At 50.7% G+C, this 57,671-nt stretch carries 49 protein-coding genes (1 of these 49 running past the window's edge); 34 read left to right on the top strand and 15 right to left on the bottom strand.

Features of this window, described 5'->3' with window-relative positions:
* The 3 genes from CFERDRAFT_RS03350 to CFERDRAFT_RS03360 all read left to right on the top strand — a co-directional run.
* Positions 1–712: pyridoxal phosphate-dependent aminotransferase (locus CFERDRAFT_RS03350; RefSeq protein ID WP_040433035.1), on the top strand; the 712-nt coding region annotated here is incomplete at its 5' end.
* 2 nt (positions 713–714) lie between these two features.
* Positions 715–1,257 carry an RNA methyltransferase gene (locus CFERDRAFT_RS03355; protein ID WP_006365800.1) on the top strand — a complete coding sequence of 181 codons (543 nt, stop codon included), beginning with the start codon at positions 715–717 and terminating at the stop codon, positions 1,255–1,257.
* Between the two features lie 63 nt (positions 1,258–1,320).
* Entirely contained in the window at positions 1,321–2,151 is an 831-nt protein-coding gene (locus tag CFERDRAFT_RS03360) for an alpha/beta fold hydrolase (protein WP_006365801.1), read from the top strand.
* Positions 2,152–2,156: 5 nt separating this feature from the next.
* On the opposite strand, the gene pth is transcribed toward CFERDRAFT_RS03360, so the two are convergent.
* Positions 2,157–2,729, bottom strand: a complete 573-nt coding sequence (gene pth / locus CFERDRAFT_RS03365) for an aminoacyl-tRNA hydrolase (protein WP_040433037.1) — start codon at positions 2,727–2,729, stop codon at positions 2,157–2,159.
* A 312-nt stretch (positions 2,730–3,041) separates the two neighbouring features.
* On the opposite strand from pth, the gene CFERDRAFT_RS03370 reads away from it, so the two are divergent.
* The gene (locus tag CFERDRAFT_RS03370; RefSeq protein WP_006365803.1) at positions 3,042–5,531 is read left to right on the top strand and encodes a sodium-translocating pyrophosphatase; all 2,490 of its coding nucleotides are present in this window, start codon (positions 3,042–3,044) and stop codon (positions 5,529–5,531) included.
* A 119-nt stretch (positions 5,532–5,650) separates the two neighbouring features.
* Here CFERDRAFT_RS03370 and mreB read toward each other — a convergent pair whose 3' ends face one another.
* Positions 5,651–6,703 carry a rod shape-determining protein gene (gene mreB / locus CFERDRAFT_RS03375; RefSeq protein ID WP_006365804.1) on the bottom strand — a complete coding sequence of 351 codons (1,053 nt, stop codon included), beginning with the start codon at positions 6,701–6,703 and terminating at the stop codon, positions 5,651–5,653.
* Between the two features lie 410 nt (positions 6,704–7,113).
* On the opposite strand from mreB, the gene CFERDRAFT_RS03380 reads away from it, so the two are divergent.
* From CFERDRAFT_RS03380 to CFERDRAFT_RS03405, 6 genes are all read left to right on the top strand, one after another.
* Positions 7,114–7,566, top strand: coding sequence for a LexA family protein (locus CFERDRAFT_RS03380; RefSeq protein ID WP_006365805.1), 453 nt, complete (start codon positions 7,114–7,116; stop codon positions 7,564–7,566).
* Between the two features lie 6 nt (positions 7,567–7,572).
* A complete protein-coding gene (locus tag CFERDRAFT_RS03385) occupies positions 7,573–8,853 on the top strand; it encodes a Y-family DNA polymerase (protein ID WP_006365806.1) in 1,281 nt (426 codons plus the stop codon).
* Positions 8,850–9,188, top strand: a complete 339-nt coding sequence (locus CFERDRAFT_RS03390) for a helix-hairpin-helix domain-containing protein (RefSeq protein ID WP_006365807.1) — start codon at positions 8,850–8,852, stop codon at positions 9,186–9,188. Before CFERDRAFT_RS03385 ends, CFERDRAFT_RS03390 begins: the two co-directional genes overlap by 4 nt.
* 230 nt (positions 9,189–9,418) lie before the next feature.
* The gene (locus CFERDRAFT_RS03395) at positions 9,419–10,393 is read left to right on the top strand and encodes a DUF1848 domain-containing protein (protein WP_006365808.1); all 975 of its coding nucleotides are present in this window, start codon (positions 9,419–9,421) and stop codon (positions 10,391–10,393) included.
* A 137-nt stretch (positions 10,394–10,530) separates the two neighbouring features.
* Entirely contained in the window at positions 10,531–10,821 is a 291-nt protein-coding gene (locus tag CFERDRAFT_RS03400) for a type II toxin-antitoxin system Phd/YefM family antitoxin (RefSeq protein ID WP_006365809.1), read from the top strand.
* On the top strand, positions 10,818–11,108 hold the full coding sequence (locus CFERDRAFT_RS03405; RefSeq protein ID WP_006365940.1) for a type II toxin-antitoxin system RelE/ParE family toxin: 291 nt from the start codon (positions 10,818–10,820) through the stop codon (positions 11,106–11,108). The genes CFERDRAFT_RS03400 and CFERDRAFT_RS03405 overlap by 4 nt, the downstream gene beginning before the upstream one ends.
* Before the next feature lie 123 nt (positions 11,109–11,231).
* Here the strand turns inward: CFERDRAFT_RS03405 and bfr are convergent, their stop codons facing one another.
* Entirely contained in the window at positions 11,232–11,699 is a 468-nt protein-coding gene (bfr, locus tag CFERDRAFT_RS03410) for a bacterioferritin (RefSeq protein ID WP_006365810.1), read from the bottom strand.
* A gap of 181 nt (positions 11,700–11,880) precedes the next feature.
* Between bfr and CFERDRAFT_RS03415 the strand changes: the two genes are divergently transcribed.
* The 3 genes from CFERDRAFT_RS03415 (at position 11,881) to CFERDRAFT_RS03425 (ending at position 14,115) form a co-directional block, all read left to right on the top strand.
* Positions 11,881–12,246, top strand: a complete 366-nt coding sequence (locus CFERDRAFT_RS03415) for an ArsR/SmtB family transcription factor (RefSeq protein ID WP_006365811.1) — start codon at positions 11,881–11,883, stop codon at positions 12,244–12,246.
* Between the two features lie 82 nt (positions 12,247–12,328).
* On the top strand, positions 12,329–13,408 hold the full coding sequence (locus CFERDRAFT_RS03420) for an SO_0444 family Cu/Zn efflux transporter (RefSeq protein WP_006365812.1): 1,080 nt from the start codon (positions 12,329–12,331) through the stop codon (positions 13,406–13,408).
* Positions 13,409–13,470: 62 nt separating this feature from the next.
* A complete protein-coding gene (locus CFERDRAFT_RS03425) occupies positions 13,471–14,115 on the top strand; it encodes a CAP domain-containing protein (RefSeq protein ID WP_006365813.1) in 645 nt (214 codons plus the stop codon).
* Positions 14,116–14,199: 84 nt separating this feature from the next.
* Here the strand turns inward: CFERDRAFT_RS03425 and CFERDRAFT_RS03430 are convergent, their stop codons facing one another.
* From CFERDRAFT_RS03430 to CFERDRAFT_RS03455, 6 genes are all read right to left on the bottom strand, one after another.
* On the bottom strand, positions 14,200–16,485 hold the full coding sequence (locus CFERDRAFT_RS03430) for a heavy metal translocating P-type ATPase (protein ID WP_006365814.1): 2,286 nt from the start codon (positions 16,483–16,485) through the stop codon (positions 14,200–14,202).
* Positions 16,482–17,102 carry a DUF305 domain-containing protein gene (locus tag CFERDRAFT_RS03435; RefSeq protein ID WP_006365815.1) on the bottom strand — a complete coding sequence of 207 codons (621 nt, stop codon included), beginning with the start codon at positions 17,100–17,102 and terminating at the stop codon, positions 16,482–16,484. The genes CFERDRAFT_RS03430 and CFERDRAFT_RS03435 overlap by 4 nt, the downstream gene beginning before the upstream one ends.
* Positions 17,092–18,462: an urease accessory protein UreH domain-containing protein gene (locus CFERDRAFT_RS03440; protein ID WP_198002388.1), complete on the bottom strand. Its 1,371-nt coding sequence runs from the start codon at positions 18,460–18,462 to the stop codon at positions 17,092–17,094. Before CFERDRAFT_RS03440 ends, CFERDRAFT_RS03435 begins: the two co-directional genes overlap by 11 nt.
* 270 nt (positions 18,463–18,732) lie before the next feature.
* Positions 18,733–20,088: a sigma-54-dependent transcriptional regulator gene (locus tag CFERDRAFT_RS03445; protein WP_006365818.1), complete on the bottom strand. Its 1,356-nt coding sequence runs from the start codon at positions 20,086–20,088 to the stop codon at positions 18,733–18,735.
* On the bottom strand, positions 20,085–21,203 hold the full coding sequence (locus CFERDRAFT_RS03450) for a two-component system sensor histidine kinase NtrB (RefSeq protein WP_006365819.1): 1,119 nt from the start codon (positions 21,201–21,203) through the stop codon (positions 20,085–20,087). Before CFERDRAFT_RS03450 ends, CFERDRAFT_RS03445 begins: the two co-directional genes overlap by 4 nt.
* Before the next feature lie 104 nt (positions 21,204–21,307).
* Complete coding sequence (locus tag CFERDRAFT_RS03455) at positions 21,308–22,918, bottom strand: peptide chain release factor 3 (protein WP_006365821.1); 1,611 nt, start codon at positions 22,916–22,918, stop codon at positions 21,308–21,310.
* 354 nt (positions 22,919–23,272) lie between these two features.
* Here CFERDRAFT_RS03455 and CFERDRAFT_RS03465 point away from each other — a divergent pair, with 354 nt between their 5' ends.
* The 10 genes from CFERDRAFT_RS03465 to CFERDRAFT_RS03510 all read left to right on the top strand — a co-directional run bounded on the left by CFERDRAFT_RS03465 (position 23,273) and on the right by CFERDRAFT_RS03510 (position 34,461).
* Complete coding sequence (locus CFERDRAFT_RS03465) at positions 23,273–24,607, top strand: alanine/glycine:cation symporter family protein (protein ID WP_006365822.1); 1,335 nt, start codon at positions 23,273–23,275, stop codon at positions 24,605–24,607.
* Positions 24,608–24,745: 138 nt separating this feature from the next.
* Positions 24,746–25,279, top strand: coding sequence for an inorganic diphosphatase (locus CFERDRAFT_RS03470; protein WP_006365823.1), 534 nt, complete (start codon positions 24,746–24,748; stop codon positions 25,277–25,279).
* A 158-nt stretch (positions 25,280–25,437) separates the two neighbouring features.
* Positions 25,438–25,590, top strand: coding sequence for a hypothetical protein (locus tag CFERDRAFT_RS12290; protein ID WP_156777982.1), 153 nt, complete (start codon positions 25,438–25,440; stop codon positions 25,588–25,590).
* Positions 25,591–25,657: 67 nt separating this feature from the next.
* Positions 25,658–26,260, top strand: a complete 603-nt coding sequence (locus CFERDRAFT_RS03480) for a class I SAM-dependent methyltransferase (RefSeq protein ID WP_006365824.1) — start codon at positions 25,658–25,660, stop codon at positions 26,258–26,260.
* 211 nt (positions 26,261–26,471) lie between these two features.
* Entirely contained in the window at positions 26,472–27,698 is a 1,227-nt protein-coding gene (locus CFERDRAFT_RS03485; RefSeq protein ID WP_040433044.1) for a hypothetical protein, read from the top strand.
* A gap of 188 nt (positions 27,699–27,886) precedes the next feature.
* Complete coding sequence (fumC, locus tag CFERDRAFT_RS03490; RefSeq protein ID WP_006365825.1) at positions 27,887–29,275, top strand: class II fumarate hydratase; 1,389 nt, start codon at positions 27,887–27,889, stop codon at positions 29,273–29,275.
* Positions 29,276–29,862: 587 nt separating this feature from the next.
* Positions 29,863–30,381 carry a KdsC family phosphatase gene (locus tag CFERDRAFT_RS03495; RefSeq protein ID WP_006365826.1) on the top strand — a complete coding sequence of 173 codons (519 nt, stop codon included), beginning with the start codon at positions 29,863–29,865 and terminating at the stop codon, positions 30,379–30,381.
* Between the two features lie 133 nt (positions 30,382–30,514).
* A complete protein-coding gene (locus tag CFERDRAFT_RS03500; RefSeq protein ID WP_006365827.1) occupies positions 30,515–31,384 on the top strand; it encodes an N-acetylneuraminate synthase family protein in 870 nt (289 codons plus the stop codon).
* A gap of 277 nt (positions 31,385–31,661) precedes the next feature.
* Complete coding sequence (htpG, locus tag CFERDRAFT_RS03505) at positions 31,662–33,554, top strand: molecular chaperone HtpG (protein ID WP_040433047.1); 1,893 nt, start codon at positions 31,662–31,664, stop codon at positions 33,552–33,554.
* Positions 33,555–33,585: 31 nt separating this feature from the next.
* Positions 33,586–34,461, top strand: a complete 876-nt coding sequence (locus tag CFERDRAFT_RS03510; RefSeq protein WP_006365829.1) for a VIT1/CCC1 transporter family protein — start codon at positions 33,586–33,588, stop codon at positions 34,459–34,461.
* A 199-nt stretch (positions 34,462–34,660) separates the two neighbouring features.
* Here CFERDRAFT_RS03510 and CFERDRAFT_RS03515 read toward each other — a convergent pair whose 3' ends face one another.
* The gene (locus CFERDRAFT_RS03515) at positions 34,661–36,229 is read right to left on the bottom strand and encodes a bifunctional aminoglycoside phosphotransferase/ATP-binding protein (protein ID WP_040433049.1); all 1,569 of its coding nucleotides are present in this window, start codon (positions 36,227–36,229) and stop codon (positions 34,661–34,663) included.
* A 229-nt stretch (positions 36,230–36,458) separates the two neighbouring features.
* Between CFERDRAFT_RS03515 and CFERDRAFT_RS03520 the strand changes: the two genes are divergently transcribed.
* The 3 genes from CFERDRAFT_RS03520 (at position 36,459) to CFERDRAFT_RS03530 (ending at position 40,660) form a co-directional block, all read left to right on the top strand.
* Positions 36,459–36,923, top strand: coding sequence for a universal stress protein (locus tag CFERDRAFT_RS03520; protein ID WP_006365831.1), 465 nt, complete (start codon positions 36,459–36,461; stop codon positions 36,921–36,923).
* Between the two features lie 135 nt (positions 36,924–37,058).
* Complete coding sequence (locus CFERDRAFT_RS03525) at positions 37,059–38,591, top strand: fumarate hydratase (RefSeq protein WP_006365832.1); 1,533 nt, start codon at positions 37,059–37,061, stop codon at positions 38,589–38,591.
* Positions 38,592–38,722: 131 nt separating this feature from the next.
* Positions 38,723–40,660, top strand: a complete 1,938-nt coding sequence (locus CFERDRAFT_RS03530) for a biotin/lipoyl-containing protein (protein ID WP_006365833.1) — start codon at positions 38,723–38,725, stop codon at positions 40,658–40,660.
* Between the two features lie 82 nt (positions 40,661–40,742).
* Here CFERDRAFT_RS03530 and CFERDRAFT_RS03535 read toward each other — a convergent pair whose 3' ends face one another.
* Complete coding sequence (locus tag CFERDRAFT_RS03535; protein WP_040433051.1) at positions 40,743–41,945, bottom strand: leucine-rich repeat domain-containing protein; 1,203 nt, start codon at positions 41,943–41,945, stop codon at positions 40,743–40,745.
* Between the two features lie 273 nt (positions 41,946–42,218).
* Here CFERDRAFT_RS03535 and CFERDRAFT_RS03540 point away from each other — a divergent pair, with 273 nt between their 5' ends.
* The gene (locus CFERDRAFT_RS03540) at positions 42,219–44,582 is read left to right on the top strand and encodes a glycoside hydrolase family 65 protein (RefSeq protein ID WP_006365835.1); all 2,364 of its coding nucleotides are present in this window, start codon (positions 42,219–42,221) and stop codon (positions 44,580–44,582) included.
* Positions 44,583–44,594: 12 nt separating this feature from the next.
* Here the strand turns inward: CFERDRAFT_RS03540 and CFERDRAFT_RS12435 are convergent, their stop codons facing one another.
* A complete protein-coding gene (locus tag CFERDRAFT_RS12435; RefSeq protein WP_198002394.1) occupies positions 44,595–44,780 on the bottom strand; it encodes a hypothetical protein in 186 nt (61 codons plus the stop codon).
* Here CFERDRAFT_RS12435 and CFERDRAFT_RS03545 point away from each other — a divergent pair.
* Both CFERDRAFT_RS03545 and trxA read left to right on the top strand, forming a co-directional pair.
* Complete coding sequence (locus CFERDRAFT_RS03545; protein WP_006365836.1) at positions 44,760–48,335, top strand: DNA polymerase III subunit alpha; 3,576 nt, start codon at positions 44,760–44,762, stop codon at positions 48,333–48,335. The two genes, CFERDRAFT_RS12435 and CFERDRAFT_RS03545, sit on opposite strands and share 21 nt — an antisense overlap.
* Before the next feature lie 93 nt (positions 48,336–48,428).
* On the top strand, positions 48,429–48,758 hold the full coding sequence (gene trxA / locus CFERDRAFT_RS03550; protein WP_006365837.1) for a thioredoxin: 330 nt from the start codon (positions 48,429–48,431) through the stop codon (positions 48,756–48,758).
* A gap of 68 nt (positions 48,759–48,826) precedes the next feature.
* Here the strand turns inward: trxA and CFERDRAFT_RS11650 are convergent, their stop codons facing one another.
* Both CFERDRAFT_RS11650 and CFERDRAFT_RS03560 read right to left on the bottom strand, forming a co-directional pair.
* Positions 48,827–51,988 carry a tetratricopeptide repeat protein gene (locus CFERDRAFT_RS11650; RefSeq protein ID WP_198002389.1) on the bottom strand — a complete coding sequence of 1,054 codons (3,162 nt, stop codon included), beginning with the start codon at positions 51,986–51,988 and terminating at the stop codon, positions 48,827–48,829.
* A gap of 431 nt (positions 51,989–52,419) precedes the next feature.
* Positions 52,420–52,770, bottom strand: coding sequence for a hypothetical protein (locus tag CFERDRAFT_RS03560; protein WP_006365839.1), 351 nt, complete (start codon positions 52,768–52,770; stop codon positions 52,420–52,422).
* Positions 52,771–53,001: 231 nt separating this feature from the next.
* Between CFERDRAFT_RS03560 and CFERDRAFT_RS12440 the strand changes: the two genes are divergently transcribed.
* The 4 genes from CFERDRAFT_RS12440 (at position 53,002) to CFERDRAFT_RS03575 (ending at position 55,630) form a co-directional block, all read left to right on the top strand.
* Positions 53,002–53,175 carry a hypothetical protein gene (locus CFERDRAFT_RS12440; protein ID WP_006365840.1) on the top strand — a complete coding sequence of 58 codons (174 nt, stop codon included), beginning with the start codon at positions 53,002–53,004 and terminating at the stop codon, positions 53,173–53,175.
* A 17-nt stretch (positions 53,176–53,192) separates the two neighbouring features.
* Positions 53,193–53,870: an HAD family hydrolase gene (locus CFERDRAFT_RS03565; protein WP_006365841.1), complete on the top strand. Its 678-nt coding sequence runs from the start codon at positions 53,193–53,195 to the stop codon at positions 53,868–53,870.
* A 5-nt stretch (positions 53,871–53,875) separates the two neighbouring features.
* The gene (locus CFERDRAFT_RS03570; RefSeq protein WP_040433087.1) at positions 53,876–54,682 is read left to right on the top strand and encodes a tetratricopeptide repeat protein; all 807 of its coding nucleotides are present in this window, start codon (positions 53,876–53,878) and stop codon (positions 54,680–54,682) included.
* Between the two features lie 372 nt (positions 54,683–55,054).
* Positions 55,055–55,630 (top strand): 5' nucleotidase, NT5C type, encoded by a 576-nt coding sequence (locus CFERDRAFT_RS03575; RefSeq protein ID WP_050770621.1) that lies wholly within the window; start codon positions 55,055–55,057, stop codon positions 55,628–55,630.
* Positions 55,631–55,639: 9 nt separating this feature from the next.
* Here CFERDRAFT_RS03575 and CFERDRAFT_RS03580 read toward each other — a convergent pair whose 3' ends face one another.
* Positions 55,640–56,821, bottom strand: coding sequence for a class I SAM-dependent rRNA methyltransferase (locus tag CFERDRAFT_RS03580; protein ID WP_040433055.1), 1,182 nt, complete (start codon positions 56,819–56,821; stop codon positions 55,640–55,642).
* Positions 56,822–57,072: 251 nt separating this feature from the next.
* On the opposite strand from CFERDRAFT_RS03580, the gene CFERDRAFT_RS03585 reads away from it, so the two are divergent.
* Positions 57,073–57,671: the 5' portion of a DUF4292 domain-containing protein gene (locus tag CFERDRAFT_RS03585; protein ID WP_040433057.1), read on the top strand. 259 nt of this gene lie beyond the right edge of the window; 599 of the gene's 858 nt are visible here — the first part of the coding sequence; the start codon lies at positions 57,073–57,075; its stop codon lies off the right edge, out of view.

Raw genomic sequence — 57,671 nt, forward strand, 5'->3', positions numbered from 1 at the left:
AAATCGCCCTGCTCTTGCGTCCGGGATTGTCAAGGTGCCGATGCAGCCCGGTCTGGATTTTGACACGGAGGCTATTATCCGGACGGCCCGGGATGAGGCTGTTCATTTTATTGTGCTCTCTACACCAAACAATCCTACCTCCAAATCACTCGCTCTGGACGATATCCGCCTGATTGCGGAATCATGTGACGCCATTGTCCTTGTTGATGAGGCCTATATCGAGTTTTCCCGTCAGCGTTCCGCTCTTGAACTGATTGATGAGCTGCCCAATGTTGTGGTGCTGCGCACCATGTCCAAAGCTCTTGCTCTTGCAGGGATACGGATTGGTTTTGCGATCGCCAACCCGGCCCTGATGGCTGAGCTTGCAAAACCGAAAATCCCCTTTGCTTCCGGCAGGCTTCAGGAGATCACCATCGAGCGTGTGCTTTCGAACTACTCACTGGTCACGGATGCCGTATCCTATATTCTTCATGAACGGGCCAGACTTTACAGCGAGCTTCTCTCCATTGAGGGCGTTGAAACGCTTGAGAGTGATACCAATTTTCTGATCATCCGGGTTCCGGATGCCGGTACCGTTTTTCAGGCGCTTCAGAAGGAGGGCATTCTGGTAAGAAATGTTTCCGGCTATCCGATGATGAAAAACTGCCTGAGATTCAATGTCGGTCTTGTTGATGAAAACCGTGCGTTAATCGAAAAACTCCGTTCGATTTGAGCATGCAAGGGTTCAGAAAGCTGCATGGTCCGGAAATGAACCGTATGAGCCCGGAGGAGTATGCCGGAGCCCCGAAACACCCGATTTATCTGATGCTGCACAATATCCGCAGTATGTGGAATGTCGGCTCAATGTTCCGCACAGCTGATGCCGCCGGAATTGAAAAGATGATTCTTTCGGGTTATACAGCGACACCGCCGAGAAAAGAGATTGATAAAACCGCACTTGGAGCCCAGGATAGTGTTGCCTGGGAGTATCATGCCGATCCGCTTGTGGCGCTTTCGGCATTGAAACGTGCAGGAGTGAAGATCTGCGGTCTTGAGATTACGGAAGGAAGCCGTCCCTACAGTGCGCTCACTCCCGGTGATTTTCCGCTCTGCCTTGTTGTGGGTAATGAGGTTGACGGCCTTGAAAACGAGCTGCTTGAGCTCTGTGATGAGGTTCTCGAGATTCCGCAGTACGGTACCAAGCATTCGCTTAACGTAGCTGTGGCATCAGGGATAGCTCTGTTTGAGTTTGTTCGTGTCATGCGGAGCGGAGTGTAACTTTTAAACGGGTACCCTTGTTCTGTTTCTTTCGAGGCGGCAATGTTTTAACACGGTTTCTCCATGCTTCATTACAAGACATACGAGTTGGATGATCCCGATGCATCATGGGTGGTGTTTGTCCACGGAGCCGGCGGGAGTTCTTCGATATGGTTCTTGCAGATCAAGGAGTTTATACGCTATTTCAATGTCCTGCTGGTTGACCTTCGGGGTCACGGCAGGTCGAAAGGGATGCTGCCTCACAAGGAGGAGCGCCATTATGATTTTGAGGATATCACCCGTGACATCATCGAAGTGCTCGACTCGCTCAATATCCGTAAAGCCCACTTCATCGGTATCTCGCTCGGCACCATTCTTATCCGCAATCTCAGTGAAATAGCTCCGGAGCGCGTAACCTCAATGGTTTTGGGTGGGGCAATTCTCCGGCTCAATATCCGGGCAAGGGTACTGGTTGCCCTCGGCAATATGTTCAAGCGGGTAGTGCCCTATATGTGGCTCTATCGTTTTTTTGCATGGATCATCATGCCGAGCCCGCGCCATAAAAAGTCGAGGCTTCTCTTTGTCAATGAAGCCAAAAAGGTGGCGCAGAAAGAGTTCATGCGCTGGTTCAGGCTGACCAATGAAATAACGCCGCTCCTGAAATATTTTGAGGAGAAGGATACCGGAATTCCGACGCTCTACCTGATGGGCGATGAGGATCACATGTTTCTGCCCGCTGTACGCTACATCATTACGCGACACACCAATTCATGGCTTGAGGTGATCGGTAATTCCGGTCATGTCTGCAATGTCGATCAACCGGCCGAGTTCAACAGCCGGGCGATACTGTTTTTGAAAAAAATATCTTCGGGTATTCTGCCTCAACCGGCGGTGCTTCAATGTGCCTCCTCCTGAAGGAGCTATAGTGCCGGCTTGTTGAAGTGGTTCATGGCATGATTGATACCGTTCACGGCGAAATCAAGCGCGGCATCCCGGCATACCGGAAGCACACCCGCCATAACCGAACGCTCCTCTTCACTGAATTTTCCAAGCACGAACGACGAAAAAGAGCCCAGAGGCTGATCCTGAGGTTTGATGCCTATTCGCAGACGTGCAAACTCATCACTTCCAAGAGATTCGATAATATGTTTCAGGCCATTCTGTCCACCCGCTGATCCTTTGGACCGAAGGCGTATTGATCCTGCCGGGAGATTCAGATCATCACAGATCACCAGGATGTCGCTCGCTGCGATTTTATAGAAATTCATGGCAGCGACAACCGCGTGGCCGGAGAGATTCATGTAGGTCATCGGTTTGATAAGGATGACCTGCTCTTTTTCATGCCGGATTTTAGCCGCAAGGTATTTGCCTTTACCGGCAGAGAATCCTTCCTGAAAAAAATCAGCGATTTTTTCCACAGCTTCAAAGCCGATATTATGGCGGGTTCCTGTGTAGCGGGATTCAGGATTTCCAAGACCGGCAACAAGTTTCATGGCGAAGAAGCGTAAATCGGTAAATGATTTTGGTTTACAATTGGACAATATGCCAATTGCCGACGGAATGAATATAAGAGAGGCCGGGCAGAATCTGTAATAACCGATCATTTTTTGAGCCGGAAACGGAGAGAATTCGGGAAGATCAAAAATAGCGGTGAAGAGCTAAGAAGTTCTGCGAAAAGGTATTGAGATTCATGAAAAAAGTTGCAATTTACGTAATCCTGTTTTTGACAGGCCGTTATCGAGTTGACATGATTTTGCTGAGAACATTCTTTCTTTGAATCAAGAATAACAGTGAAAAACAGTGCAATGAAAAAACCTTTGAACGTAACATGGTTGGCCAGAGCCGGATCGGTTCTGGGAGGTCTCGGGCTTTTGCTGCAGTCGCAGGTTGCGCATGCAAGCGAGGCTGATCTGGTATTGCCGGATCTCCATTCGGTATCATTTCTGGGTGGCATACCCGGAGACACGCTTTTATTATGGGGGCTTGCCATCTGCCTGTTCGGCATGCTCTTTGGTGTGGTACAGTATATGGGCATCCGCAATCTGCCTGTTCACAGTGCCATGAAGGAGATCAGTGAGCTGATCTATGCTACCTGTAAAACCTACCTGATAACGCAGGGCAAGTTTATTCTTGTTCTCTGGGTTCTCATCGGCGCAATTATTGTTGCTTACTTCGGCTGGCTTCGTAATCTGGAAACCATAAAGGTTATTTCCATTCTTGCGGCAAGTCTTATCGGTATCCTCGGAAGCTATACGGTTGCCTGGTTCGGCATGAGGATCAACACCTTTGCCAACTCAAGAACCGCATTTGCAAGTCTTGGCGGAAAACCCTTTCCGACCTATGCCATTCCGCTCAGAGCCGGCATGAGTATCGGTATGCTGCTTATCAGCATCGAGCTTTTCGTTATGCTCTGCATCCTTCTCTTTGTGCCTGCTGACTTTGCCGGACCATGCTTTATCGGCTTTGCTATCGGTGAGTCTCTCGGCGCTTCAGTGCTCCGTATTGCCGGCGGTATCTTTACCAAGATTGCCGACATCGGTTCCGACCTCATGAAGATTGTTTTCAAGATCAAGGAGGATGATGCCCGTAACCCCGGCGTTATTGCCGACTGTGCCGGTGACAATGCCGGTGACAATGCCGGTGACTCGGTCGGACCTACGGCTGACGGTTTTGAAACCTACGGTGTTACCGGTGTTGCCCTGATCTCCTTTATCCTGCTCGCTATCAAGGCTCCTGAAATCCAGATCATGCTGCTTGTATGGATTTTTGCCATGCGCCTTGTCATGATTCTGGCCAGTGCCGTATCCTACTGGGTCAATGCGGCCTATGCCAAGATGAAGTACAGCAATGCTGACGAGATGAACTTCGAGAAACCGCTCATCACGCTTGTCTGGCTTACCTCTATTGTTTCGATCGTGCTTACCTATATCGCTTCGTACTACCTGATCCGCACGCTTGGTGACGGTACCATGTGGTGGAAGCTTGCTTCGATTATCACCTGCGGAACAATTGCCGGTGCTCTTATTCCTGAACTGGTCAACCGCTTTACCTCAACCGAGTGTGCCCATGTACGCAACGTTGTGCAGTGCACCAAAGAGGGCGGAGCCGCTTTAAACATTCTCTCCGGTCTTGTTGCCGGTAACTTCAGTGCCTACTGGATGGGTCTTGCCATTGTGGGTCTTATGGCAGGTGCCTATGGCCTCAGCACGCTTGGAATCACGACTCTGGGTCTGACGCCTGAGCTGATTGCCGCACAGGGAATCCTTACGGTCGGGCTTGACAATGTTATCATGCTTGCTCCTTCCGTCTTTGCTTTTGGACTTGTGGCGTTCGGCTTCCTGAGCATGGGTCCAGTGACCATTGCTGTTGACTCCTACGGTCCGGTTACCGATAACGCACAGTCGGTCTATGAGCTTTCTCTGATCGAAAACGTTTCGGCAAAAGAGATTGAGAGCGAGTTCGGCTTCCAGCCTGACTTTACCAATGCAAAACGCTACCTTGAAGCCAACGACGGCGCAGGCAATACCTTCAAGGCAACGGCCAAGCCGGTGCTTATCGGTACGGCTGTAGTGGGTTCAACGACCATGATTTTCTCGATTATCATGATCCTTACCAACGGTCTTGCCGATGTCAGCTCCATTGCGAAGCTCTCCATTCTCTCTCCTCCGTTCCTGCTCGGCCTCATGATGGGCGGTGCGGTGATCTACTGGTTTACCGGTGCATCCATCAATGCGGTAACTACCGGAGCCTACTATGCGGTTGAATTCATCAAGCAGAACATCAAGCTGGATAGTGGCGCAGAAAAGGCTTCAATTGAGGACAGCAAGAAGGTTGTGGAGATCTGCACGAAGTTTGCGCAGAAAGGTATGCTTAACATCTTTCTGACCGTATTCTTTACAACACTGGCCTTTGCCTGTCTTGACTCCTTCTTCTTTATCGGTTACCTGATCTCCATTGCTCTCTTTGGTCTCTACCAGGCTATCTTTATGGCCAATGCCGGTGGCGCCTGGGACAATGCCAAGAAGCTTGTTGAAACCGAGCTCAACGCCAAAGGCACCGAACTGCATGATGCCTCGATTGTCGGTGATACGGTCGGCGATCCGTTCAAGGACACCTCTTCGGTTGCCCTGAACCCGATCATCAAGTTCACCACACTGTTCGGTCTGCTTGCCATCGAACTCGCCATTGAACTGCCTCCGCAGCTGGCGCTGACCCTGGCAGCAATCTTCTTTGCCCTTTCGCTGATTTTTGTTCACCGTTCCTTCTTCTCCATGAGGATCAAGGTTGACGAATAGTAAGACCAGCCTTTTCGACACAACAACAAAAGCCGCAGTGATGCGGCTTTTGTTGTTGTATGCGGTAATTGCGGAAATGAATGCCTTGTGAAAAAATGGCTCAGGAGAGGAGGCTTGCCTTATCCCGGGATTCTCAGCGCATAGCGTTTGCTCGAATGGAGTACCGGTCGGTATTTTTCGATATTTTCAAGGATTTCACCAGTTCCCCTTGCTACAGCGGTCAGGGGATCATCGGTGATATGGACGGCAAGTTTGGTCTCTTCGTAGATTTTCTTGTCAATACCCTTGATGAGAGCTCCTCCTCCAGCAAGGAAAATGCCGCGATCAAGAATGTCCACCGAGAGTTCCGGTTTTACGACCAGCATCTCAAGGGTTTTTTTTATCGATGTAATGATCTGGCCGATCGGGGTGGCAATGGCCTCCCTGATGGTTACTGAATCGACTTTCATTGCTTCGGGAAGCCCGGATTTGATGTTGACCGCCTTTACGGTCATGGTCATTTCTGTGTCGAGCTTGTAGGCCGAGCCGATCTGCATTTTTATCTCTTCAACGGTACGTTCACCGATGGACATGTTGTATGTCTTCCGGAAGTGCCGGATAATCGAGTTTGTTATATCAGTTCCGGCAACCCGCAGAGACTCTCCGGATGCAATACCTCCAAGTGAAATAACGGCGATATCTGTTGTGCCGCCACCGATATCGACAATCATGTTTCCTCTTGCCTCATTGAACTCAAGTCCAATGCCGATGGCAGCGGCTATCGGTTCCGATACCAGATAGATCTCTTTGGCTCCTATATGCTCGGCGGCATCATGTACGGCTCTTTTTTCAACCTCGGTGATTCCTGACGGAATGCCGATAACCATTCGGCGGATACCCAGCGAGAAGCGGCTCCTTGTTTTTTTGATCAAACCCTTTATCAGCTCCTCCGTTGCTTCATAGTCGGCAATAACCCCATTGGCCAGAGGCCGGATGGTGATGATGCCGGGATGGGTTCTTTCATGCATGAGAAGAGCTTCATTGCCGATGGCAACAACCTTTCCTGAATTGCGTTCGCGGGCAACTATTGACGGCTCATTTAACACAACGCCCTCGTTGCGTATATATATCAATGTATTTGCTGTTCCAAGATCAATAGCGATATCCCTGAACAGGTTGCTGAAAAAACTCATGTTATGATGGTTCTGTGTAATCTCATGGGGGTCGCTGTAGCTTGTGAAACCGGGTTTTGTTTCCCTCTGGAAAATACCATTGATCTCTCCTTCCAGGTTATGATCAGCGGTGCCACTTTTCTGAATGCGTCAAGTTACACAATGCTTTAGCTCACTCCCAAAAAAAATCACAGGAACACTCTCAATGGAGTAGCAAATTTTTTTGACCGAAGTAAAGGTGTTCAGAAATCAGGGGGAAATGCAGTTGATTCTGTTTATGTTTACCCAGAGACAAAGAGGATGTTCCGGTTGCCGTACGGCAGGATATATGCACGCTTTTTGTATACGTTATATATTTGTTTGCTTGTACTTGCGGGCGGCTCTTTTTGATTTCACCTGATCACCATTACCGTCAGAATGGATGAATACCTATGAAACTGACCAGAATATATCAGAGTCGTGTGATTGACTTTTACTCGCCGGATCTTTCGACCGAACTGCGGCTTCCGTTTGCCGAAACCGGGGTCTCAGCCGGGTTTCCCTCTCCGGCTGATGATTATATGGAGCTCAGCCTTGATCTCAACAAGGCTCTTGTCCGCCATCCGGCCGCCACCTTTTATGCCAGGGTAAAGGGTTCCTCCATGATTGATGCCGGGATTCTGGAAGGAGATATTCTGGTGATCGACAAATCACTGGACCCGAAGGATGGCGATATTGCCATCTGTTTTCTGGACGGTGAGTTTACGGTCAAGCGGATTATGCAGCATGCTGACGGGCTTCTCCTGATGCCGGCCAACGAGGAGTTCACTCCGATCCGGATCACGGAGGAGAATGATTTTCTGGTATGGGGTGTTGTAACCTATATCATCCACAAGGCCAGGTAGAGCGTCATGTTTGCCCTGATTGACTGCAACAACTTCTATGTGTCGTGCGAGCGGCTGTTCAACCCCGGATTGAGGGGTCGTCCGGTTGTGGTGCTCTCCAACAACGATGGCTGTTTTATCTCCCGGTCGGAAGAGGCCAAGGCTATCGGTCTCGGTATGGGTGAACCGGCATTCAAGTGCCGGGAGCTGCTTCAGCAGCACCGTGTAGCCCTCTACTCGGCCAACTTTCCGCTTTACGGTGATCTTTCCGCACGGGTGATGCGGACGCTTGCCGATTTTGCTCCCGATATTGAGATCTACTCCATCGATGAGTGTTTTCTTGACCTCAGCGGTTTCGGCCGTTTTGATCTTGACCGCTATGCCCGTCAAATCCGGCAGACCGTGGAGAAGCATACCGGCATTCCCGTCAGTATCGGTATTGGTGCCACCAAAACCCTTGCCAAGGCGGCAAGCCGTATGGCCAAGAAAAACGCATCTCTCGGCGGGGTCTCTCTTTTGAGAACGGATGCCGGGATCCGCGATGCCCTCTCCGGCATGGCAGTTGAGCATATATGGGGAATCGGGAGGCGTTACGGCGCGCTCCTGCACCGGCACCGGATTCATACCGCGTTGGATTTTGCCGCTGCGCCTGCGCCCTGGGTCCGCCGAAACCTCCATATTACCGGGGCAAGGGTGCAGGAGGAGCTGAATGGCCGCTCATGCCTGCCGCTCGAACTGGTGCGGCCACCAAAGCAGTCGATCTGTACATCCCGTTCGTTCGGTACGCCCGTGATTGCAAAGGAGGAGCTTCAGCATGCCGTGGTGCATTTTGCTTCCAAATGTGCGTTCAAGCTCCGCCGGGAAGAATCAAGAGCTTCGCTGGTTACGGTTTTTGCCTGTACCAGCCCGTTTGCCCCAAAGGAGAAGCGGTACTGGGGAACCGAGACGCTCTCGCTTCCGGCACCCTCAAACGATACCCTGCTTCTGCTCAAGGCGGCAACGCTTGCGCTTGAGCGTCTCTACCGGAGGGGATATGAGTACAAAAAAGCCGGGGTTATTCTGAGCGGGATCGGTTCCGTGAGCGAACCGCAACAGACTACGCTTTCGCTCTTCGACACCGATCCGCTGCCGGAAAAGCAGGGGAGGGCGGCCAGCCTCATGGAGGCGCTTGATGCTCTGAACTTTCGTTACGGACCGGGAACACTCCGCCTTGCTTCCGACTGCTCATCGGGATGGAAGCAGCGGCAGGAGAAACTCTCACCCGCTTACACAACCCGCTGGAGTGATATCATTGAGGTGAAGCCATGAATCCCGCAAAGGTGTCAAGAGAGAGGCTCAAAGAGCTGACCGATCTGCCCAATATCGGTAAATCGATAGCCGGCGATCTCCGGCTGATCGGTATTTCAAGGCCGGAGCAGCTTGTCGGCCGCTCGGCGTTGGAGATGTATCACGATCTTTGCCGGGTGACGGATACCGTTCAGGATCCCTGCGTGCTTGACGTATTCATGTCGCTCACCAGCTTCATGTCTGGTAGTGAGCCGCGTACCTGGTGGTCGTTTACCGAAGAGCGGAAGCGGCTGCTCAGCAAAGAGGCGCCCACGGGTACCTCTAAAAATTATCATGAGCGGTTTGAAGATTTTTAACCACGAAAGAGACGAAAAGAAAATGAAGAAAGTGGACTCAGTGGACTTGAGTGGACAAGAAGGAAGAGATTCTGGATTGACTTTTAGGCCCCACTGTGGTTGCCCTTTCGAACAAGAAAACCATCCGGCTGTTCTCTTTGTCCTTGATGTCCTTGTAGTCTTTGCTGTCTTTTCAAGCTCCAGCCCAACGCAGTAATCGTAGTGCGGAATAGATTAATAGAGGTGCCATTATGATTATCAGCGCCAGCCGCCGTACAGACATTCCCGCCTTCTACGGTGAGTGGCTTGTGAACCGCCTGAAGGCCGGTGAGGTGCTGGTGCGTAACCCCATGCAGCCAAAGCAGGTGAGCAGAATTATGCTGACCCCGGCAACGGTTGATGCCCTTGTCTTCTGGACCAAGAACCCTGAACCCTTTCTCTCGCGTCTGCCGGAAATCGATGCCCTCGGGTACTCATATTATTTCCTTTTTACCCTGACACCCTATGATGTAACGCTGGAGCCCGGTGTGCCTGAAAAAGGCTCAATTGTTGAGGTGTTCCGGCGGCTCTCTCGCCTTGTCGGTCCTGAAAAAGTGGTGTGGCGGTATGACCCCGTTGTCATCACCGATCAGTTTACCCCGGCATGGCATGCTGCTTCATTTCCAAGACTTGCAGAAAAGCTTTCCGGTTATACCGGGCGCTGCATCATCAGTTTTCTTGACGACTACCGCAAGGTGAGGAGCCGGATGCGCAATCTCCGCTACACCCTGCCCGACAGCGCGGAGATGGGTGAGCTGGCGGCTCTCTTTGCCGATATCGCCGCAAAACAGGACATTGCACTCTGTACATGCAGTCAGGAGGTTGATCTCTCCCGTTACGGCATCATGCACAGCCGCTGTATTGATGGCGGGCTTGTCGAGCGCATTTCCGGTCGAAGGATGAGGGGAGCAAAAAAAGATGGCAGCCAACGCCATGCCTGCGGATGCATCGAGAGCCGTGATATCGGCAGCTATGATACCTGTCCGCACGGATGCCTCTACTGCTATGCTGTTGCCGGACAGGCAAAGGCAGGCAAAGCTTTTGAAGCATACGATCCATCATCACCGATGCTCTGCGACAGCCTGCACGGAGACGAAACAATCACCACGCCTGCACCCCGCAAGCGGGCTGCTTCAGCGCGAACACCATCTGCTCCCGGATTGCATCAGGGTGAGCTGTTTTCATAGAAGGGCGTCCTCTCTACACGTGAATGTTCAAGTCCCGACGAGACCTCACAGAATGAATTTATAACGGGGTGTAGATGTTTTGTCCTTGAATGACGTTATATTGTACATTATTCTGTCATATTTATTTCTGACATGCCATGCACGCCATCGATACAAGAAATGTTACGCCGTTAACTGATTTCAGAAACAATATTAAACGGTACATGGAGGAGCTTTCCGTCAGCAAGAAACCTCTGCTTTTAACGCAGCATGGAAAGAGTGCCGCAGTGCTGCTCGATGCGGAACAATACCAGAAGATGCTTGATCAGATAACCTTTATGCAATTGGTTACGGAGGGATTGGAAGAGTATCGCAATAACCGCACCATCCCGGCGGAAGAGCTGTTTGCATCCCTTGACAAGATTATTGCTGAAGCTGAAAAACAGTGAACGTAGAGTTTTCAGAACGTGCAGCTCGCCAGATTACCGATGTGGTCAGGTATATTGCTGCTGACAAGCCTGCTGCTGCAAAAAAATGGGCGGATTCTGTAAAAAAAGCAGTCAGGAAGCTTTCCGATTATCCGCACTTAGGAAGGGTTGTTCCGGAATTCGTTGACGCGAGTCTCCGGGAACTTTTGCACGGTGAATACAGGATTGTGTATAAAATCGATGAACAATTTTCCAGGATCGTGATTGTGGCAGTTTATCATGCCAGACGGATATTGATGCCGGATTAATCGCCCATCCACTGGTTTGTGGAGGAAACAATCATCCGGCAAAACCTTCAGGGTGCCGCTATAAATTGTCGTGAGCGGTTTGATTTTTAAGCCCCGGAGGGGCGAAATATCGGTAGAGCAGCCTTATCCAAGCTGTTCTACAAGATAGTTCTGTATCCCCATCTGGCTGATCTGGTCAATCTGAGCCTCAAGCCAGTCGATGTGGGCCTCCTCATCGCGGAGGATTGATTCAAGCAGCTCTCTGGTGCCGTTATCTCCGGCTTCAACAGCAAGCCTGATTCCGTCATTGTAGGAGGCAATGGCTCCATCTTCCGAATGCCGGTCGTTTTTGTGCTGAGCGGCCACATCGGCTCCTATCTTTATCTTTTTGAGGTCGCTGACAACGGGAATGCCTTCAAGAAAGAGGATTCTTGCAATGAGTTTTTCGGCATGCTTCATTTCATCAATTGCACGCTTCTCATCAGCATTGTGGAGTTTTTCATAACCCCAGTTGCTGCACATCTCCGAATGCACAATGTACTGGTTGATTGCCGTCAGCTCGTCAGCGAGCAGGCTGTTGAGTTTTTCGATTATTTTCGGATTTCCTTTCATCGGTCTCTCCTTGATTCGTGTTGATAATGGAATCTTTCATATAGCCACTTCGTATAATAAAGCTGATAATCCGAAATCCCGCAACATCTTTGTCGGGAATTATTTTCAGGAGGAGAGATTTTGCGAATATATCTGTTTTTATTATCATATGAATGGTTGTTCATGTAATTGAGTTATAGCTATGCTGGATCAAAGAGCTGAGGGTTGTCAGGAGGAGTGTTTTCATCCGGATGTTGTCGAGCGTGTTCGCAAAGCGATGCCGGGGGAGCCGCTGCAGGAGGAGCTTGCACAGCTTTTCAAGGTGCTTGGCGATCATACCAGAATACGGATTCTCAATGCGCTCTGTCTCTCGGAACTCTGTGTCTGTGATCTCACCTCTATTCTCGGGATGAATCAGTCGGCAGTGTCGCATCAGTTGAGGGTGCTGCGGGATGCCAAGCTGGTGAAGTCGCGCAAGCAGGGAAAGAATGTGCTCTACACTCTTGACGACACCCATGTCTCAACGCTTATCCGGACCGGTTCCGAACACATCAGGGAAGGGAAGTAACACTGCTCTTTTTTTTTTCTTTAAATATGAACATATAATCATGTGAGAATATGTGCAAAAGTACTCCAATTGAGGTTTTCTTATGAATGAATTATTGATTGTTGTCTCGAAAGTACTTCTCGCTTCGTGGAGTGTGCTTCTTGAATCCGCCCCCTTTGTGCTGCTCGGCTTTTTTATTGCCGGAGTGCTCAAGGCATTTGTTCCTGATGATTTTGTTGCCACCCATCTTGGGGGAGGGGGAATGGCGAGTATTTTCAAAGCTTCATTATTTGGTATTCCCATTCCCCTGTGCAGTTGCGGCGTGCTTCCGGCTGCAGCAGGCCTGAAGAAACAGGGTTCCGGGAATGGTCCTGTTGCGGCGTTTCTTATTTCAACACCTGAAACCGGTGTGGACTCCATTGCGGTCTCCTGGGCGCTGCTCGATCCGCTGATGACCGTTATTCGCCCGGTTATTGCGCTTTTTATGGCAATTGCAACCGGCATTGCGGTTTCATTTGCCGGAAAGCAGAGCGCAAACGAAGTTGCGGCTGACATAGATAAATCGGGGGAGAGTGCCTGTGCATCTTCATGCTGCTGCAGTCATAAAAAGCAGGAAAAACTGACGGTTGCCGGAAAATTCAGGGAGGGTATGAGCTTTGCCTTCGGCGATCTGTTGAACGATGTCGGCCTCTGGCTCTTTATCGGTATCCTGCTCTCCGGCCTCATCTCGGTTTTTGTTTCAACGGAAGTGGTAAGCCGCTATCTGTCGAATGAATATCTTTCGATGCTCGTGATGTTTATCGTTTCCGTGCCGCTCTATGTCTGCGCTACAGCTTCGACTCCGATTGTTGCTGCACTTGCCCTGAAAGGAATATCACCGGGAGCCGCCCTTGTGTTTCTTCTTGCCGGTCCGGCAACTAATGCGGCATCGCTCCCGGTGATTTTCAGAATGCTTGGCAGAAAATCGGCTCTCATCTATCTGGCGAGCATTGTACTCATCTCTCTCATCGGGGGAGTAGTGGTCAATGACCTCTACAGCTATCTCGGCTACGATATTACGCATTGGGTCAGTAAAGGGGCTCACGAGGAGGCAGGCATTGTTTCCATTGCTGCATCTGTTGTGCTTCTCCTGCTGGTGCTGAAATCACTGCTGCCAAAAAAACAGATTGGTCATCCCCGGTAAGAGTGTAATTCACTATATTTACGTTATATTTGTGGCGTATTTATTTTTATGGATATGCTAAAATGATGATTCAGGGTATGGTCAGTTTGTTACGCTCGCTTGCAGGGATAGTGCTTCCTGTTGCTCTCCTCATCGCTCACTCTGTTTCTGCTTTTGCTGCAGATGGATCTCCGTATGGCGGTGACACAGAGCTCCTTCAGGCTTCGCATGGAGCGGGAAAGAGTTCAAGGGTGTCGCTTTCGGATGAAGAAGCCCGGTTGTACCGTCTGCTTATGGATTACCGCAGGAGTGAGGGGAAGCCTCCCATTCCTGTTTCACCAAATCTTTCGCGTGTTGCCCGGTTGCATGTTCGTGACCTTGAGGCACACCCCCCTTCAGGCTCATGCAACCTGCACAGCTGGTCGGAATATGGGCCGTGGCAGCCGGTCTGTTACAACGGAGGAGAGAGTGTGCAGAGGATGTGGAGCAAGCCGAGGGAGCTGACCTCCTACAACGGAAACGGCTTTGAGGTTGTGGCCTGTACGAGCAGCGGAAGGATGCTGCCATCACATGCGTTATCGCTCTGGGAGGGATCGTCAGCACACAATGCCGTAATAACCAACTCGGGAAAGTGGGAGCGGCTTCAGTGGAATGCGGTCGGGGTGGCCATCTCCGGTTCATACGCCGTTGTCTGGTTCGGAGAGGAGTCCGACCCGTCCGGCAGATAGCCCTTACCTGCCGGTTCCAACGTATGGGGCCCAATGCCGCATCCTCACTCACACCCATCTTTACGCAGTCCCGTTTTTAGGCGCTTATCGATCCAGCTTTTTTGCTTTCAGGCGCAGTGAGTTGCTTACTACCGAGACGCTGCTTCCGGCCATCGCAAGTCCTGAAAATACCGGGTTCAGAAAGATTCCCCAGAAAGGGTAGAGTGCACCTGCGGCAAGCGGTATGCCGATGATGTTGTAGATAAAAGCCCAGAAGAGGTTCTGGCGGATAACATTCATGGTGGCGCGTGAGAGGGTTATGGATTGAGCAACCTTGTTGATATCGCCCTTCAGCAGGGTTATACCGGCGGACTCAATGGCAATATCGGTTCCCGTTGCCATGGCAATGCCGACATCGGCCTGTGCAAGGGCCGGAGCATCATTGATGCCGTCACCCGCCATGGCAACCTTTCTCCCTTCAGACTGAAGCGCCTTTATTTTAGCCGCCTTTTCTGTTGGGAGTACCTCTGCAATCACCTCATCAATGCCGACCTGACCAGCCATGTAGTTCGCCGCAGCACGGTTGTCGCCGGTCAGCATGATGACCTTCAGCCCTCTCCTGTGCAGTGCCGCTACGGCCGCCTTCGCCTCAGTTTTGACGGTGTCACTGAGCGCAATCAACCCCAGAGCGATCCGGTTCTCTTCAATCATGACGACCGTCTTTCCCTCTGCCTGAAGCCTCTTGACTTCGGCAAGTTCCCTTTCAGCCTCCAGAGGCTTGCGGATAGTAACCGGCAGCCCGGCAATGGTTGCCGATACCCCCATCCCCTCAAGTGCTTTGAATTCCGAAATATCCCTGAGGGTGATCGAACGCCTCTTTGCCTCGTCAAGAATAGCCTCTGCCAGAGGGTGTTCGGAGCGGTTTTCAACACTGGCCGCGATCTGCAGCAGCGACTCGGGAGTTGTGCCTTCAGAGAGAGGGGTGACGTCGGTGACCTTCGGGCTTCCGGTGGTAATGGTGCCGGTTTTGTCAAACACAACCGTATCGACCGAGCTGAGTTTTTCAAGGCTTTCGGCGTTGCGGATAAGGATGCCGTACTCAGCCCCTTTGCCGATGCCTACGATGATGGCGGTCGGGGTTGCCAGCCCGAGCGCACAGGGGCAGGCGATCACCAGAATGCCGACCATGCCCGATATGGCGTAGGAGAGTGCAACTGAAAAACCGAGGTATGAGGAGCCGACAGTGATCCAGATCAGGAACGTTGCAGCCGCAATAATGAGCACAACAGGCACAAAAATCCCGGCGATTTTGTCGGCTATCTCCTGTATCGGCGCTTTTGACCCCTGCGCCTCTTCAACCATCCGGATGATGCGGGCCAGAACCGTGTCGGAGCCGACATTGGATGCCCTGAAGGTGAAAGAGCCCTGTTTGTTGATGGTGCCGCCGATAACCTCATCCCCGCTCTTTTTATCAGCAGGAATGGACTCTCCGGTCACCATCGATTCGTCTATTGCGGAGAACCCTTCAATGATGATGCCGTCTACCGGAAGTTTTGCACCGGGTTTGATGATAACCGTGTCGCCTTTTCTGACCGCTTCTGACGGAATCTCAATCTCTTTTCCCTCCCTGAGCACAATAGCGGTTTTGGCCTGAAGATTAATCAGCTTTTCAATGGCTTCACCGGTTTTCATCCTTGAGCGGGCCTCAAGATATTTGCCGAGCAGAACAAAACCGATTACCACAATGGTGACGTCAAAGTAGGTGTAGTCAGGCACGCGCAGCAGCTCCCGCAGTGAGGGGATAAGGGTGATGAGTGCGCTGTAGACGTATGCCGTGAGGGTACCGATGCCGATGAGGGTATCCATGCTTGCGGCTCCGCTCTGCAGGAACATGACGATGCCGTGCAGGAATGGTGCTCCGATCCTGAAGACAAACCAGGTGGCAAGAACCATGGAGATAATATTGAAGAGCTCCATCGGGATTGGAAGGTTCGGGACACTCTCAATAAACCTTGAACCGATATCCCACATCATGAGGATAAAGACGAGCAGGGCTATCGGCAGGGCAAACTGCACTTTTGCTTTCTGATCAAGAAGCGCCTGCTTTTTCTCCTCCTTCAGGCGGATGGCTCCGGAAGCTGCGATTTTCTGCGATTCCCCGGCGCTTGCGGTTCCCGGCTCAGCCGCAATGGCATAGCCATACCTGCTGACGGCATCATTGAGTGCTTCAACCGGAAGGGTTTCATGGTCGAATGCAATGGTGACCTTCTCTGTGGCAAGATTGACATCGGCCCGGGTGATTCCCTCAACCTTTGAGAGCTTTTTGGTGATGATGGCTGCACAGCTTGCGCAGTGCATCCCTTTCACGCTGTATGTTCCGGTCGTTGTCATAGGTAGGGATTTGTGTCAATAACGTTATACCACTCTTTTCTCCACTCCCTGAGCATACCAAGCCCCCCCTTGAGGAACAGCTCCACAGCATCGGCATTGTCGAGCACTTCACTCCGGCTCGATTTCAGGCGGATCTCCCTGGTCATTCGGACGCCATTTTCATGATGAGCTATAAGCGCATTAAGAAAACGCAGATCCAGCTTGCTGTCACTGCTCCCGAGGTTCGCTACCTGCGGGTCCCGGACCTTTCTCCGGTCTCCATACCACTCCTTTTTCCATTGGTAGAGCTCGGCTATGGCCACCGGTTCGTTTTTCAGGATCTCCTTGCACAGATTTCGGATCTCCGTCCGCTGGCTTATCGAGGCCTTTTCAGCAAGCAGGATTGCTCCCCGGTGGTGGGCGATCATGCCGTCAAGGTAGCGCAGGTCAACCCATTTATCCGCCTGACCCAGATCCATGCTGTTTTTGTCATACATGGAGAGGGAGTATTGGGGAGTGAGCCAGTACCCCGTACCGATGCCGATTACTGCCATGACTATAGAGAGTGCCACAGCCAGGGAGAGAGAGATGTTTTTCATTGTTTTTTCATGGAAATGATTGAAATCATTACTGGACATTGATAACGCCCCTTGGCACTCCCATGGCGCAGGTGATTTTATAGCTGCCCGGTTTTTTTGCCGTGAACTCCATAATAACCGGTTTTCCCTTAACCAGTGACTGCGGTTTCTCGTAGAGACCGGGAATCATGATAGTGCTCATGCATCCGGTGCCAGTATCGCGAGAGTCAACAACCATACGTACTTTCTGGCCTGTTTTGACCTGGAAGGTTGAGGGCGTAATATCCTCTGCATTGGTATAGATGGTTTTGACAAGGGCAGCATTGCCGTCAGCGGCAGATTGTTCTCTCTGGTTTGTTACAGCGGCAACGGCAACGCTCTCTGATGTTCCGGCTCCGGAACTTCCCGCCAGGGAGAACCGGCCGGTGAGATCGAAGCGGTCATTCATATTATAGAGTGAAAAGAGGATGATGAGCATTCCGGCAGTTTTCATATAGAGTCTGGATGTTCGGGGGTTGCTTCCGAGTTTTGTGCTTGAAAAACCGATGATGAAGAGCGGGAGTGTGGTGCCGAGTACAAAAAAGAGCATGATGAGCATTCCGGCCGATGCTGAGCCGGAGAGTACTGCTGCACCTTCAGCTGCCATGGTGAAGCCGCATGGTACCAGTATAGTCATGACTCCGGCACCGGCAGCCTGCAGTGGAGTGGATTTTCTGTTTGCGGCTTTTGATGGTCGGGCTTTTTTCGGCAGAGCAATGCTGAAACGGTTAAAGAAGGTAATGCCGAGCATCTGCAGCGCAGGCACAATCATCAGGAGTGAAATGGTTACGATCATAAACGATGTAAATGCCGGCGAGAGATGGATGGTTTCGCCAACAAGCCCGAGCAGCGCACCGAAGAGTGTATAGGTTGCAATCCGCCCGATGTTGAAAAAGAGATGGGGTTCCATTTTATGCAGGAGTGATGCATCTTCCTTGTATTTGCTCATCCATTGCGATGTGAGTGAGAGAAGCACTCCGCTGACAAGTGCGGCGCAGCTTGAAAGTCCGGCAAGGAGCCCGAAGAGAAAGAGTGTGGCGAGGGAGCTTGCTCTGTCAATTGCCGGGATGCTGTGCAGGCCGGAATAGGAGAGCGTTGAAACAAATCCCGTCACGATGAGAGCTATAGCAGCGGCTTTCAGCAGTTCATCAACACTGTTTTTTTGTGCTGGAGTGTCGGAAAAGGTATAGGCCCCGTTGGAAAAGAGAGCGTTCAGCTCCCGGGCTGATATGTCGTCACCGTTGTAACTTACACTTACCGTTCCCTTCGCCATTGACGCTTCGGCCTCACTGACTTTTCCTGACTCAAGCAGCGTCTCTTCAATAATCTCTTTACACGCCGGGCAGTACATGCCTTTGACTGTATAGGTACGGTGTTTCATAATCATATGGTAAAGGATAGATGTGCTGCAAGGGTTATAGATGTATCAGCTATTACCTGTATTGAACAGGTAAAGGTTCCATTGCCGGGTTCTGCCAGCTATTAGAGAGTAACAGATATCGTGCCAAACCCGGCGAGGCCTGTTCCAGGCGGGAGGGCGTTCTCTGTATGATGAAAGATATGGAGAATATTCTACACTCAGGGTTGACTATTCTCCATGTTGCTGGAGGAGAAGTGCGACGTGAAGAGCAGGAGATAACGCCGGATCCGGTTATTTCCCGGGCTGTTCGATACCATACTTCTCAATCCGGTAGATAAGGGTATGGCGGGGTATTCTGAGAAAGCGGGCGGCAGCGGTCTGGTTCCACCCATTGCGTTCAAGCGCTTCAACCACAATTTCCCGTTCAAGTTGTTCAAGCGGGTACCCCTCTTCCGGCAGCCGGAGTATGGCGCGGCCCGTCGTTCTCTTCTCCCGGAATTTGGAGGGCAGTTCATCCACGGTTATGGTATCGCTGTTTCGCATGATAAGGAGGCGCTCGACGGTGTTTTCAAGCTCACGCACGTTTCCGGGCCAGTCATACTCCTTCAGCAATGCAAGCGAGCTCTTCTCAAAAGTGACCGCTTCTCCTCCATGTTTTGATGAGAAATAGCGGACAAGGAGCTGAATGTCCTCCCGTCGTTCGCGAAGCGGGGGAAGATGGAGAGGGATGACGGCGAGTCGGTAGTAGAGATCTTCGCGGAAGGAGCCTTCCTCCACAGCCCGGTCGATATCAAGATTGGTGGCTGATATGACCCGGACATCAAGTTTTTCAACCTTCGAGCCGCCAACCGGTTCAACCTCCTTTTCCTGCAGTGCTCTGAGGAGTTTCGGTTGCAGTTCAAGCGCGAGCTCGCCAACCTCATCGAGGAAGATGGTTCCGCCGTTGGCAAGCTGGAATTTTCCGGTTTTATCCTTGATCGCCCCGGTAAATGCACCCCTTGTATGGCCGAAGAGCTCGCTCTCAAGGAGGTCACGGGGAATTGCCGCACAGTTTATGGTAACAAACGGGCCATCCCTGCGTGAACTGGCGGCATGGAGGGAGCGGGCGACAAGCTCTTTGCCTGTGCCGGACTCACCGGTGATGAGTACTGAAGCCTCGGTGTCAGCCACCTTGCGGATCACCGCAAAGAGCTGCTCCATCTCTTTTGAAGAACCGATGATGGTGCGGAAATCCTCTCTGTCGGAGAGTACCCGTTTGAGTCGGCGGTTCTCCTCGCTCAGGCCGGAGAACTGCAATGCCTTTTTGACGGTAAGGCGGAGCGAGTCGCGGTTGAAGGGTTTGGTGATATAGTCGTAGGCTCCGGCCTTCATGGCTTCAACAGCAGCATCAACACTTCCGAAGGCGGTTATGATGATCACCAGCGTTTCCGGAGAGCGCTCCCGGACGCTTTTGAGCACCTTCATGCCATCCATTCCCGTCATTTTCATGTCGGTGATGACCAGGTCCGGGCCGAACAGGTCAAGGCGCATCAAACCCTCTTCACCCGAGGCGGCGGTCTCTACCTCATACCCCTCCTCCTGAAGGTTATATTCAAGGACTCTGCGGAGCGAGGTGTCGTCGTCAATGACAAGAATTTTTGCTTTCACGTTGCTTCTCCCGGCTGAGTCCGTTGTAACGGGAGTCTGATGGTTACGGTTGTGCCATTTGCCGCTTCACTCTCAACCTTCAGCGTCCCTTTATGGTTTTCAATGATGTTTTTCGTGATAGCCAGTCCCAGTCCGGTTCCGTCAGACTTGGTGGTAAAAAAGGGCTCAAATATTCTCTCCATTGCCGCTTTTTCAACACCCGGTCCGCTGTCGCGGAATCGGATCTCGCAGAAAGCATGCTCTGCAATTGTCGTGGATATGGTGACGCGCCCTCCCTCCGGCGTTGCCTGCAGGGCGTTGATGATGATGTTCAGGAATGCCTGGCGCAGCTTCTCGCTGTCGGCCATGACGATCATCGCAACAGCGTTCGGCTGAAGCTGTAGTGCAACCTGCCGTTTGCGGGCATCGTTCATCACGAGGGTTACAATGGTCTCCAGCTCATCCTGCACCCGGCAGGGTTTCATCGCCATCGGCTGCTGGCGCGCCATGTGCAGAAACTCCTCCACCACCCGGTTCAGTCGTTCGGTCTCGCGGATTTGTATATCGATGAACTCATGTTTGGGGGTGCCGGTGGGGTAGTCGTCCCGGAGAATTTCGGCGGTTCCCCGGATGGAGCTGAGCGGGTTGCGGATTTCGTGTGCAAGGACTGCCGCCATCTCTCCGAGGGTTGAGAGCTTCTCCGCCCTCCGTAACTGCTCTTCAATGATGATGGTCTCTGCTGACTGCTCCTGCAGTTTGCGATAGGACTCGGTCAACTCGCGGCTGCTTTTCTGAAGCTCTCCGGTTCTTTCCCGTTCCCGTTGCGAGAGCATACCGGTGACAGTTCCGACTGTATTGTAGAGCAGTATCTCAAGGTATTTTTCCATCTCCATACCGGGGTGGCCGCCCCACTGGTAGAGTATGTGAGGGGCGTAGAGGATGCTGACGAAGAGTGCACAGAAGAGTCCACCCCGGAAGCCGAACCAGAGCCCCGACAGGATGATCGGCAGATAGTAGAGCCGCTGGAAGATGTCGTGCAGATAGGGAAGCTGGAGCGGCGTCAGGTAGTGCAGCAGGCTGATGGCGATAACCGAGGCTGCCAGTGAGAGCGTCCGGATGCGTGTTGCTGTTTCCATCTGTTCCGCCCTCACTCTATTGGCATGGTTCAGGGTTCAAACGAACGGTTTTCGCACTAAATATACCCTTTTTCATAATGGGCAGTTCCCCCGAAAACATCTGTTTACCTCATTTCTTTCGAGCCGGTACCTTCGGTTTTGAACTCCGAGGTGGTATGGAACTCCAGGTCGGGATAGTCCTCCCTTGCGGTTTTCATCATCCATTCGCTTTCGGCAAAAAAGACCGGATGATCCTCCTTGTCAAGCGCAATGGCGTTCCATTTGCGGCGCAGAAACTCGTCAAGCATCTCCTTGTTGCTGCCGGTTATCCAGAATGCCTTGTGAAAGCGCAGAGGAGTAAAGTCGCACTGGGCGCCATATTCGTGCTCCAGACGGAATTTGATGACGTCGAACTGGAGTTCGCCGACGGTGCCGATGATTTTGCGGGCTCCGTGCTGGATGAAGAGCTGGGCGACCCCCTCTTCGGTGAGCTGGCGTATCCCCTTGTCGAGCTGTTTAGCCTTCATCGGGTCGCGGTTTTCGAGCGCCTTGAAGATCTCCGGAGAGAAGCTCGGGATACCGCGGAAGTGAAGCTCCTCGCCTTCGGTAAGGGTATCACCGATTTTCAGTGAGCCGTTGTCGTAGAGGCCGATCACATCTCCGGGAAACGACTCGTCAACCACACTTTTTTCATTGGCCATGAACTGGGTTGGGCTTGAAAAGCGGATTTTTTTCTGCAGCCGGGTGTGGTAGTAGAACTTGTTGCGCTCAAAACTGCCCGAGCAGATCCGGAAAAATGCGGTGCGGTCACGGTGGTTCGGATCGAGATTGGCGTGGATTTTAAAGACAAATCCGCTCATTGCCGGTTCCGAGGCCTTGACAATTCGCTCTGCCGCTTCACGTTCATCCGGGCTCGGGGCCACGGTGAGGAAGGTTTCAAGCAGCTCCTTGACGCCGAAGTTGTTGATGGCGCTGCCGAAAAAGACCGGAGCAAGCAGGCCGTCACGATAGGTCTCCTCATGAAAGGGCTCATAGACCCCTTCAATCAGGGCAATGTCTTCGCGGAGTTTATGGCAGAAGCTCTCCGGAATCCATTTTTCGAGTTCAGGGTCGTTCAGGTCACTGACCTTGATGATACTTTCGCTGATTCTTGTGGTATTGGCTTCAAAGAGGTTGAGCCCTTTTTTGTAAAGGTTATATACCCCCTTGAAGCTCTGCCCCTGGCTGATCGGCCAGGTGAGCGGCCTGACGCTGATCTGAAGCTTTGCCTCAAGCTCGTCAAGCAGTTCAAAGGGGTTGCGCCCCTCACGGTCCATCTTGTTGATGAAGATAATGACCGGGGTGTGGCGCATGCGGCAAACCTCCATCAGCTTCTCGGTCTGCTCTTCAACGCCTTTGACGCAGTCCACGACGAGAATGACGCTGTCCACTGCCGTCAGGGTGCGGTAGGTATCTTCAGCAAAGTCCTTGTGGCCGGGAGTGTCGAGAATGTTGACCCACTTTCCGGCATATTCAAACCCCATGACCGAGGTGGCAACCGATATGCCGCGCTGCTTTTCGATCTCCATGAAGTCGCTGGTGGCGGTTTTGCGGATCTTGTTGCTTTTTACTGCACCGGCAGTCTGGATGGCGCCGCCGAAGAGCAGAAATTTTTCGGTCAGTGTGGTTTTACCCGCATCCGGGTGGCTTATGATGGCAAACGTTTTCCGCCGTGCGGTTTCCTTTATTAAATCCATTGCGTGTTTTCGTGCTCCTGCTCTCAGTTCATGACTGCCATGCAGGGTGTTGTAAAAAAATGGTCTGCAGAGTGGGCCAAGATACAAAGAAGCCGGGTAATAAAAAGAATCCGGCCCGGCCCGATGCTTTTACTCTCGCTGGATTGCTCACGATTAGTTATTTTCCGGAAATAACATACATCATAAGGGCACCTCTATTTATTGTCGTAACAAGCCCGAGGACAAGGCGGATGGAGCACAGAAACCGGAGTGTACACGTAGTACAGGAGGATTTCAATCACCACCCAACGCAGTAATCGGGTTTTGGAATAAATAAATAGAGGTGCCCATAACAAAACGCTAAATGGAGGTTGTGTGGCTTCACTTGAAAAAATTCTCGATCAGCTCAGTGGCTATGTCTGGGGTATTCCGCTGCTGGTTCTGCTCTTTGGAACCCATATTTTTCTGACCTTCCGGCTCGGCGTTATTCAGAAGTATACCTTTTCGGCGATCCGGATGTCCTTTAGCAGAAAGAAGGAGGGAGAAGGGGAGATCAGCCAATTCGGAGCCCTTGTTACCGCACTTGCGGCCACAATAGGCACCGGCAATATTGTCGGTGTTGCCACTGCAGTTGCTGCAGGCGGTCCGGGAGCGGTACTCTGGATGTGGCTGACAGGCGTCTTCGGTATTGCCACCAAATATGCCGAGGCTGTACTCTCGGTGAAGTACCGCACCGTTGCGGAGGATGGCACGGTTTCCGGCGGGCCTATGTATGTGCTTGAAAAAGCTTTGAAGATGAAGTGGCTTGCGGTGCTCTTTGCACTCTTTACTTCTGTTGCCGCATTCGGTATCGGCAACATGGTTCAGGCTAACTCCATTGCCGTTATGGTGGAGCATAACTTCAACATCTCCCCCTGGATAACCGGCTCCGTGATCACCGTGATCACCGCCATTGTCATTATCGGGGGCATCAGCTCCATTGCCAAGGTTTGTGAGTACCTTGTGCCCTTTATGGCCATCTTTTACGTTCTGGGGTGTGTCGTTCTGCTTTTTATTCGTCATGAGACCATCATGGATACCATCCAGCTTATCATCTCATCGGCGTTTTCCGGTCAGGCCGCTATCGGCGGATTTGCCGGAGCAGGGGTCAGGGAGGCGATGCGTTTCGGTATTGCTCGCGGACTCTTCTCCAACGAATCCGGTCTCGGCAGCGCTCCGATTGTGGCGGCCGCCGCCCAGACCAAACATCCGGTAAAACAGGCGCTCATCTCTTCGACCGGAACCTTTTGGGACACTGTTGTGGTCTGCCTTGCAACCGGGATAGTAGTGGTCAACTCCGGCATGTGGCAGAGCGGTCTGAAAGGGGCGGAGCTTACCAGCGCGGCCTTTACCGAGGTGCCCTATATCGGCAATGCCGTACTGACCTTCGGTCTACTGACCTTTGTCTTCTCAACCATTCTCGGCTGGTCCTACTACGGTGAAAAGGCGATAGAGTACCTCTTCGGCAAAAAGCTCATCATGCCCTATCGCTGGGTCTGGGTTGCCGCCGTCATGGTTGGTTCCGTGGCTTCCCTTCAGGCGGTCTGGACCTTTGCCGATATTGCCAACGGCCTTATGGCGCTGCCGAACCTTGTCTCCCTTATCGTGCTCAGCCCTGTCGTTGCCGCCGAAACCAAAGACTATTTTTCCCGTCCGAAAGCCGAAAGGTGAGGGGAGTTTTAACAGAAGTTGCCATCGCTTTTAGGGGGGGTGAAATAATCCTGATTTCCGGATTTTTCACCCCTTGAGGTTATAAAAAAAATGGTATAATAGCACACCGTTTTATTAATCAAATAAGCAAGTCATACCATGAATTTTAATCCCTGGCACGACGTTGAGATTGGAGAGGGTCAGCCGAATGTTGTCAACGCCATTATCGAGATTTCAAAAGGAAGTAAAACCAAGTATGAGCTCGACAAGAAAACCGGAATGCTGAAGCTTGACCGTGTTCTTTTCTCCTCCATTTTCTACCCTGCAAACTACGGCTTCATCCCGAGAACACTTGGTGATGATCATGATCCGCTTGATATCGTCGTTATATCCCAGTGTGACATTGTTCCGATGTGCATGGTACGCGCAAGGGTTATTGGCGTTATGCGCATGGTTGACCATGGCGAAGGTGATGACAAGATCATCGCAGTTGCCGAGGATGATGTCAGCATGAGCAACGTCCACAACATCGACCAATTGCCACCCTACTTCGGTTCCGAGCTCAAGCACTTCTTTGAGGAGTACAAGGCGCTTGAAGAGAAGACGGTGCTTGTCGAAGAGTTCCAGGATGCAGCGGTCGCCCGTGAGTGCGTGAAGCATTCCATAGACAACTATATCAAGGTATTCTGTTAATGGTACCACTATTTATTTGTTGCGCGATTTGATTGCTTCGTTGGCCGGTGCTCGAAATCCTCATGTACTCTCATGTACACTCCGGTTTCTCCGCTCCGTCTGCCTCGCACTCAAACCGCTCACGACAATAAATTAGCGGAACCAGATGAGGTTTACCCTTGCCACACACCTATATTCGACTGTCGTCAGAAAGGCGGTCACTGTTTTCAGGCAGTGACCGCTTTTTTTCTTTTCTGGCAGTAGTGATTGCCGAACCTGCCGAGCTGGTTCTGGCTATCGCCGGAACACGGTTTGATTTGCTTGAGAATTGATTTCTTTTTATTGTGCTTTTGATCTGATTGCATCCATCATCCTCCAGACCACCATCTCCAAACAACGATGAAACGTTTTCTCCATGTCGGATGCGGACCCCGCAAGAAGAGCCAGACAACTCGCGGATTCAATACTCCGGAATGGTCAGAGCTGCGTTTTGATATTGATTCAGCGGTTTCCCCTGATATTATCGGTTCCATGACGGATATGTCTGCCGTTGAGAGCGCTTCAGTTGATGCTGTATTTTCAAGTCACAGTATCGAGCATCTCTATGCTCACCAGGTTCCTGTAGCACTTGCTGAGTTCAGGCGGGTACTCAACCCTGAAGGGTTTGCCGTGATTACCTGTCCGGATCTGCAATCGGTTGCCGCAATGATCGCTGATGACAAGCTTACCGATCAGGCTTATATTTCACCGGCAGGTCCGATTTCGCCTCTTGACATCCTCTATGGTCATCGTCCCTCCCTGGCCAGGGGTCAGGAGTACATGGCTCATCGCTGCGGATTTACACAAAAGGTGCTGACCGGAACGCTGCGGGTTGCCGGATTTACCATGGTTGCCTTCCGGAGGCGAAGTGCTCCCTATTTCGACCTGTGGGCACTCGCTGTCACGACGATGATACCGGAACCGGAGCTGCGTAATCTGGCCTCAATCCATTTCCCGGGATAGTTTGGCCCCTTGGGTTCTTCGCTGCACTGAACTGCTCATATATTCGACTATCGTCAGAAAGGCAGTCACTGTTTTCATGCAGTGCCCGCTTTTTTGCGTTTGTGGGCAGAATTTCCTTCTTGTGAAGGATAGCAGAATAATTACCGTAGTTCATTATCTTTTCTTCAGAGGTTCCGGCAGTATTCTCAGCCCGTTAAACAGCATCAATAATATGACTAAAATGCCGTTAGAAAAGCCGTTTGATGAATACATAAGATGTGAAGCTGATATACTTATTGGGAAAAGCGTTGTAAAAAACACCAAAACAAAGTGTTTTTTATGGCTTCCCAATTCGTTTTCAGCAGAACCACACTTCTATCTTCTTTTGGAGAAATCAGAGGATATCGAAGTGTTTAGTAGGGGAGTTGAAAAAAGACTTAGGTCTATCAATTTAAAAATCTCCAATTCGGAAACTAACGGTCGAACTAATTGCAATAATCATATCATAAGAGAGGCATATTTTGCTGGACTACAGACGACTAGAATTGCTGAGAATTGGAGTGAGTGCTTTGTAAAATATCATTTTCCTAAATATGTATATTCGTATGGAAAAGGTAATGATGATACGAAGTGTCGTTTTTTTATATCAGAAAGTGAATTATTAATGACTCAATTGCATACAGAAGAGCACTACACTGGAAATATAAAAAGAAAAGTGGTTTCTAATATTCAATTTGGCTCTGAAGTAGAACATTTAGGCATAAAAATGATATCTACAGATCGATACATTGGGAGGTTTGAGTCAAATATCCTTGAAGTGATTGCGGATAATCCTTTATGCTCATTATTGTCTTTGTACAAAAAAGTAATTCCTGTTGTTGATATTATTCTGCTATTAACATCTTTTGCTGAAAGAAGAAGACATAATTGGTATAAGTGTGATGGGATGATAAAGGAGTCTTTATTTGTTTGCTATAATACAAGAAAATCTTTTTTTAAAGATAAAAAGGTTTTTCGGCTAATAAGCGAGTATTCATTTAAAGAATATCTCGGAAATTCATTAAAAAATATTGGCTATTCGAATTTGGTTTATGTTAAGAGGTTGTTGCAGTCTTATCTTTCTGGTGTTGATTATTCGATGAACGCCCAAATAATACTTTGGAATAGTATTCTTGAGAAAATACTTAAAAATAATTTTGAAAAAAAAAGAGATGAAGATAAGCAAGAGTTAATTGATAAAATGTCTGTGTATACTGTTGACTTGCCAGAAATGAAGGGTATGATTGATATCAGGAATTTAATAGCGCATGGAGATGATGTTGAGCCTAAGCAGTTATTGTTATTTCATGATAGTTGGCAAACGCTTATTGAAAGAGTTATTTTGAGAGAATTGAAGTGGGGTAACCTATCTGAAACTGATGTGGCTCCACATGGATCTAAATCACGTGGATTGGTGTGACTAACAAGAGTGAATAAGCACAGTTTGGCTAGCAATTATAGTGACTTTACATGAGTTCTCTTGTTCAATATTTAGGTGTATTCTGATGTATTTGTCTGGTTTCGCGGATTCATAATGCTGCATTATTGTTGGTAATGTTGTTTATAGGTTATAGAGATATGTAGGATAACAGGTAAAACGACAGAGCGATGAAATACCGTGTGGAAAAGGATACTCTGGGCGAGGTGAGGGTTCCGGCGGATCGGTACTGGGGGGCCCAGACCCAGCGGTCGCTGGAGAATTTCAGGATCGGGCCTCCGGGTTCGATGCCGAAGGCGGTTATTGAGGCGTTCGGTTATCTGAAAAAAGCTTCGGCAATTGCCAACTGTGAGCTTGGTGTGCTCGATGTGGAGAAGATGAACGTCATTGCCATGGTGTGCGACGAGATCATTACCGGGGAGCTTGACGACCACTTTCCTCTCGTGATCTGGCAGACCGGATCGGGTACCCAGACCAACATGAATGTCAACGAGGTGATTGCCAACCGTGCCCATATTCTTTCCGGCAAACGACTCGGGGAGGGGAAGCGGCTGCTTAAACCCAATGACGATGTCAACCTCTCGCACTCATCCAACGACGCTTTCCCGACGGCGATGAACATTGCGGCCTACGGCATGATCGGCCGGAAAACCATTCCGGGCATGCAGCAGCTCCGCCATGAGCTTTCGGTGCTTTCGGAAGCCACCATGGATATTGTCAAAACCGGCCGCACGCACTTAATGGATGCGACGCCGATAACGCTCGGACAGGAGTTTTCGGGCTATGTTTCCCAGCTTGATCATGCGCTTGCCGCCATCAGCAATACCATGCCGCATCTGACCGAGCTTGCGCTTGGCGGAACGGCGGTGGGAACCGGGCTTAATGCTCCGGAAGGGTATGCCAAAAAAGTGGCCCGGACCATTGCCCAGCTTACAGGACACCCCTTTGTGAGTGCGGAGAACAAATTTGAGGCTACAGCCGCACACGATGCTCTGGTTGAAACCCATGCGGCTTTGAAACAGGCGGCGGTCAGCCTGATGAAAATTGCCAATGATATCCGACTGCTTGCCTCCGGTCCCCGCTGTGGCATCGGCGAGATTCGCCTCCCGTCAAACGAACCGGGCTCGTCGATTATGCCGGGCAAGGTCAATCCTACGCAGGCGGAGGCGCTCACCATGGTTTGCGCACAGGTTATAGGCAATGATGTTACGCTTTCCGTTGGAGGCATGCAGGGTCATCTTGAGCTCAATGTGTTCGGGCCGGTCATGATTGCCAACATCCTGCAGTCGGCTGAACTGCTTGGGGATGCCTCTCTCTCCTTTGCCTTCAACTGTGTCAGGGGGATTGAGCCGGAGCAGGAGCGCATTACGGCTCATCTGGAGCGCTCGCTCATGCTTGCAACCGCCCTGAATCCGCATATCGGTTATGAGAGGGCGGCTGAAATTGTGAAGCGAGCGGCTGACTCGGCCATAACGCTGCGCGAAGCCGCAGTGCTGTCAGGATATCTTACAGCGGAGGAGTTTGACCGGTGGGTTGATCCAGGGAAAATGATCGGTTGACAGGTGCTCATGGCAAGAAACAGTGGCACATTTCATGAATATGTTGAAATATGGCGGAATGTGTTGAAAAGTGTTGATTTCCTTGAACTTCAAGCTGTAAGCGTTAACATGGTGATGTTCCTGTTTTGATTGCAGTTAAATATTATGTTATTGTAAAATAATAAGTTGATATTACCGTTTTTCTGCGGGCCGCGTCAGTTGCGGCTTTTGGGGCCCGGTGAAAGATGCGTAATCAATTGTGGACAGATTGTTGATAACCTATGGGCCCCTCTATTTATTTGTTCCGAAACCCGGTTACTGCGTTGGATGGTGCTCCGAAAAGAGATCAAGGACTATAGAGACTTCAGGGACCGCAAGGACGAAGAGAAAAATCAGGGCAACCACAAGGGATTGCCCCTGCACCATTTCGTGTAATTTCGTTTGTTTCGTGGTTCAAAAATCATCAAACCGCTCATGACAATTTATAGAGGTGCCCTTATCTGAAAAAGAAGCAGAAATGTATCTTTTTACGGCTTCTTCCTGTGATATGGTGGAAAAGTGATATATTGGCGACTGTTTTGTTTTCAAAACCAATTTCCCGTTAACCTATGTTGTCACTGCCGATCGAAGAGCTCAGGAGAAGAGCCGGGAGGATAAAGCTGGTGCTCTCTGATAATGACGGCGTGCTTACCGATAACGGGGTCTATTATTCGGAGCGGGGGGAGGAGATGAAGCGCTACTCAATCCGGGACGGCATGGGGGTTGAGCGGCTCAGGGCTGAAGGCATCGAGACCGGAATTATGACCGGTGAGCTTTCACCGAGCATTAAAAAACGGGCAGAGAAACTTGCGATCAGGAACCTTTATCTCGGCATCAAGGACAAGGTTGCGATGCTTGATACCGTGCAGGCGGAAACAGGGTTTGCACTCTGTGAAATTGCCTATATTGGTGACGATGTAAACGATATCGGGATCATGCATGTTATTGCTCCGGAAGGGCTGACGGCCTGCCCCCAGGACGGTACGCTTTTTGTAGAGCCCTGTGTTCACTATCGAGCCAAAGCTGATGGAGGTCACGGAGCATTCAGGGATTTTGCCGAGTGGCTGATTGATCTCAGAGTCTCCTGATTCTGACCGGTTACAGCCGAAGGATAGAACGTATTTACCAGTAAAGAGAGCATATTTTTATAACTGCGATTCCCGTGCATTCGCTTAAAGGCAACGGCAAGGCTCGTTTTATCATATCATTTATTACTTGTTTATGGCAGAATTAACGATAGGAAACAGAAAAGTAGGGGACGGCCATCCTGTATTTGTTATCGCTGAAATCGGTATCAATCACAACGGTTCGATGGAGGTTGCCAAAAAGCTGATTGAGGGTGCTGCTCTTGCCGGATGTGACGCAGTGAAGTTCCAGAAGCGTACACCCGAGCTCTGTGTTCCGAAAGATCAGCGCGATATTGAGCGTGATACCCCCTGGGGCCGCATGAAGTATATCGACTATCGCTACAAGGTTGAGTTCGGGCGCGATGAGTACCTTGAAATTGACCGTTACTGCCGTGAGAAGGGGATTTCATGGTTTGCATCCTGCTGGGATGAGGATTCGGTTGATTTTATGGAGCAGTTCAATCCGCCCTGTTACAAGGGAGCTTCAGCTTCGCTGACCGACCTCGGGTTGCTGAAAAAAACCAAGGCAACCGGACGGCCGCTTGCCATCTCAACCGGCATGTCAACCATGGAAGAGGTTGAAACGGCCATTACAGAGCTTGGACGTGACAATCTGATGATTGCCCACACCAATTCGACCTACCCCTGCCCGATTGATGAGCTGAATCTCCGGATGATCACGACCTATAAATCGCTCTTCCCTGAAGTGCCTATCGGCTACTCCGGTCATGAGGTCGGGCTCTCCACCACCTGGGCGGCGGTGGCCCTCGGTGCGGCTTTTGTAGAGCGCCATGTTACGCTTGACCGGGCCATGTGGGGCTCTGATCAGGCCGCCTCGGTTGAGATATCGGGTATGTCGCGGCTGGTTTCAAACATTCGCGATATTGAAAAAGCCCTCGGTGACGGAGTGAAGCGTGTCTATGAGGGAGAAGCTGCGGCTCGCAAAAAGTTACGCCGCTCCTGAAATCGGGAAAGTAAAGCATAAAAAAAGCCGGAATAAACCAGTTCCGGCTTTTTTTATGCATGCTTATTCAGTGTATATATCTGTTACCCGGCCATCACTATTAATTGTTCCGGGTGCTTGTTATATTTATTTTCCTCCCTTAAATTTACCCGTCGTTTATCCGGTCTGTTTTTTCAGCCGGGGAGTGCGCAGTTCTGCTGCCGTGCGACACTGAAATATGCTAACATCTATCCGGAATTTCCGGAACACAAGTCAAAAAAAACAACGTAAAGCAATCATGAGCAAGAAGAGCAAAAACGATACCGCACCTGTACAGGAGTTTGAATACAAGGCTGAGATGAAGCAGCTTCTGGATCTTATTGTCCATTCACTCTATACCCACCCTGAAATTTTTCTCCGGGAGCTGATCTCCAATGGTTCCGACGCCCTGAGCAAGGTGCGTTTCAATGCCCTGACCGATCAGGATATTCTTGACAAGGAGTCAGAGCTCGCCATCCGTCTCTCTATCGATTCCAAAGAGCTGACCTTCGCCATTGAAGACAGCGGTGTCGGCATGACGGAGGAGGAGCTGATTGCCAATCTCGGCACGGTGGCCAAGTCGGGCACGCTCGGTTTTATGCAGTCGCTCAAAGAGCAGCAGAAAGAGCTTGACGGCAATCTTATCGGCCAGTTCGGTGTAGGGTTCTATTCGGTATTTATGGTAACCGAAGAGGTAACGGTTGAAACCCGCAGTGCAAGGCCTGATTCACAAGCCTACCGGTGGCGTTCAAGCGGCCAGGGAACCTATACGATTGAAAAAATCGAGAGGGCTCAGCGGGGCACAAAAATCTCCTTCAAGCTGAAAGAGGATTACAAGGAGTTTGCCGAGGAGTACCGTGTTGAGCAGATTGTCAAAAAGTACTCCAACTTTGTTGATTTTCCGATCTATCTGGCTGACAAGCAGCTGAACAGCATCACCGCCCTCTGGCAGCGTTCAAAAAATGAGCTGAAGGATGAAGAGGTCAACGAGTTCTACAAGTTCATTGCCAATGACTACAAGGATCCGCTTGACTATCTGCCGATCTCTGTTGAGGGTATGGTCAGCTTCAAGTCCCTGCTCTTTTTGCCCTCCGAGGCTCCGCCCGAGCTGCTCTACCGTCAGGGCGAGCTTGAGAACCGCGGGCCCCAGCTCTATGTGAAGAAGGTACTGATCCAGAATGAGTGCCGCGATCTGCTGCCGGAGTACCTGCGCTTTATCTCCGGCGTGGTCGATACCGAAGATCTTTCGCTTAATGTTTCAAGAGAGGTTGTGCAGTCAAGCCCGGTGATGGCCAAAATCCGTCAGATTCTTACCAGCAAGATTCTCGGCTGGTTTGAAACACTGGCCCAGGAGCAGCCTGAAAAGTTCAGAACCTTTTACAAGGCGTTCGGCCCGATTATCAAAATCGGTCTGAATACGGACTTTACCAATCGCGAAAAGCTTATTGAGCTGCTGCGATTCGAGAGCACAAAAACCGCTGATGACAGCTACGTGACCCTCAAGGAGTACACGGAAAGAATGGGCAGCGAACAGAAAGAGATCTACTACCTTTCCGGGGCGAGCCGCAGTCAACTGCTTGCCCACCCTAATCTTGAATACTTCCAGGAGAAGGGGATAGAGGTGCTGCTGCTCACCGATCCGGTTGACGTTTTTGTTATCCCCTCAATTCATGAGTATGACAAAAAGCCCCTGAAATCGCTTGAAAAAGCCGATATTGACTTTTCAAAAGAGAAGAAGGATGACAAAGAGCCGCTTGCCGACAATCTGCTTGCGCCGGTGCTCCAGCTCTTCCGTGATACGCTTGGCGAGAGTGTCGAGGATGTTATCGAATCCCACCGTCTGGTCAGCTCTCCGGTTACGCTGGTAAGCGGAAAGGACGGGCTTGACAGCCAGATGGAGAAGATGATGAAGATGATGCAGGGCGGGATAAACATGCCTGCCGGAAAGAGGATTCTTGAGGTGAACACCGCTCATCCCATTATCCGTAATATTTCCGGTATGATTATCGCAAACGCCGGGAATCCGCTGATCAAAACGGCAATTCGACAGCTCTATGAAGGTGCGCTGCTTGTTGAGGGAAGTCTTGACTCGACAACAGACTTTTTATCGAGAATGAATGAACTGATAGAGGCGGCAACGCTCTCAAGGTAAGCGGCATTACAAACTTTTAACCAGTTACTTTGTGAAAAAGGGAAGGGAGTTCGAGGCACGGGCTGCGGCGGTTTTTCAGAAAAACGAGATAACCGAGCACTACATCTACAAGAATCTTTCCGACAAGGTGGGCGGGGTCAAGAACCGGCGCATCCTTTGCCAGATTGCCGACGATGAGATGCGTCACTACAATGTCTGGAAGAGCTATACCGGCAGAGAGATAGCTCCCGGACGCTTCAAGGTCTGGTTCTACTCGTTTGTCAGCATGCTCTTCGGTTTCACCTTTGGTCTGAAGCTGATGGAAAAGGGGGAGCACCGGGCGCATGATACCTACAGCCGGATTCCGGGTTCATTCAAGGAGATCAACGGGATTGTCCGTGACGAGGAGGAGCATGAACAGGCGCTTATTTCACTTCTCGATGAAGATCGCCTTAAATATACCGGTGCGATTGTCTTTGGTCTCAATGATGCCCTTGTTGAACTGATGGGTGTGCTTGCCGGTTTGACCTTTGCCCTGCAGAATACCACGCTTGTTGCGTTGACGGCGGCCATTACCGGCTTTGCCGCAGCCCTCTCCATGGCTGCATCAGGGTATCTGGCAACCAAGTCGGATCCGGGTGGTAAAAATCCTTTTCTTGCCGCCTTCTACACCGGAATTGCCTATGTCATTACGGTGCTTCTGCTGATTCTGCCCTATCTCTTCCTTGAGGACCTGTATATCTGCCTCGGGCTGTCATTTTTTGCGGCAATCTGCATCATCGGGTTTTTCAACTACTATATCTCCGTGGTGCGTGATGAGCCATTCAAGAGCCGTTTCCTTGAGATGATCGGGTTGAGTTTCAGCGTGGCCGCACTGAGTTTCCTTGCGGGGTATGCGATACGGTACGCATTCGGGGTTGTCATCTAACTACCAGTCACTTTCCCCTGTTTCTTTTTTCCATGCCGCAGCACAATGCTTTTTTGTGCTGCGGCTTTTTGCATTTAGCCAAATGCATCTGCCTTGTGACATTTTGTCATCCCGAATCCCTCCCGAATAATAGATGAGAGATCTCCCGGGGCTGAGAGATCTCTCCCTGCGGTCGAGATGACACCTCCATATCATCCATTCAGCTTCTCAGCAGTCGCAACTGCCCGGCAAAGGCTGCAATATCTGTCACCTGAGAGCTATCTATCGATATACTCACGGCCTCTTCTTCTGCACTGAGCGGCTCCATTGAGGCAAGCTGCGCTTTGAGTACAGCACTGTCCGCTTCAGAGGGATCACTCCCTTCACGGAATCGTTTCTGCACCCGCTCAAAGAGCAGCGTTTCCGGAGCATGAACATGAAGAATCCTGAACGGGGTGTTTCGAAGAGCAGCAAGCTCCATGAACGCCTTGCGTCGTTCTCTCTTCAGGAAGGTGGCATCAACCACAACCGCAATACCTTCACTGATGCAGAGTTCCGCAAGTTCAAGGAGGCGCGTGTATGTTGCCCGGCTGATCTCATCGGTGTAGATTGATAGAGTACCCTCCTGTTTGCTTCTCTGAAGGGGCTTGAGGCCGGCAATCCTTTTTCGTTCAACATCTGAACGCAGATGGATTGCAGGTATTTCCGGAGCGAGAGCGGTGAGTAGATGGCTTTTTCCGCTGCCGGATACGCCGAACGTTATGCAGAGCAGGGGGCTCTTTTTCAGGGTGTAGGTTTCGGCAAGTTCAAGGTATGAGCGGTGCTCTTCGAGGCTTTTTGCTGCCGCTGCAGGATCGGCTGTCTGGCTGTAACGGATTGCCGTTACTTTTGCCCTCACCATTGCCCGGTACATGGCATAAAAGCGCAGCAGCGGCAGGGCGCAGTAATCGCCGGTTTCAGCCAGATAGCCGTTGAGAAGCCGCCATGCCAGTGCAGTAAGACCGGCATGTTCAAGATCCATAAAGAGAAAGGCGAGGTCACTGATGACGTCAATAATGCTGAGCATGTCGCTGAACTCGATGCAGTCAAAAATAAGGATCTGTTCACGCCAGAGTACCATGTTTCCGGTATGCATGTCGCCATGGCACTGGCGGATAGAGCCGTTACGTTTTCGATCCAGAAAGAGCTGATGGCGCGCTTGATGTTCCTGAAGACTCCAGGCCTTGAGGATTTCAATCCGCTCTTTTTCTCCGGTCACATCAAGCACCGGCTCCATATGCAGAAAATTGTGCAGTACCGGTTTGATCACATTCTCCGGAAGTCCGAATCCGCTTTCAGGCGGAGCGGGAGCGAGACCCTCATGGAAACGGGCAATCAGGAGCGAGAGTGTGTCAATATGCTCACCGCGAAGTTTTCCGGCCGCCATCATCCGGTCGAGCTCCATGGTACGGTCAAAGCGTACCATTTTGACAGCGTAATCGATAATTTCGCCTTCACCTTTTTCATCTTCATCAAACAGCAGATGCTCTCCATACCGGATAATCGGCACAACCGAAAGGTAAATTTCAGGACAGAGCCTCCGGTTCAGGCGCAGCTCCTCACGGCAGCAGTGAAGGCGTTTTTCGAGGGTTGAGAAATCCAGAAATCCGAGATCGACAGGCTTTTTTACCTTGAAGGCGAAGGTGCCGGTGATGAAAACCCAGGAGATATGGGTTTCAACTACCTCGATGGTACCGGGTTCATGGTTGTACGCATCCGGATGACTCAGTGCTTCTCTCAGCGATTCCATATTGGGTGGAGTTAAGATTTGCCTCGAAAGTCGCGAACAGTCCATGCAATATAGTCCGGTTGACAGAAAAGGTGAGCAGGCAAATTAACCTGAAAAATCAATGAATGAAAGCTGCTCAATCCTCTTTGGTTATGCTTGAAGATGCTCATGGATTAAGAAAAAAAATGTACATTAAAATTTTGCTGGAAGGATATGGGACCTCTTATTATCACGGGTTAAAATTACCTTTATGATCCATCTCTCCAAGATTCTCTGTCCGGCTGATTATTCTGCCACTTCGGACAATGCCGTTCGCTATGCAATTGAATTTGCCCGGAAGGTTGGTGCTCATGTCAGGATTCTGCATATCGTAACTCCGCAGGCTCCCTGCGTGAAGGTGCCGGAAGGAGATGCACCGGAGTGCCTTATACCGGAAGAGGATGATGCTATCCCTGAAAATATTTCAACGCTTCTGATGGCGGAGATAAAAAAGGGATTGAGTGCCGATATACGCATTCTCAGGGGAGAGGCATCCAAAGTGATCAGTGAACAGGCTCAGGCATGGGGTGCGGACCTCATAATTATGGGCTCCCATGGCCGAAGCGGTTTGCAACGCCTTATGATGGGCAGTGTGGCTGAAGATGTTTTCCGTTCCTCTGATATTCCGGTTCTTCTGGTAAAAAAGAGCGCTGCTGACAAAGTTATTGCCGAGTGATGTACATCTGAACATCGCATCTCTCTTCTTCATCCCTGATATGTTGTGGTCGCAATAGTTGTAATCCCGACGAGCCGTGGGCTGATGTATATGTTTTACTATAAATTCTTGTAAATAATAGCTTTATAAAAGTCTATGAAAAACTTCAGGGAGTCCATACTTACGCTTATTACTGAAACTTCGGCTAATCTGCCGAGTGATGTGCGTTGTGCAATTTCAAGAGCAATTGATCAGGAAGATCCCGCTTCCCAGGCAGGTCTTGCCATGTCTACCATATCGGTTAACATTGATATGGCTGTTGACAATATTTCGCCGATATGCCAGGATACCGGTATGCCGACCTTTTTTATTCATACTCCTCGCGGTGTTGATCAGCTTCAGATGAAAAAGGAGATAGAGGAGGCCATCGCTGAAGCGTCCAGATCCGGCAAGCTTCGCCCGAATGCCGTGGATGCCTTTACGGGAAAAAACTCCGGCAATAATCTCGGTGATCATTTTCCGGTGATCCATTTTGAACCATGGGAGAAGAGTGAGATAGAGGTAAAGCTGATTCTCAAGGGTGGCGGCTGTGAGAACAAAAATATTCAGTATTCGCTCCCGATGGAGATTCCCGGGCTTGGCAGTGCTTCACGTGACCTTGAAGGTGTACGCAAATGTTTGCTGCATGCGGTTTATCAGGCACAGGGCCAGGGGTGCAGCCCGGGGTTTATTGGCGTAGGTATTGGAGGTGACCGTACCAGCGGTTTTGAACTGGCAAAAAAGCAGCTCTTCCGTCGTATTGACGATCATAACCCCGACAGTGAGCTCGACCTGCTTGAGCAGGATATTCTCCGGAAAGCCAATACGATGGAGATCGGCCCCATGGGGTTCGGCGGCAAGACCACGCTGCTTGGCTGTAAAATCGGCAAGTCACACCGTGTTCCTGCAAGTTTTTATGTTTCGGTGGCCTATAACTGCTGGGCATACCGCAGGCTGGGCGTGCTGCTTGACGCGGAAACCGGCTCTATTGTCCACTGGCAGTACCGTGACAGCGATGAGATCAAGAGGATGGCAAGGGGTGAAGGTATTCCTCTTACCGGCAGGGAGGTTGTTCTCCAGGCTCCGGTAACGGAAGAGCAGATCCGCAGCCTCAAGGTGGGTGATATGGTGCTTATCAACGGCGAAATGCATACGGGCCGCGATGCCTTCCATCACTATATCATGCATCACGACCTTCCCGAACATCTTGACACCAATGGGGGAGTGCTCTTTCACTGCGGGCCGGTTGTGCTGAAAAATGCAGACGGCAGTTACCGCGTTACAGCCGCCGGGCCGACCACTTCAAGCCGTGAGGAGCCCTATCAGGCGGATGTGATCAAAAAACTCGGTCTGCGGGCGATCATCGGTAAAGGGGGCATGGGTCCCAAAACGCTCAAGGGGTTGCAGGATCACGGTGCAGTCTATCTGAACGCGATCGGCGGTGCAGCCCAGTACTATGCCCGATGCATTGAAAAGGTGACCGGTGTTGATTTTCTTGAGGAGATGGGTGTGCCCGAAGCGATGTGGCATTTGCAGGTAAATGCCTTTCCGGCAATTGTGACCATGGATTCGCACGGTAACAGCCTGCACAGCCGGATTGATGAGGAGTCGCTAAGTCGCCTTGGCAAATTTGCCACAGAGAGTCACTGAGTACTCCGGCAATTGCGGCAGGGCTGTTTAAGAAACGTTTTAACCGTGGAGTTTCTCTCCTGCCTGTTCGGAGGTGAGGATTACCAGGGCATTACCAATAATTGAAGAATTTAACTGAGAGGACGGAGTATATGAAAAAAATAAGGTTTATGGACGTCTCCTTTCGTGACGGGTTTCAGTCATGTTTTGGTGCAAGGGTCAAGACCGAGGATTTTCTGCCTGCACTGGAAGCCGCCGTTCATGCCGGAACCGATAACTTTGAAATAGGCGGCGGTGCCCGCTTTCAGAGCCTTTACTTCTACTGTGAGGAGGATGCCTTTACCATGATGGATTCCGCCCGCGAGATTGTCGGGCCGGATATCAATCTTCAGACCCTCTCACGCGGTGCCAATGTCGTCGGTCTGGTTTCACAGTCACGTGACATTATCGATCTCCATGCAAAACTCTTCAAAAAACATGGGATCACCACCATCCGCAATTTTGATGCGCTGATGGATATCCGCAACCTTGCCTACTCCGGCCAGTGTATCCATGATGCCGGGCTGAAGCACCAGGTTGTTGTGGCCATGATGGGTCTGCCTCCAGGGCTGCACGAGACCTATTGTCACACTCCCCAGTTCTATCTCGACAAGCTGAAGGAGATTCTTGATGCCGATATTCCCTACGACAGCGTTGCCTTCAAGGATGCTTCCGGCACCACAACTCCTGCTGTGGTACATGAGACCATCAAGGGGGCACGCAAGATGCTGCCCGAAGGGACCATCATCCAGTTTCATACCCACGATACGGCAGGAATGGGTGTGGCCTGCAACTTTGCCGCCATCACCGGCGGAGCCGACATTATTGATCTCTCCATGGCTCCGGTGAGCGGAGGAACAGCGGAGGTTGATATTCTCACTATGTGGCAGCGGCTTCGCGGTACCGAATATACCCTTGACATCGATCATGAAAAATATCTTGAGGTCGAGGCGCTCTTTATCGATCAGATGTACAAATACTACATGCCGCCCGAAGCGACAGCGGTCAATCCCGTGATCTCCTTTTCACCCATGCCCGGCGGAGCCCTTACGGCAAACACCCAGATGATGCGCGACAACAACACGCTTCACCTGCTGCCGGATGTGATCAAGAACATGCGTGAAGTGGTTGTCAAAGGCGGTTTCGGCGCATCGGTAACTCCGGTTTCACAGTTCTATGTTCAACAGGCATTTGCCAATACCATTCAGGGTGACTGGAAAAAGATCACCGATGGATATGGCAAGATGGTGCTCGGCTACTTTGGCCGCACCCCGTCGGCCCCTGATCCCGAAGTGGTCAGGCTTGCCTCCGAACAGCTCGGTCTTGTGCCGACAACGGAGGATGTGCACGACATCAACGACCGTAACCCCGAGCTTGGCATCGAGTATAACCGTTCGCTGCTTCAGAAAGCCCATATTCCGCAGACTGACGAGAACATCTTTATCGCGGCCACCTGCGGAGCCAAGGGTATCGCCTTCCTTCAGGGCGATTGCTCAACCGGTATCCGCTACAAGGCCGATATTGCGGTTGAAATCAAGGCAAAAACCAAGGCAGAGGTTGTTGCCGCTTACCACGAAGCGCACAAGCACGATATCCATCAGAAGGAGGTTACCCACCGCCTTGAGGAGCTTTTCTCCAAGCCAGTTCCTGTAGAAGCTGCTCCGGCAGCTTCCGCTGCACCGAAAGTTATCTCCATGGCCGGCAACTTTACCGTCTTTGTTGATGGCTCTCCCTTTAATGTGACTTTTGCCGAAGGTTCATCCATCAACCCCCAGGGAACACCGCAAACGTCAGCTCCAGCGGTTGCTGCAGCACCTGCCGCACCGGCAGTAGCCGCTGGCACCCCGGTACTTGCAGTCATGCCAGGCAACGTCTTCTCGATTTCCGTCAAGGTTGGAGATGATGTGAAGGAGGGCGAAGAGGTGGCCGTCCTTGAAGCCATGAAAATGGAAAATCCGGTCAAGGCCCCCTGCGCAGGGAAAATTCTCTCCATCACGGTCGCCAAGGGTGATACTATTGGCATGGGAGAGATTATGATGACCATCGGATAGCCTAAATATGAATCTACTTCGCAGACGACAAAACCCCCTGAGATCGGGGGTTTTGTCGTTAAAAGGGGAGAGGGGTGATGCGTTACTTTCTGAGAATAACTTCACACTCGGGATGGAGCTCTATGAAGCGTTCGAGTTCGTCGCGGGGGATGTTGCCGGGCGAAAGCTCTATTTTTTCAAGGTTCTGAAGCTGCATCAGGGGATCGATGGACGAAACGAGCGTGTTTGAGATGTCAAGCTCCTCAAGGTAGGTCAGCTCTTCAAGCGCTTCGATGGTCATGACATGGGTGTTTGCCAGGCTCAGTTCACGAAGACCGGCAAGTGAACGCAGCGGCTCGATATTTTCGATGGCTGTTTTGTTACAGCGGAGATATTCGAGGTTGCTGAGCCCGGAGAGTGGCGACAGGTCGGTAACGTAGGAGCTGTTGATGCCAAGTTCGATGAGGTTTTCAAGATGTCTGAGCGGCGCAAGGGAGGAGATCCCGGTTTTGTAACAGCTCAGCTTTTCAAGCTTGAAAAGCTTTTTCAGAGGCGAAAGGTCATTGATCGGTGTTTCGGAACAGTAGAGCTCTTCAAGATTGGAGAGCTTGCTGACCGGTTCAAGCGTCGTGATCTGTGTGCTTGAAATCCAGAGCAGTTTGAGGCTTGTCAGGTTGCGAAGGGGATCAAGTGACGAGAAGTCACAGTCGAAAGCATAGAGGCGCTGCAGTTTCTCAAGATGAGCCAGCGGTTCAAGATCTGAAACAGGTGACTCATCGCATCGGAGCTGCTGAAGTTTTTCAAGCATCCTGACAGGCAGGAGGTCGTGAATTCTCCGGTTGTCACAGCGAAGGTGTGTGGTTTCAAGAAAATCAAGCAGCTCCTGATCGGAAGGTTCACGGACAACTTTCAGAGTGGTTTTGATGATCTCTTTCCACTCATCAGTCATGGTCTGCCACCACTTTTTACGGGCACTGCTCTCACGGAGCAGCTCTGCCCTTGAGATGGTGCGAAGGTATTCAATCTCATCAGACTGGCAATACAGATGCCGTCCATTATCCTTTGGAGGCTGTTCAACCGGCGGACCAGCTGGATGGTTTGGACTGCAATTGAGTTTTTCGGTAAGGCAACGGGTATACCATTCAGCCTTTTTCTCCTCTATATGCTGACGGTGAATTTCCTGTGATTGCTCGTCAAGTGAGGTTATATCTTCAAGTATATCATTTCCGCATCGGGGACATACTGCACTTTGCACTGTGAGCGGATAACTGCAAACCGGGCACTGATTATAGGTGTTTTGCTCCAAAATTATACGGCATCTTGCGTTGATTAAGAGAAAGGGTGGAATATTATTAAATAATAAGAAAAAAAGCGTTACCGCCATACAGGATGAGAAAATTCATGCAGGTATTTTACGCTTTATTTCACCTCACCTTACCGGCCTGACGAGGAATAAACTAATTGCCTTTAACCGGTGTTCTTTGTTTATTAAAGTAAATATGTTTATTGGCGAAAACTGAGCAGATGTTCAGTGATGTAATAGTCCTCAATAAAGGATGTCTACCGGGAGGAGCCATTTATGAATAACCCTGCGTTAACGCCGGGAAACGTTGCCGGAACGGTACCGGACAAACTGCTCACGCTTTCGGGTGATGAGTGGCTGTTGAGGCGAAAAGGGTTTCGAAAATCCGAAAAAAGTATCCAGGTCAACGAGACCCTTCTGACCATTGGAAACGGTTATCTCAATATCAGGGGAAGTCTTGAGGAGCTTCCGCCGGGACATTCCGGTGGCATGTATCTGAATGGCATCTTTGATAAATCGGAGGCCGATGTTGAAGAACTGGTCAAATGTCCGATGTGGACCGATCTGTCGATATGGGTTGAGGGTCAGAAATTCTGTCTTTCAAGCTGCAAGGCGCTTCATCACGAGCAGACTCTTGATCTGAAAAAAGGGACCCTGCACCGCAGTACCACCTTCAGGGATCCTGCCGGGAAGCTCATCACCCTCGAAACGGTTCGCCTTGTCTTTATGCATGACATGCATCTGGGATATATGCAGGTCAAAATAACTCCCCGCAATTTTTCCGGACCGATCCGGGTGTTGACCGGCCTGAACGGAGATGTCTGCAACAGGGGGTTTTTCCCTCGCGAAATGCTCAAGCATCTTCAGCTTGAAAGAATTGAGCGGGGCAGGGTTTTTATGTATCTCGAGATGAAAACCCGTGAGAGGGGTATACGGATTTCGGAGGCGGCTTCATGGCGTCTGGTTTCGCCCTCTTTCCACAATCTGAAGTGGGAGCCGAGAATTTACGGAGAGAAGTTTACCAGCGAAATCACTATCGAGGCCAAAAAAGGGGAGAGCTATATCTTTGAAAAGCTGGCGGTTGTCACCACGAGCAGGGAGATAAAGCCGGATGAGATGTTCAAAGGTTCGATCTGCAAGCTTAAAGCGTTTGTCCGCAGTGGTGCCGAGCGTGAAATAACGGCACATCTTGCGGCATGGAGTGAGAAGTGGAAGCAGGCTGATGTCGTTATCAGGGGTGACGAAGAGGCTCAGCATGCATTACGCTACAATATCTACCAACTGCTTATCAACGGCCCGGTTCGCCCGGCCGGTATCGGGGCGAAATTCCTCAGTTCCGAGGGCTACCTCGGACATGTTTTCTGGGATACCGAAATATTCATTCTTCCGTTTTATATCTACAATTTTCCGGAAATTGCCCGGAACATGCTTCTCTACCGCTATAATACACTTGGCGGAGCAAGGGAAAATGCCCGGAAAATGGGCTATAAAGGGGCAAAATATGCATGGGAGTCGGCAGTTACCGGAGAGGATGTTACGCCGAGATTTGCCTCAAAGCTTGAGAAGACCATCAGGCTCATCTACACCGGGACCGAGGAGGATCATATTGTTTCCGACGTCATATACGGCGTGGAAAAGTATTTCCGGGTCACCGGCGATGTAAGTTTTCTGATCGATTACGGGCTTGAAATGGTTTTTCTGACAGCCCGCTTCTGGGCTTCGCGTGTTGTCAAAATCGGTGAGCAGTATGAGATCCACTGTGTTATAGGCCCTGATGAGTTTCATGAGCATGTCAATAACAATGCCTATACCAATTTTATTGTCAAATGGCATCTTCGTCTTGCTGCGATGCTCTACAAGTATATGGTACGCAATGACGCAGGGATGCTCCGGAACATTTCGTCGAAAATAGAGCTGGCGGGTGAGGAGGTGGAGTCCTGGATGGATATCAGTCGCAATCTCAAGTTCTCCTATAACGCTGAAACAAAGATCTATGAACAGTTTGATGGTTACTTTTCACTCAGGGATTATGTGATTACCGATTTTGACCGCAAGGGTCATCCGGTGCTTCCCCGTGGCGTACATTACCGCAATATTCAGTCAACAAGGCTTATCAAGCAGGCTGATGTCATGAGCATGATGCTGCTCTTTCCTCATGCATTCAGCGATGAGGATAAAATGGCCAATTATGACTATTACGAGCGGCGTACCGTGCATAAATCCTCACTGAGTCACTGTATCCATGCCATGATGGGTCTTACTACCGGCAGGCGCACACGCGCTTACAGCTATTTTATGAAGACCGCTCTCTTCGACCTTGAGAACCTCCATGAGAACAGTGCGCTTGGTATTCATGCTGCTGCGGTTGGTGGTACCTGGCAGACGGCAATCTACGGGTTCGGAGGGTTTTCGATAAAGTCCGATCGTCTGGTGCTCAAACCGTGGCTTCCGAAAAAATGGGAAAGCCTTTCGTTTACTGTACGGTGGGGAGAGCGGGCGGTTGACGTTACGGTTTATCATGAGAGGGTGGAGGTGATGATCCGATCCGCAGAAGAGAGTCCGGTACCTTTGAGCCTCTACCGGAAAACCTACAAAATAGAGGTTAACCGTTTAACTGTGCTGCCTTATTGCTCTTCCTGAAAGAGCGGTGGATCACGCCGAATTGTTTATACCCATCGACTCTCTGCAGGATGAAGGAGAGAGCGGCTGAGATACCGAAAAAATTGCTATTTTCATCTTCACAAGCTCCCCGGCAGGCGGAGTGCTCTGTCCGCTCTTTTCCCTGGCTATCATCAAACCCTGAAGGTCTTTATCGTTATGGATTTTGTTCATTTGCATGCTCATACGCACTATTCAATGCAGAGCAGTCCGATTTTTCCGGGTGAACTTTTTTCCGCAGCGGCAGGGTTCGGCATGAAGAGTGTAGCGGTTACTGATTATTGCGCTATTTTCAATATGCCGGAGCTTTTCTATGAAGCAAAAAATGCCGGTATCAAGCTTATTATCGGCAGTGAACTCCTCCTGCTTGAATCCGATACACACCAGCACAGCCGCATCCCCACGTCACCCTCCCTTGTCCTTCTTGTCCAGAACGATACCGGGTATCGCAATCTCTGTATTCTGCTCTCACGGGCGGCAAAAGACGGCTTTGTCAACGGTATGCCGCATATTGAGAGCCGTCTGCTTGAACACTATCATGACGGGCTGGTCTGTTTATCCGCATACAGTTCGGGACGTATAGGAAGGGCTCTGCTGGCCGGTGCGATTGATGAAGCGGAAACATTTGCAGCCTACTACCAGGAGATTTTCGGTGATAACTTCTATCTCGAATTGCAGCAACACCAGGCACCGTTTGATGAAAAGCTCAACCGGGAGACCATAGCGCTTGCCGAAAAATTATCGATTGAACTTGTTGCCACCAACAATGTTCACTATCTCGAAAGAAAGGATGCCGGCTGTTACCGGGCTATGGTTGCCAACCGAACCAAGGAGAAGCTCTCCAGTCAGAACCTCCAGGCACTGGCTGGTTCTGATCACTATCTGAAGTCTTCAGATGAGATGAGTCGTCTTTTCAGTGATGAGCATCGTGAGCTGAGCAACTCACTGCTGATTGCAGAAAAATGTACCTACACCTTCTGCCAGAAAGAGCCGGTTCTGCCGCATTTTCCTCTGCCGGAGGGGTTTCAGGACGAGTTTACCTATCTCAGCCATCTGACATGGGAGGGTGCAAAGGAGAAATATGCTGATTCGGAAGCCGAAGGGATCTCAAAGGAGGAGGTGAAGTCGCGCATAGAGCTTGAACTTGGCGTGATTGAAAAAATGGGGTTCAGCTCCTACTTTCTCATTGTCAGTGATCTGATTGCAGCTTCCCGTACCCTCGGCTATTCGGTAGGGCCCGGACGCGGATCAGCGGCAGGAAGTATTGTGGCCTACCTTACCGGTATTACAAGAATTGATCCCCTGCGCTACAAGCTGCTCTTCGAGCGGTTTCTGAATCCTGAGCGCTCTTCGATGCCCGATATCGATATTGACTTTACTCCGGTGGGCAAGCAGAAGGTTCTTGAATACACGGTTGAAAAATATGGTACCGAGAGTGTTGCCAAAGTGATTGCGATCGGTACGCTTGGAGCCAAAGCGGCGATACGTGATGCAGGCAGGGTGCTGGAGGTTCCGCTACCGCTGGTAGACAAACTGGCTAAACTTGTTCCGACCAAACCGGGTATTACGCTTGAAAAGGCGTTGCATGAAAGCAATGAGCTGAAGCAGTTTTCTGAAAGTTCACCGGAAATCCGGGAGCTTGTACGTTATGCCCGTGCTCTTGAGGGCAGAGCCCGCAACGTCTCCATGCATGCCGGTGCGGTCGTTATTACATCCGGTCCTCTCGAAGAGCAGGTTCCTCTCTATGTTTCAAACAAGATCGAAACCGAGGTTCGCAAATTCGCTGATGAGATCGATCTTGACGAACCCGGTCCGGGCAGCATGAAGGGTTCCGACGGGGTTGACGAAAAGCAGCTCGTTACGCAGTTTGACAAAAACTGGATCGAAACGGCGGGACTGCTCAAGATTGATTATCTCGGCCTCGAAACCCTTGCCGTTATTGATGAAACGCTTCGCATGATCAAGCGGCGTTACGATCTTGATATTGAGCTTGAGAAAGTTCCCATGAACGATCGCAAGACCTTCAAGATTTTCCAGGAGGGCAAGATGGCCGGCATTTTCCAGTTTGAGTCATCGGGGATGCAGAGCTATATGACCCGACTGCAGCCAACCCAGATCGGTGATATCATAGCCATGAGTGCCCTCTACCGGCCGGGTGCACTTAACGCACGGATCGATGAGAAGCGCAATGCTGTCGATCTTTTTGTTGACCGCAAGCATGGGCGCGAAGCGATTGACTACATGCACCCGATGCTTGAAGAGATTCTCAAGGAGACCTATGGTGTTATTGTCTATCAGGAGCAGGTGATGCAGATCTCCCAGGTGATGGGAGGATTCTCTCTGGCCAAGGCGGATAATCTCCGCAAGGCTATGGGGAAAAAGATGCCCGAGATCATGGAGAAGTACAAGGCGGATTTTGTTCAGGGAGCGATTGCGCAGGGTGTGCATGATACCCTGGCCACAAGGGTGTTCGAGCTGATGGCCGAGTTTGCCGGATACGGATTCAATAAAAGTCACTCTGCGGCTTACGGGGTTCTGGCATACTGGACCGGGTACCTGAAAGCTCACTACACCATTGAGTTTATGACCGCAGTGCTGAACAGCGAAATTGGCGATACCGAGCGGATGAAACACCTGACCGATGAGGCCAAGAGCTTTGGTATTTCAACCCTGCCGCCTTCGATCAATAAAAGTGATGCCCTCTTTTCTGTTGAAGATTCCGACGATGGCCGATCATGCTCCATTCGGGTAGGGCTGAGCGCTATCAAGCAGGTGGGCGGTGCCGCACGGGCGGTTGTTACCTCAAAACTTCGCCGGAAGCGGGACTTTCAGAACCTCTTTGACCTGGCAGCCTCGGTCGATCTTCGGGTCATGAACCGCAAGGCGCTTGAGTGCCTTATCCTTGCCGGTGCCTTTGATGAGATTGACCAGCATCGGGCACGGCTGATTGCCAATGTGGACAAGGCTATCAAGTTCGGCCAGATGCAGAACCGCTCGGTAACGCTGGGCCAGTGCGGCTTTTTTACCGCTGAAGAGGGAGCTCTGCTTGAAGAGGAGCACTATCCTGATATGGATCAGGCCGAACCGATGGCGGAAGCAGAAAAACTGCTGCATGAGAAGAAACTTGTGGGATTTTATCTCAGCCATCATCCCCTTTCACCCTACCGTCGCGACTGGCAGGCTTTTACGACGCTTCAGCTCAATGCAAAGGAGATTATTGCAGCCAAGCAGTACAAGGTTATCGGGGTCATTGTATCGGTAAAGCCCTATCAGGACAGGAAAGGCAAGCAGATGCTCTTCGGCACCATTGAGGACTTTACCGGAAAGGCGGATTTTACCGTTTTTGCCAGCGTTTTTGAGCAGTACGGGCATCTGATAAAACCCGAAGAGGTACTGATGCTGATTGCCGAAGGAGAGGTGAGCGGCGGTATGCTCAAACTGCTTGTCAGGGAGGTTGTGCCGATTAAAAAGGTGAGAAACTCCCTTGTTAAAAAAATTGTTCTGAAAATTGATGCCGATGACCTGTTTCAGCTTGAACGGCTGGCGGGAGTCAAAAAAGTATTTGAAGCACATAAAGGGGGCACTCCGGTTGAATTCGAAGTGAATGCGCAGTCGGGAGATAATATTGAGATGATAACGGTTTTTGCCCGCAATACCCCTGTCGAGGCCTCCGAGAGCACCATTGAAGAGCTTGAGAAGATTCTTGGACCGGACAATGTCAGGATTTCGGGGTAGAGAAATTTGTTTTTTTTATTACTTTCATCACTTATCGGCTCTCTTGCAGAAACGTTTCCAGTATTACTAATTCAAACCGGGACACAAAATAAAATGAGCGGAAAATATCTTGTAGCAACAGACCAGAATTTCCAGGCCGAGATTCTTGATTCATCGAAAGTGGCTCTTGTTGATTTCTGGGCTGCATGGTGCGGACCATGCATGATGCTTGGCCCGGTTATAGAAGAACTTGCCGGTGATTATGAGGGAAAGGCGGTCATTGCAAAACTCAATGTTGATGAGAACCCTGCCACCGCTGCCAAGTATGGCATCAGAAGCATCCCGAGCCTTTTGATCTTCAAGAACGGTCAGGTTGTTGACCAGTTGCTTGGAGCGGTACCGAAAAACCAGATTGCCAAAAAAATCGACGATCAGCTCGTCTGATTTCCACTGAAGCATCAGGGAACAGGAAAGCCTCTCTCTCTATCGGGAAAGAGGCTTTTTTTATGCAGTTATTTCCCGTATTCCGTGACCAGATCAAGCGTGACGTTTTCGAGCAGGCTTTTCCAGTCGCCAAAGTGTTGTTGACGGTAGAGTCTGGCTGAAGTGTACCACGGAGAATCCGCTCTGTCAAGCAGCCATCGCCAGTTCGGCGTATAGGGCAGGAGTATCCAGACCGTTTTGCCCAATGCGCCGGCAATATGGGCGACACTGGTGTCGATGGTGATGACGATATCCATCAGTTCAGAGAGTGCCGCTGTATCGCTGAAATCCTTCAGCTCATGACCAAGGTGCACGATATCGGTGCAGGAGTTGAGCGCATCCCTGTCGCTCTCCTCTATCTCCTTTTGCAGACTGACATAGTGAAAGCCTTCAGGGAGCTGCTCAATCAGCAGGGAGAGCGCAATATTGCGGTTGTGGTCGAGTTTCACCGCAGTGCTCCATACCAGTCCGACACGGGGAGCGCTCTTCTCTCCGAGCCGCGCTCTCCAGTATTCGAGTTTAAGCGGATCGTTTTTGATGTAGCCGCAGGCATCGGGAATGGAGTCCAACGCTGTTTTGAAGGCCAGCGGCAAGCTGAGCAGGGGAGTGTGATAATCAAACCGGGGCAACGGATCACCCTGCTGAACAGCCTGCGTAACACCCTCCAGATGGTTGAGTAACCCGTAGAGCGGTTGAGGCAGTTCCAGAATTACCCGGGCCCCAGATTCAGCAACCAACCGGGTGTAACGGGAGAACTGAATGGTATCGCCCAATCCCTGTTCGCTGTGCAAAAGAATGGTTTTTCCTTCAAGAGACTCCTTTCCAAGCCAGAGTGGCCGGTCAAAGTCACGTTTCGGGGAGCTGAATCTGCTATACCGCCAGCGCCACTCATAGAGCTCCCAGCCGGATTGGAAGTTGCCCTTGAGGAGCAGGGCGAGTGCCCTGTTCAGCCATGCGTCGGCAAAGTCCGCTCTCAATGCAATCGCCTGCTCAAAGCTGTTGAGCGCTTCGTCGAACCGGTTGAGCTGCTGGAGGGCAAGGCCGCGATTCGAGAGAGCTTCAGCATAGTCCTCTTTAAGGGCTATTGCCCGGTCATAGCTGTCGAGAGCCTCCTCAAACCGGTTGAGCTCCTGCAGGGTATTTCCACGATTGGAGAGCGCTTCGGGAAAAGCCGGTTTGAGGGTTATGGCTTTGTCAAAGCTTGCAAGAGCAAGTGTAAACTTTTTCAGTTCATGGAGAGCCAGACCTCGATTCGAGTAAGCTTCGGGGTACTCCGGTTTACGTGCAATGGCATTGTTATAGCTCTCTACAGCTGCGTCCAGCAGCCCGAGTTCTTTAAGAGCTATGCCGCGGTTACTGTAGAAGGTTGCGTTGTCCGGAGAGAGCACAATAGCCCTGCCAATCAGATCTGCAGCCCTCTGATGCTCTCTTGACTGGAGCGCTGCCACCCCTGACAAATGAAGTGCATCAACGTGTTTTGGTGAAACCGCCAGAATCTGCTCGTAAAGCACCTTTGCCTGTGCGATTTTGCTTTGCTGATGCAGCGTTAACGCCTGCCGGAATGTTAGATCAAGTTGTGCAGCCGTGAGGATGTTTGACGGGTGGGATGAAGCAAGCCGGGTAGAAGCGGTGATCAGATCTGCGCTGAGCTGTTGCAATACCCCCTCCCAATCTCCTGTTCTCTCCTGCCTGTAGAGCTTTGCAGAATCATACCATGGAGAGTCCGTTCGATCAAGTAGCCAGCGCCAGTCAGGAGCGAATGGCAGAACTATCCAGACCGTTTTGCCCAAAGCACCGGCCAGATGCGCCACACAGGTATCAATGCTGATGATGATATCCATCAGCTCACAGAGGGCCGCTGTATCGCTGAAATCAAGCAGATCGTCGCCAAAATGCACTATCTCCGGATGAGCAAGCAGTGTTTCCCTGTCAGGCTCTCTGACCTCTTTTTGGAGACTTACATAGTGAAATCCTGATGGGAGACACTGCAATAGTGATGAGAGGGGGATGCTCCGGTTTTGGTATGGCTCTGTGTTTCCACTCCAAGCCAGACCGATACAGGGTTTGGTTTGGTTACCTAACCTGAGATTCCAGTGCGCTACCTTGCCGGGATCGCTTTTCAGGTAGTGTTGCGGGGAAGGAATGGTCTCTAACTCAGTCCTGAATGCCAGAGGCAAGCTCGGCAACGGACAGTGAAAGTCGAAATGTGGTAATGGAGATCCGGGTATGCCGGTTTCAGAGACCCCGTCAATCTCCCTGATTAAACCGATGAGCGACAGAGGAACATCCATGATGACCCGTGCCCCAAGATCAGCAACGGATTTGGCGTACCGGGAGAACTGGATTGTATCGCCCAACCCCTGTTCACTGTGGAGCAGTATGGTTTTTCCTTTCAGAGACTCTGTGCCAAGCCAAAGGGGTTGCGAAAAGTGGCGATTCGGGGAGGGGTACTTCTCGTTTTTCCAGCGATACTCAAAAAGCTCGAAACCCTCTTTGAAGTTGCCCTTGAGGAGCAGGGTGATTGCTTTGTTAACCCGGGGAGCAACGAGGTCAGGCTGAAGTTTGATCGCATGCCCAAAGCTTGCAAGCGCGGCATCCAATTCATTTCGATCCTTAAGCACAAGACCCCGGTTAGCATAAGCTTCCGCATAATCCGGTTTGAGCGCAATGGCCTGATCAAAGCTTGCAAGAGCATCGCCAAACTGATTCAGGTGATGGAGTATATTTCCTTTATAGTAGTATGCTTTGGCTAAGTCATATTTAAGATCAAGAGCCTTGTCAAAACTTGCAAGAGCTGCCTTGAACTCGCCCTGATCATAGAGCACCATGCCCTGATTTACGTACGCATCGGCAAAGTCCGGCTTGAGCGCTATGGCCTGGTCAAAGCTTGCAAGCGCTGCATCAAGCTGCCTGAGTTCATAGAGTGCGTTTCCTCTGTTGTTGTAGAAGGCCGAATGGCGGGGATAGATATCTATGGCTTTTCCGAACAGATCAACAGCTTTACGGTGATCTTTTTTCTGCAAAGCAATAACCCCAAGCATGTGCAGTGAGTCTGCCTGCTTTGGCTGTATTGTCAGAATCTCATTGTAAAGCGTTTCTGCCTGAGCAAGTTCTCCCTGTTGATGAAACGATAACGCACTTTTGAATTTTGCTTTTACTTGCGCTGAATCGCTTGAACTTGTTCGGGGCATATGCATGATTATTTAGCATGACTTGATCGATTGCGCATAAAAAAAGCCCCCGGCTTACAGGATAAAGTGTTATACCTGACCCTACAAGGTGAGAGCTTAAGGAGAAAAGATAAGCGGTTTGGGGTTAAAAAAGAACCATATCACGGGAATTCACCCAGCAGAAGCACTCTTTTTAGGGTAGATTAGGGGACGTAAGTGACAGAGGTAATTAATACTACAGTTTCTATTTTTTTAACAAGGATAACCTGTTGTTTGTGAACCCATAATGAAGAGTTCGCAATGCCAGGAAGAGGGAGACTGGACGCGCCGTGGTCTCTTTTTTTGCACGATCGCGTCTCATACGAGGCGCGTCCACTCTACTCTTTACTAACTTTTTTTAACTCGGCAGGGCAGGAACACTATAACAGTTTGGTTTTGTTGTCAAGGCGCCTTCAATCGTGTTTTTCATCCCAGTGGTAGCGGTGCATTATCCGGTGCACAACCGGTGCGAGCATGATGCTCATCACGGCGATAAAGACCAGCCCGGCATAGAGTGCGTAGCAACCGGCGAAGAGCTTACCTTCAGGAGAGAGTCCCTCGGTTTTTACCGGCCCCATTCCTCCAAGCAGCATTGATGAGTTCAGAAATGCGTCGAGCAGCCCCATCTGTTCGGTTGCCATGTATCCTGCGATACCGATAAGAAGTGAAAAGGCGACAATGCAGAGAGCCACTGCTCCATGCAGCATGATCCTGAGTGCAAATCTGGCGGAGGGGATGGGTCTGGTATGGTGGGGTTCGTACATGATGTATTACATGGGTGCCCGTAATTATTGACTATACAGTTTTTTTGCAAAATACGGGAATTCTGGCGTAAATGCATTGGTTCTTCACATTCAGGGAGAAAAGAGAAAGTGCGAGGTTGCAGATTACTCTGAAATGGTTGTTTTACTTTTAGCTTCGTTACCACTTTTGAGCATTTGGTGCTACATTACGGTACGTATTTCAATACAGAATAACCAAACAGGGAGAGTGCCATGTCCATCAGCTCAAATCTACAGTTGGCATCTGATGCCATTGAGGATGCAAAGAAGAGGTTGAACCGGGCAAAGGATGATGTGGATGATGATTATGAAATCCGCCAGGCCCTTAAAATACTTGATGAAGCCTCTTCATACATACGAATTGCTACTGTTGAACTTTCGAAATAGAGGGATGTGCTGACCTTATGATTGACGCGCTTTTATTTGACAATGACGGGCTTCTGCTTGACACCGAATCGGTTTTTTTTGAGCTGACGCGTACTCACTTTGCCGGTTACGGTATTGTATTGACCGAAGAGTACTGGGCGGAGGAGTACCTTGGCAACGCCAAGAGAAGTTTCGAGATTGCAGCTGACCTTGGAATGGATCATGCTCTTGTCGGGCCGCTGATCGAGAGGCGCAACCGGGAGTACCGGGAGCTGATCGGAAAGGATATGCCGGTAAGGCCGGATGTCCTTGAAACCCTTCAGGCGTTGACCGGAAGGGTAAAGCTTGCCATGGTGACGGGAAGCCCGCGTGACCAGATCTATATGATGCACCGTGAAAGCGGGCTGCTGGACTTTTTTGAAGTGATAGTGACCGAGGATGAGGTAGAGCATCCAAAACCCCATCCAGAACCCTATCTCCTGGCTCTTGATGCGCTCGGGGTCGCTTCCGGAGAGGCTCTGGCTGTCGAGGATTCACTGCGGGGCTTTGCATCTGCCCATGCGGCTGGTATTGCCTGTGTGGTAGTGCCGAACAGCCTCACCAGACTTCAGCGGTTTGAACGCGCTTTTGCCGTCGAGGAGAGCATTGCCGGAGTGCTTAAACATGTTGTTTTTCGTTGTGACCGGACAGAACCCTTTTCCACTTATAGTTTATGACCGATATGAATGCTCAGCAGCCTTTTGATTTTCAGTGCGATGTGATTGAACAGAGCCATGATATTCCTGTTCTGGTTGATTTCTGGGCAGAGGTTTGTGCGCCCTGTCATATGCTGACGCCGGTGCTTGAGAAGCTTGCCCTGGAGAGTGAAGGGCGCTGGAAACTGGTCAAGATCAATACGGATGACCATCCCGATATCGCTTCAACCTGCCACGTCAGGGGGATTCCCACAGTCCAGCTCTTTATCAAGGGCGAGGTGACCGGCGAGTTTTCGGGAGCCATTCCGGAACAGCGGATCAGGGAGTGGCTCAAACAGTCACTGCCGGGTCTTTACGATAAAGAGATTACCCTGGCCGCCGAACTGGTTGAGCAGGGCAAACCTGCCATGGCAGTTTCGCTCCTTGAGGGAGTGCTGCACAAGGAGGCGGATAATCTTCTGGCAAGAGCGCTGCTCGTAAGGCTTCGGCTCTTTGTGCAGCCCGAAGAGGCGCTTCGCCTGAGTGCTTCGCTTGAGAGCGAACCGCAGTATGCAGCACTGGCAGAGACCGTAAGGGTGCTTGCCCGGCTCTGTATGATCAGTAAGGAGACCCTTCCTGATGACGGTGTTCGTGATGACTATTTTGCGGCTGTTGAAGAGCTGAAGCAGCAGCATTTTGATGCGGCACTCGCCGGCTTTATCGAGGTGATTGTGCAGAACCGCTCGTACGATGACGATGGATCACGCAAGGCCTGTATTGCTATTTTCCGCTATCTTGGAGAGGCTGATGAGGTGACGAGGAAGTACAGGAAATTATTTGACCGCTCATTTTAGGGGCATCGCTATAAATTTGTTGCGCGATTCGATCAGTTCGTTGGGCGGTGCTCGAAAAGAGATCAGGGACTTCAAGGACTTCAGGGACTTCAAGGACTTCAGGGACGTCAAGGACGAAGAGAACTTTTGGGTTGGTTTTCCTGGGCACAATTTCGTGTAATTTCGTCTGTTTCGTGGTTCGGAAATCTTCAAACCGCTCACGACAATTTATAGAGCAACGCCCAACGGCATCGCTATAAATTTGTTGCGCGGTTCGATCAGTTCGTTGGGCGGTGCTCGAAATTCTCTTTCCGACTCGCGTCGGTCTACCGATATGTCGCTCCTCCGGAGCTTAATTGTAGAGTCTGAATTCCTTCACCTTACCATGAGATGATGATGGAGAAGCCGAAAACAGTTATTGGTGTTGATCTGGACGGGGTTTGTGCTGATTTTTATGACCGGATGCGCGAAATTGCTTCCGAGTGGTTCGAGTGTCCGCTTGAGGGGTTGCCGAGGGAGGTATCCTACGGTCTTTCAGAGTGGGGTGTGACCGGTAAAAGCCAGTATGAGAGCCTCCACCGGTTTGCCGTCACCCAGCGGGAGCTCTTTAAAACCATGCCGATGATTCCCGGAGCCCGCAAGTATCTGCGCCTGCTCTCCGACGACGGCTACCGTATCCGCATCATCACGCACCGCCTCTTTATCCACTATTTCCATGCTTCCGCCGTCCAGCAGACCGTCGAGTGGCTCGACAGCCACGGCATTCCCTACTGGGATCTCTGTTTCATGAAGGAGAAGGAGCAGGTCGGAGCGGATATCTATGTCGAGGATACGGCGGATAACATCCTGCAGCTCCGGGAGAAGGGACTCTACACTATCTGCTTTGCCAACAGCACCAACCGCCATGTTGCGGGCCCGAGGGCTGAAACATGGCAGGAGGTCTATGAGCTGGTAAAGGCTTTCCGGTAGGGGAGTTTATCAGCGCGTCAGGTAGAAGCAGGCAAACTTGAGGTAGCTGGTTTCCGGCATCGAGAGCAGCACCGGATGATCGAAGGGCTGTGAATTTTTGTAGATCAGCCGGAGCTGGCACCCTGCTGCCAGAGCAGCCTGATGGACGGTCTGCAGGAAATCCTCTTCGGAGACATGGTGGCTGCATGAGGCGGTTGCAAGAAATCCTCCGTTTTTGACGAGCTGCATGCCGAGCTTGTTGAGCCTCTTGTATCCTTTCAGTGCCCCGGGCAGGTTTTTGCGGCTCTTGGTGAAGCTCGGAGGGTCGAGAATAACAAGGTCAAACGACTCTTTTGCCTCACCCATCTGTTCCAGCATATCAAAGGCATCGGCGGCAACAAGGCTGTACTCACTGAAATTGTTCAGTTTTGCGTTATGCTCGGCACGCTGCAGCGCCTCCTGGGAGGCATCAACGAGAATGGCCGATTTTGCACCGCCGTAGAGTGCGTTGAGGGCAAATCCTCCGTCATTGGTGAAGACATCAAGCACTTCGGCATCTTTGGCAAACTTCCGGATAACTCTGCGGTTTTCGCGCTGGTCAAGGAAGAACCCGGTTTTCTGTCCTTCGAACACATCAACATCGTAGGAGATACCGGCGTCGTAAATGGTCTGTTTTGTTGCCTTGCGATCACCCATGACAACATCCTTGTAGAGAGGAATGCCTTCGAGCTCCCTGAGGATGGATTCGTTGCGGACAACGATAACTTCAGGTTTAAAAAGCTCCTGCAGTACCCCGGTAATAAGCGGCAGATGCACATCCATGCCGGCGGAAAATGCCTGAAGGACGATTGCCTGGTTGAAGCGGTCTACAATCAGACCCGGAAGACCGTCCGACTCTCCATGTACAAGCCTGTAGGCGTTGGTCTCTTCCGGTGAGTAGGTTTTTTCGCGAAGCTTGAGCGCTTCAAGGAATCGTTTAAGGAAAAAATCCTTGTCGGGCTGTTCATCCTTGCGGGTGAGGAGCCTGAAAGCGATCAGGGAGTGCGGGTTATAAAAACCGGTGCCCATGAATTTCTTGTCGTGGGTAAAGAGTTGTACGGTTTCACCGGCGGCTATATCACGGGGAACATTGGCAAGTTCATTGCTGAACACCCAGAGATGGCCTTTCTGGATGCGGTGATGTTCTTTCGGTTTCAGGTATAGTGCGTGCATGGGATGGAAAATGGGTAGTGGTTTTGATAGTGCGGCATTGTACATTACTATGAAAATTCAATATCAATGCAACGGTATCGGTTGCCCGATACATGAAATATTGATTCGGGCGCGTTTAATGCGGTGCTCTTTGCGCCTGAATGCAATGTGCTGTAAAAGAGATCAATCTCAAAGGAAATAAATCGGCTCAGGATAAAAGTGATGATGAGAGAGATCGGTGAAATGTGGATAACTAAATAAAAGCGTGTGTTATGAAGAGGACCGGATTGATGGTATGGGTGTTATACCTGCTTGTTTTTGGCGCGGGATGTTCTGAATTCAGGAGTGTGGGACGCCAGGAGCTGCCTGCAGAACAGATTGCAATGATTGCCGAGTACAGTGATCTCTATCGCGAAGTGGCTTCAGCCTCACCGGCGGTTGTTTCTCTTGACGGTTATGCCGATGTCTGGATAAAAACACCGACACGGCAGAAGCGGGTTTTCTGCAATATCCGGCTCAATCGTGGAGCCGAGGCTCGTATGATCGTCAGTGCGGGTCTGCTCGGGTGGCCGGTCGCCGACATGTTTTTCAGCCGTGATTCACTCTACGTCCATGATTTGATCAACAACCTGCTTTTTGTCGGCAGCAACAACGATGAGAATCTTGAGAAAATGCTCGGCGTGAATTCCGGCTACCGGTTGCTCTCGGAGTCTCTGCTCGGGCTTGTGAAGATTTCAGAGCCGGTCAGTGCCATCAGATCGGTTAAAAAAGGGGCGGGAAATCTGATGTTTACGGTAGAGAGTCAGACGGGGAGCAAGGAGATTGTTATTGATCCGGTTACCAGAACCCTCAGCGCCCTCCTGCTGAAAAA

This window comes from Chlorobium ferrooxidans DSM 13031 (genome assembly GCF_000168715.1).
GTDB classification, from domain to species: domain Bacteria; phylum Bacteroidota; class Chlorobiia; order Chlorobiales; family Chlorobiaceae; genus Chlorobium; species Chlorobium ferrooxidans.

Bases quoted from the DNA above. Each gene is read 5' to 3' on its own strand.
- CFERDRAFT_RS03560 (WP_006365839.1), bottom strand. From the start codon at position 52,770: ATGTACGAACCCCACCATACCAGACCCATCCCCTCCGCCAGATTTGCA.
- CFERDRAFT_RS12435 (WP_198002394.1), bottom strand. From the start codon at position 44,780: ATGCAAATGAACAAAATCCATAACGATAAAGACCTTCAGGGTTTGATG.
- CFERDRAFT_RS03470 (WP_006365823.1), top strand. From the start codon at position 24,746: ATGAATTTTAATCCCTGGCACGACGTTGAGATTGGAGAGGGTCAGCCG.
- CFERDRAFT_RS03450 (WP_006365819.1), bottom strand. From the start codon at position 21,203: ATGGAAACAGCAACACGCATCCGGACGCTCTCACTGGCAGCCTCGGTT.
- CFERDRAFT_RS03380 (WP_006365805.1), top strand. From the start codon at position 7,114: ATGAAACTGACCAGAATATATCAGAGTCGTGTGATTGACTTTTACTCG.
- CFERDRAFT_RS03370 (WP_006365803.1), top strand. From the start codon at position 3,042: ATGAAAAAACCTTTGAACGTAACATGGTTGGCCAGAGCCGGATCGGTT.
- CFERDRAFT_RS03360 (WP_006365801.1), top strand. From the start codon at position 1,321: ATGCTTCATTACAAGACATACGAGTTGGATGATCCCGATGCATCATGG.
- CFERDRAFT_RS03425 (WP_006365813.1), top strand. From the start codon at position 13,471: ATGATGATTCAGGGTATGGTCAGTTTGTTACGCTCGCTTGCAGGGATA.
- bfr (WP_006365810.1), bottom strand. From the start codon at position 11,699: ATGAAAGGAAATCCGAAAATAATCGAAAAACTCAACAGCCTGCTCGCT.
- CFERDRAFT_RS03415 (WP_006365811.1), top strand. From the start codon at position 11,881: ATGCTGGATCAAAGAGCTGAGGGTTGTCAGGAGGAGTGTTTTCATCCG.
- CFERDRAFT_RS03565 (WP_006365841.1), top strand. From the start codon at position 53,193: ATGATTGACGCGCTTTTATTTGACAATGACGGGCTTCTGCTTGACACC.
- CFERDRAFT_RS12440 (WP_006365840.1), top strand. From the start codon at position 53,002: ATGTCCATCAGCTCAAATCTACAGTTGGCATCTGATGCCATTGAGGAT.
- CFERDRAFT_RS03520 (WP_006365831.1), top strand. From the start codon at position 36,459: ATGATCCATCTCTCCAAGATTCTCTGTCCGGCTGATTATTCTGCCACT.
- CFERDRAFT_RS03500 (WP_006365827.1), top strand. From the start codon at position 30,515: ATGGCAGAATTAACGATAGGAAACAGAAAAGTAGGGGACGGCCATCCT.
- CFERDRAFT_RS03575 (WP_050770621.1), top strand. From the start codon at position 55,055: ATGATGGAGAAGCCGAAAACAGTTATTGGTGTTGATCTGGACGGGGTT.
- htpG (WP_040433047.1), top strand. From the start codon at position 31,662: ATGAGCAAGAAGAGCAAAAACGATACCGCACCTGTACAGGAGTTTGAA.
- pth (WP_040433037.1), bottom strand. From the start codon at position 2,729: ATGAAACTTGTTGCCGGTCTTGGAAATCCTGAATCCCGCTACACAGGA.
- CFERDRAFT_RS03530 (WP_006365833.1), top strand. From the start codon at position 38,723: ATGAAAAAAATAAGGTTTATGGACGTCTCCTTTCGTGACGGGTTTCAG.
- CFERDRAFT_RS03400 (WP_006365809.1), top strand. From the start codon at position 10,531: ATGCACGCCATCGATACAAGAAATGTTACGCCGTTAACTGATTTCAGA.
- CFERDRAFT_RS03540 (WP_006365835.1), top strand. From the start codon at position 42,219: ATGAATAACCCTGCGTTAACGCCGGGAAACGTTGCCGGAACGGTACCG.
- CFERDRAFT_RS03525 (WP_006365832.1), top strand. From the start codon at position 37,059: ATGAAAAACTTCAGGGAGTCCATACTTACGCTTATTACTGAAACTTCG.
- CFERDRAFT_RS03515 (WP_040433049.1), bottom strand. From the start codon at position 36,229: ATGGAATCGCTGAGAGAAGCACTGAGTCATCCGGATGCGTACAACCAT.
- CFERDRAFT_RS03570 (WP_040433087.1), top strand. From the start codon at position 53,876: ATGAATGCTCAGCAGCCTTTTGATTTTCAGTGCGATGTGATTGAACAG.
- mreB (WP_006365804.1), bottom strand. From the start codon at position 6,703: ATGAGTTTTTTCAGCAACCTGTTCAGGGATATCGCTATTGATCTTGGA.
- CFERDRAFT_RS03495 (WP_006365826.1), top strand. From the start codon at position 29,863: ATGTTGTCACTGCCGATCGAAGAGCTCAGGAGAAGAGCCGGGAGGATA.
- CFERDRAFT_RS03480 (WP_006365824.1), top strand. From the start codon at position 25,658: ATGAAACGTTTTCTCCATGTCGGATGCGGACCCCGCAAGAAGAGCCAG.
- CFERDRAFT_RS03420 (WP_006365812.1), top strand. From the start codon at position 12,329: ATGAATGAATTATTGATTGTTGTCTCGAAAGTACTTCTCGCTTCGTGG.
- CFERDRAFT_RS03390 (WP_006365807.1), top strand. From the start codon at position 8,850: ATGAATCCCGCAAAGGTGTCAAGAGAGAGGCTCAAAGAGCTGACCGAT.
- CFERDRAFT_RS11650 (WP_198002389.1), bottom strand. From the start codon at position 51,988: ATGCCCCGAACAAGTTCAAGCGATTCAGCGCAAGTAAAAGCAAAATTC.
- CFERDRAFT_RS03430 (WP_006365814.1), bottom strand. From the start codon at position 16,485: ATGACAACGACCGGAACATACAGCGTGAAAGGGATGCACTGCGCAAGC.
- CFERDRAFT_RS03545 (WP_006365836.1), top strand. From the start codon at position 44,760: ATGGATTTTGTTCATTTGCATGCTCATACGCACTATTCAATGCAGAGC.
- CFERDRAFT_RS03455 (WP_006365821.1), bottom strand. From the start codon at position 22,918: ATGGATTTAATAAAGGAAACCGCACGGCGGAAAACGTTTGCCATCATA.
- CFERDRAFT_RS03440 (WP_198002388.1), bottom strand. From the start codon at position 18,462: ATGAAACACCGTACCTATACAGTCAAAGGCATGTACTGCCCGGCGTGT.
- CFERDRAFT_RS03485 (WP_040433044.1), top strand. From the start codon at position 26,472: ATGACTAAAATGCCGTTAGAAAAGCCGTTTGATGAATACATAAGATGT.
- fumC (WP_006365825.1), top strand. From the start codon at position 27,887: ATGAAATACCGTGTGGAAAAGGATACTCTGGGCGAGGTGAGGGTTCCG.
- CFERDRAFT_RS03385 (WP_006365806.1), top strand. From the start codon at position 7,573: ATGTTTGCCCTGATTGACTGCAACAACTTCTATGTGTCGTGCGAGCGG.
- CFERDRAFT_RS03580 (WP_040433055.1), bottom strand. From the start codon at position 56,821: ATGCACGCACTATACCTGAAACCGAAAGAACATCACCGCATCCAGAAA.
- trxA (WP_006365837.1), top strand. From the start codon at position 48,429: ATGAGCGGAAAATATCTTGTAGCAACAGACCAGAATTTCCAGGCCGAG.
- CFERDRAFT_RS03395 (WP_006365808.1), top strand. From the start codon at position 9,419: ATGATTATCAGCGCCAGCCGCCGTACAGACATTCCCGCCTTCTACGGT.
- CFERDRAFT_RS03355 (WP_006365800.1), top strand. From the start codon at position 715: ATGCAAGGGTTCAGAAAGCTGCATGGTCCGGAAATGAACCGTATGAGC.
- CFERDRAFT_RS03435 (WP_006365815.1), bottom strand. From the start codon at position 17,102: ATGTCCAGTAATGATTTCAATCATTTCCATGAAAAAACAATGAAAAAC.